This window comes from Luteimonas dalianensis, assembly GCF_049339425.1.
Lineage (GTDB): Bacteria > Pseudomonadota > Gammaproteobacteria > Xanthomonadales > Xanthomonadaceae > Luteimonas > Luteimonas dalianensis.
On record NZ_JBMPPO010000003.1, the window covers coordinates 329,958 to 385,428 of the forward strand.

At 70.7% G+C, this 55,471-nt stretch carries 50 protein-coding genes, 1 tRNA gene and 1 riboswitch (2 of these 52 only partly in view); of the genes, 27 read left to right on the forward strand and 24 right to left on the reverse strand.

The window, feature by feature from the left end; translation table 11 throughout:
- A protein-coding gene (locus ACOZ90_RS06090) for a hybrid sensor histidine kinase/response regulator (RefSeq protein WP_422892751.1) crosses the window boundary here: on the reverse strand, positions 1 to 108 show its 5' portion. It extends 3,429 nt beyond the left edge of the window; the window shows 108 of its 3,537 coding nt (coding positions 1-108); its start codon is at positions 106 to 108; the stop codon falls past the left edge of the window.
- 82 nt (positions 109 to 190) lie between these two features.
- Here ACOZ90_RS06090 and ACOZ90_RS06095 point away from each other — a divergent pair, with 82 nt between their 5' ends.
- The 3 genes from ACOZ90_RS06095 to ACOZ90_RS06105 are packed head-to-tail and all read left to right on the forward strand — an operon-like array spanning position 191 to position 1,935.
- Positions 191 to 820, forward strand: a complete 630-nt coding sequence (locus tag ACOZ90_RS06095) for a YceI family protein (RefSeq protein ID WP_422892865.1) — start codon at positions 191 to 193, stop codon at positions 818 to 820.
- Positions 804 to 1,376, forward strand: coding sequence for a cytochrome b (locus ACOZ90_RS06100; RefSeq protein ID WP_422892752.1), 573 nt, complete (start codon positions 804 to 806; stop codon positions 1,374 to 1,376). The genes ACOZ90_RS06095 and ACOZ90_RS06100 overlap by 17 nt, the downstream gene beginning before the upstream one ends.
- Before the next feature lie 10 nt (positions 1,377 to 1,386).
- Positions 1,387 to 1,935 carry a YceI family protein gene (locus ACOZ90_RS06105; protein ID WP_422892753.1) on the forward strand — a complete coding sequence of 183 codons (549 nt, stop codon included), beginning with the start codon at positions 1,387 to 1,389 and terminating at the stop codon, positions 1,933 to 1,935.
- Between the two features lie 300 nt (positions 1,936 to 2,235).
- On the opposite strand, the gene ACOZ90_RS06110 is transcribed toward ACOZ90_RS06105, so the two are convergent.
- The gene (locus tag ACOZ90_RS06110) at positions 2,236 to 2,484 is read right to left on the reverse strand and encodes a glutaredoxin family protein (protein ID WP_422892754.1); all 249 of its coding nucleotides are present in this window, start codon (positions 2,482 to 2,484) and stop codon (positions 2,236 to 2,238) included.
- A 42-nt stretch (positions 2,485 to 2,526) separates the two neighbouring features.
- Here ACOZ90_RS06110 and ACOZ90_RS06115 point away from each other — a divergent pair, with 42 nt between their 5' ends.
- On the forward strand, positions 2,527 to 3,909 hold the full coding sequence (locus ACOZ90_RS06115) for an L-serine ammonia-lyase (protein ID WP_422892755.1): 1,383 nt from the start codon (positions 2,527 to 2,529) through the stop codon (positions 3,907 to 3,909).
- A gap of 18 nt (positions 3,910 to 3,927) precedes the next feature.
- Here ACOZ90_RS06115 and ACOZ90_RS06120 read toward each other — a convergent pair whose 3' ends face one another.
- The 4 genes from ACOZ90_RS06120 to metX all read right to left on the reverse strand — a co-directional run bounded on the left by ACOZ90_RS06120 (position 3,928) and on the right by metX (position 7,750).
- Positions 3,928 to 4,296: a helix-turn-helix domain-containing protein gene (locus ACOZ90_RS06120; RefSeq protein WP_422892756.1), complete on the reverse strand. Its 369-nt coding sequence runs from the start codon at positions 4,294 to 4,296 to the stop codon at positions 3,928 to 3,930.
- 129 nt (positions 4,297 to 4,425) lie between these two features.
- Positions 4,426 to 5,526: a homoserine dehydrogenase family protein gene (locus ACOZ90_RS06125; protein WP_422892757.1), complete on the reverse strand. Its 1,101-nt coding sequence runs from the start codon at positions 5,524 to 5,526 to the stop codon at positions 4,426 to 4,428.
- Entirely contained in the window at positions 5,523 to 6,713 is a 1,191-nt protein-coding gene (locus ACOZ90_RS06130; protein ID WP_422892758.1) for an O-succinylhomoserine (thiol)-lyase, read from the reverse strand. The genes ACOZ90_RS06125 and ACOZ90_RS06130 overlap by 4 nt, the downstream gene beginning before the upstream one ends.
- Positions 6,710 to 7,750 carry a homoserine O-succinyltransferase MetX gene (gene metX / locus ACOZ90_RS06135; protein WP_422892759.1) on the reverse strand — a complete coding sequence of 347 codons (1,041 nt, stop codon included), beginning with the start codon at positions 7,748 to 7,750 and terminating at the stop codon, positions 6,710 to 6,712. The genes ACOZ90_RS06130 and metX overlap by 4 nt, the downstream gene beginning before the upstream one ends.
- A 92-nt stretch (positions 7,751 to 7,842) precedes the next feature.
- A riboswitch (SAM riboswitch) is annotated at positions 7,843 to 7,971 on the reverse strand.
- Between the two features lie 119 nt (positions 7,972 to 8,090).
- Between metX and ACOZ90_RS06140 the strand changes: the two genes are divergently transcribed.
- The 6 genes from ACOZ90_RS06140 to ACOZ90_RS06165 all read left to right on the forward strand — a co-directional run bounded on the left by ACOZ90_RS06140 (position 8,091) and on the right by ACOZ90_RS06165 (position 14,918).
- Positions 8,091 to 9,197 (forward strand): NHL repeat-containing protein, encoded by a 1,107-nt coding sequence (locus ACOZ90_RS06140; protein WP_422892760.1) that lies wholly within the window; start codon positions 8,091 to 8,093, stop codon positions 9,195 to 9,197.
- A 4-nt stretch (positions 9,198 to 9,201) separates the two neighbouring features.
- Positions 9,202 to 10,026, forward strand: a complete 825-nt coding sequence (locus tag ACOZ90_RS06145; RefSeq protein WP_422892761.1) for a M23 family metallopeptidase — start codon at positions 9,202 to 9,204, stop codon at positions 10,024 to 10,026.
- Positions 10,027 to 10,081: 55 nt separating this feature from the next.
- Positions 10,082 to 11,674, forward strand: coding sequence for a peptide chain release factor 3 (locus tag ACOZ90_RS06150; RefSeq protein WP_422892762.1), 1,593 nt, complete (start codon positions 10,082 to 10,084; stop codon positions 11,672 to 11,674).
- A gap of 69 nt (positions 11,675 to 11,743) precedes the next feature.
- Entirely contained in the window at positions 11,744 to 12,397 is a 654-nt protein-coding gene (gene trhA, locus ACOZ90_RS06155; protein ID WP_422892763.1) for a PAQR family membrane homeostasis protein TrhA, read from the forward strand.
- Positions 12,398 to 12,440: 43 nt separating this feature from the next.
- On the forward strand, positions 12,441 to 12,806 hold the full coding sequence (locus ACOZ90_RS06160) for a hypothetical protein (RefSeq protein WP_422892764.1): 366 nt from the start codon (positions 12,441 to 12,443) through the stop codon (positions 12,804 to 12,806).
- 156 nt (positions 12,807 to 12,962) lie between these two features.
- On the forward strand, positions 12,963 to 14,918 hold the full coding sequence (locus tag ACOZ90_RS06165) for an AsmA family protein (RefSeq protein WP_422892765.1): 1,956 nt from the start codon (positions 12,963 to 12,965) through the stop codon (positions 14,916 to 14,918).
- 62 nt (positions 14,919 to 14,980) lie between these two features.
- On the opposite strand, the gene ACOZ90_RS06170 is transcribed toward ACOZ90_RS06165, so the two are convergent.
- From ACOZ90_RS06170 to mtgA, 3 genes are read right to left on the reverse strand one after another with little or no spacing between them, the layout of a single operon-like run.
- A complete protein-coding gene (locus ACOZ90_RS06170; RefSeq protein ID WP_422892766.1) occupies positions 14,981 to 15,412 on the reverse strand; it encodes a CBS domain-containing protein in 432 nt (143 codons plus the stop codon).
- Positions 15,372 to 16,400 carry a glycosyltransferase family 2 protein gene (locus ACOZ90_RS06175; protein WP_422892767.1) on the reverse strand — a complete coding sequence of 343 codons (1,029 nt, stop codon included), beginning with the start codon at positions 16,398 to 16,400 and terminating at the stop codon, positions 15,372 to 15,374. Before ACOZ90_RS06175 ends, ACOZ90_RS06170 begins: the two co-directional genes overlap by 41 nt.
- Positions 16,401 to 16,438: 38 nt before the next feature.
- A complete protein-coding gene (gene mtgA, locus ACOZ90_RS06180) occupies positions 16,439 to 17,152 on the reverse strand; it encodes a monofunctional biosynthetic peptidoglycan transglycosylase (protein WP_422892768.1) in 714 nt (237 codons plus the stop codon).
- A 117-nt stretch (positions 17,153 to 17,269) separates the two neighbouring features.
- Between mtgA and hslO the strand changes: the two genes are divergently transcribed.
- The 4 genes from hslO to ACOZ90_RS06200 all read left to right on the forward strand — a co-directional run bounded on the left by hslO (position 17,270) and on the right by ACOZ90_RS06200 (position 23,166).
- Positions 17,270 to 18,175: an Hsp33 family molecular chaperone HslO gene (gene hslO / locus ACOZ90_RS06185; RefSeq protein ID WP_422892769.1), complete on the forward strand. Its 906-nt coding sequence runs from the start codon at positions 17,270 to 17,272 to the stop codon at positions 18,173 to 18,175.
- 142 nt (positions 18,176 to 18,317) lie between these two features.
- On the forward strand, positions 18,318 to 19,136 hold the full coding sequence (locus ACOZ90_RS06190) for an XOO1806 family protein (protein ID WP_422892866.1): 819 nt from the start codon (positions 18,318 to 18,320) through the stop codon (positions 19,134 to 19,136).
- Between the two features lie 173 nt (positions 19,137 to 19,309).
- Positions 19,310 to 22,048: a TonB-dependent receptor plug domain-containing protein gene (locus ACOZ90_RS06195; RefSeq protein WP_422892770.1), complete on the forward strand. Its 2,739-nt coding sequence runs from the start codon at positions 19,310 to 19,312 to the stop codon at positions 22,046 to 22,048.
- A gap of 104 nt (positions 22,049 to 22,152) precedes the next feature.
- On the forward strand, positions 22,153 to 23,166 hold the full coding sequence (locus tag ACOZ90_RS06200; protein WP_422892771.1) for a class I SAM-dependent methyltransferase: 1,014 nt from the start codon (positions 22,153 to 22,155) through the stop codon (positions 23,164 to 23,166).
- Positions 23,167 to 23,181: 15 nt separating this feature from the next.
- Here the strand turns inward: ACOZ90_RS06200 and ACOZ90_RS06205 are convergent, their stop codons facing one another.
- Both ACOZ90_RS06205 and ACOZ90_RS06210 read right to left on the reverse strand, forming a co-directional pair.
- On the reverse strand, positions 23,182 to 24,954 hold the full coding sequence (locus tag ACOZ90_RS06205) for a phosphoenolpyruvate carboxykinase (GTP) (RefSeq protein WP_422892772.1): 1,773 nt from the start codon (positions 24,952 to 24,954) through the stop codon (positions 23,182 to 23,184).
- A 141-nt stretch (positions 24,955 to 25,095) separates the two neighbouring features.
- The gene (locus tag ACOZ90_RS06210; RefSeq protein WP_422892773.1) at positions 25,096 to 25,701 is read right to left on the reverse strand and encodes a TetR/AcrR family transcriptional regulator; all 606 of its coding nucleotides are present in this window, start codon (positions 25,699 to 25,701) and stop codon (positions 25,096 to 25,098) included.
- Between the two features lie 157 nt (positions 25,702 to 25,858).
- Between ACOZ90_RS06210 and ACOZ90_RS06215 the strand changes: the two genes are divergently transcribed.
- A complete protein-coding gene (locus tag ACOZ90_RS06215) occupies positions 25,859 to 28,324 on the forward strand; it encodes an acyl-CoA dehydrogenase (RefSeq protein WP_422892774.1) in 2,466 nt (821 codons plus the stop codon).
- A 21-nt stretch (positions 28,325 to 28,345) separates the two neighbouring features.
- Complete coding sequence (locus ACOZ90_RS06220; protein WP_422892775.1) at positions 28,346 to 28,723, forward strand: hypothetical protein; 378 nt, start codon at positions 28,346 to 28,348, stop codon at positions 28,721 to 28,723.
- 48 nt (positions 28,724 to 28,771) lie between these two features.
- Here the strand turns inward: ACOZ90_RS06220 and ACOZ90_RS06225 are convergent, their stop codons facing one another.
- From ACOZ90_RS06225 to ACOZ90_RS06235, 3 genes are all read right to left on the reverse strand, one after another.
- Positions 28,772 to 30,118, reverse strand: coding sequence for an NTP/NDP exchange transporter (locus ACOZ90_RS06225; protein ID WP_422892776.1), 1,347 nt, complete (start codon positions 30,116 to 30,118; stop codon positions 28,772 to 28,774).
- A gap of 64 nt (positions 30,119 to 30,182) precedes the next feature.
- On the reverse strand, positions 30,183 to 30,599 hold the full coding sequence (locus ACOZ90_RS06230) for a DUF6165 family protein (RefSeq protein WP_422892777.1): 417 nt from the start codon (positions 30,597 to 30,599) through the stop codon (positions 30,183 to 30,185).
- 20 nt (positions 30,600 to 30,619) lie between these two features.
- Positions 30,620 to 30,693, reverse strand: a tRNA-Gly gene (locus ACOZ90_RS06235).
- A 349-nt stretch (positions 30,694 to 31,042) separates the two neighbouring features.
- Here ACOZ90_RS06235 and proB point away from each other — a divergent pair.
- Together proB and ACOZ90_RS06245 are read left to right on the forward strand one after the other, a co-directional pair.
- Positions 31,043 to 32,203, forward strand: coding sequence for a glutamate 5-kinase (gene proB / locus ACOZ90_RS06240; RefSeq protein ID WP_422892778.1), 1,161 nt, complete (start codon positions 31,043 to 31,045; stop codon positions 32,201 to 32,203).
- A gap of 14 nt (positions 32,204 to 32,217) precedes the next feature.
- Positions 32,218 to 33,501, forward strand: coding sequence for a glutamate-5-semialdehyde dehydrogenase (locus ACOZ90_RS06245; RefSeq protein WP_422892779.1), 1,284 nt, complete (start codon positions 32,218 to 32,220; stop codon positions 33,499 to 33,501).
- 49 nt (positions 33,502 to 33,550) lie between these two features.
- Here ACOZ90_RS06245 and ACOZ90_RS06250 read toward each other — a convergent pair whose 3' ends face one another.
- Positions 33,551 to 35,377 (reverse strand): autotransporter domain-containing protein, encoded by a 1,827-nt coding sequence (locus tag ACOZ90_RS06250; RefSeq protein WP_422892780.1) that lies wholly within the window; start codon positions 35,375 to 35,377, stop codon positions 33,551 to 33,553.
- 192 nt (positions 35,378 to 35,569) lie between these two features.
- On the opposite strand from ACOZ90_RS06250, the gene thiS reads away from it, so the two are divergent.
- From thiS to ACOZ90_RS06270, 4 genes are read left to right on the forward strand one after another with little or no spacing between them, the layout of a single operon-like run.
- Positions 35,570 to 35,770: a sulfur carrier protein ThiS gene (gene thiS, locus ACOZ90_RS06255; RefSeq protein ID WP_422892781.1), complete on the forward strand. Its 201-nt coding sequence runs from the start codon at positions 35,570 to 35,572 to the stop codon at positions 35,768 to 35,770.
- A gap of 42 nt (positions 35,771 to 35,812) precedes the next feature.
- The gene (locus ACOZ90_RS06260) at positions 35,813 to 36,601 is read left to right on the forward strand and encodes a thiazole synthase (protein WP_422892867.1); all 789 of its coding nucleotides are present in this window, start codon (positions 35,813 to 35,815) and stop codon (positions 36,599 to 36,601) included.
- Between the two features lie 28 nt (positions 36,602 to 36,629).
- Positions 36,630 to 37,337, forward strand: a complete 708-nt coding sequence (trmB, locus tag ACOZ90_RS06265) for a tRNA (guanosine(46)-N7)-methyltransferase TrmB (protein WP_422892782.1) — start codon at positions 36,630 to 36,632, stop codon at positions 37,335 to 37,337.
- A 22-nt stretch (positions 37,338 to 37,359) separates the two neighbouring features.
- Positions 37,360 to 39,201, forward strand: coding sequence for an SLC13 family permease (locus tag ACOZ90_RS06270; RefSeq protein WP_422892783.1), 1,842 nt, complete (start codon positions 37,360 to 37,362; stop codon positions 39,199 to 39,201).
- Here the strand turns inward: ACOZ90_RS06270 and ACOZ90_RS06275 are convergent.
- Positions 39,185 to 39,562: a Rieske (2Fe-2S) protein gene (locus ACOZ90_RS06275; RefSeq protein WP_422892784.1), complete on the reverse strand. Its 378-nt coding sequence runs from the start codon at positions 39,560 to 39,562 to the stop codon at positions 39,185 to 39,187. The genes ACOZ90_RS06270 and ACOZ90_RS06275 overlap by 17 nt on opposite strands.
- Positions 39,563 to 39,621: 59 nt before the next feature.
- Between ACOZ90_RS06275 and ACOZ90_RS06280 the strand changes: the two genes are divergently transcribed.
- The 4 genes from ACOZ90_RS06280 to ACOZ90_RS06295 all read left to right on the forward strand — a co-directional run bounded on the left by ACOZ90_RS06280 (position 39,622) and on the right by ACOZ90_RS06295 (position 42,605).
- Positions 39,622 to 39,915 (forward strand): hypothetical protein, encoded by a 294-nt coding sequence (locus ACOZ90_RS06280; RefSeq protein ID WP_422892785.1) that lies wholly within the window; start codon positions 39,622 to 39,624, stop codon positions 39,913 to 39,915.
- A 6-nt stretch (positions 39,916 to 39,921) separates the two neighbouring features.
- A complete protein-coding gene (locus ACOZ90_RS06285; RefSeq protein WP_422892786.1) occupies positions 39,922 to 40,635 on the forward strand; it encodes a fumarylacetoacetate hydrolase family protein in 714 nt (237 codons plus the stop codon).
- A 67-nt stretch (positions 40,636 to 40,702) separates the two neighbouring features.
- Positions 40,703 to 41,122, forward strand: coding sequence for a large-conductance mechanosensitive channel protein MscL (mscL, locus tag ACOZ90_RS06290; RefSeq protein ID WP_422892787.1), 420 nt, complete (start codon positions 40,703 to 40,705; stop codon positions 41,120 to 41,122).
- Positions 41,123 to 41,219: 97 nt separating this feature from the next.
- Positions 41,220 to 42,605, forward strand: a complete 1,386-nt coding sequence (locus tag ACOZ90_RS06295; protein WP_422892788.1) for a M28 family peptidase — start codon at positions 41,220 to 41,222, stop codon at positions 42,603 to 42,605.
- Positions 42,606 to 42,633: 28 nt separating this feature from the next.
- On the opposite strand, the gene ACOZ90_RS06300 is transcribed toward ACOZ90_RS06295, so the two are convergent.
- The 4 genes from ACOZ90_RS06300 to ACOZ90_RS06315 form a co-directional block, all read right to left on the reverse strand.
- Complete coding sequence (locus tag ACOZ90_RS06300; protein WP_422892789.1) at positions 42,634 to 43,515, reverse strand: TrmH family RNA methyltransferase; 882 nt, start codon at positions 43,513 to 43,515, stop codon at positions 42,634 to 42,636.
- Complete coding sequence (locus ACOZ90_RS06305) at positions 43,512 to 44,951, reverse strand: alanine/glycine:cation symporter family protein (RefSeq protein WP_422892790.1); 1,440 nt, start codon at positions 44,949 to 44,951, stop codon at positions 43,512 to 43,514. The genes ACOZ90_RS06300 and ACOZ90_RS06305 overlap by 4 nt, the downstream gene beginning before the upstream one ends.
- A gap of 103 nt (positions 44,952 to 45,054) precedes the next feature.
- Positions 45,055 to 48,189: an efflux RND transporter permease subunit gene (locus tag ACOZ90_RS06310; protein ID WP_422892791.1), complete on the reverse strand. Its 3,135-nt coding sequence runs from the start codon at positions 48,187 to 48,189 to the stop codon at positions 45,055 to 45,057.
- A 54-nt stretch (positions 48,190 to 48,243) separates the two neighbouring features.
- On the reverse strand, positions 48,244 to 49,374 hold the full coding sequence (locus ACOZ90_RS06315) for an efflux RND transporter periplasmic adaptor subunit (protein WP_422892792.1): 1,131 nt from the start codon (positions 49,372 to 49,374) through the stop codon (positions 48,244 to 48,246).
- Positions 49,375 to 49,562: 188 nt separating this feature from the next.
- Between ACOZ90_RS06315 and cysK the strand changes: the two genes are divergently transcribed.
- On the forward strand, positions 49,563 to 50,516 hold the full coding sequence (cysK, locus tag ACOZ90_RS06320) for a cysteine synthase A (protein WP_422892793.1): 954 nt from the start codon (positions 49,563 to 49,565) through the stop codon (positions 50,514 to 50,516).
- Positions 50,517 to 50,558: 42 nt separating this feature from the next.
- Here cysK and ACOZ90_RS06325 read toward each other — a convergent pair whose 3' ends face one another.
- The 4 genes from ACOZ90_RS06325 to gap all read right to left on the reverse strand — a co-directional run.
- A complete protein-coding gene (locus ACOZ90_RS06325) occupies positions 50,559 to 51,569 on the reverse strand; it encodes a class I fructose-bisphosphate aldolase (protein WP_422892794.1) in 1,011 nt (336 codons plus the stop codon).
- 97 nt (positions 51,570 to 51,666) lie between these two features.
- Complete coding sequence (gene pyk / locus ACOZ90_RS06330; protein WP_422892795.1) at positions 51,667 to 53,133, reverse strand: pyruvate kinase; 1,467 nt, start codon at positions 53,131 to 53,133, stop codon at positions 51,667 to 51,669.
- 60 nt (positions 53,134 to 53,193) lie between these two features.
- Positions 53,194 to 54,384, reverse strand: a complete 1,191-nt coding sequence (locus ACOZ90_RS06335; RefSeq protein WP_422892796.1) for a phosphoglycerate kinase — start codon at positions 54,382 to 54,384, stop codon at positions 53,194 to 53,196.
- Between the two features lie 277 nt (positions 54,385 to 54,661).
- A protein-coding gene (gap, locus tag ACOZ90_RS06340) for a type I glyceraldehyde-3-phosphate dehydrogenase (RefSeq protein ID WP_422892797.1) crosses the window boundary here: on the reverse strand, positions 54,662 to 55,471 show its 3' portion. 192 nt of this gene lie beyond the right edge of the window; 810 of the gene's 1,002 nt are visible here — the last part of the coding sequence; its start codon lies off the right edge, out of view — the gene reads right to left on this strand; the stop codon is at positions 54,662 to 54,664.

The following is a 55,471-nucleotide window of genomic DNA, read 5'->3' on the forward strand; positions in this document are numbered from 1 at the left end:
GCCATCGGCCACCGTCATCTGCCGCAGCCGCGGCGTCTCGGGCAGACTGGCCCGGGCGGTGGCCGCCGCCATGACAAGCAGGCCGATGATCGCTACCTTGCGAAGCATGCTCCGTGCATCCCCTCACCCCCCGGTGAAGCCGCATCCTCGCAACGGCGCGGCGCGGGCGCAACCGCGCTGCGGCCGGGGAATCCCGCCCGCCATCGCCGCGGGCGCGCTGGCCGCGCTGCTGGCACTCGCCGGCGACGTGGCCGCCCAGGCCCGCACCTACGCCCTGGATCCGGTGCACACGCGGGTGATGTTCGCGGTCGACCACGCCGGCTTCTCGCGCGCCATCGGCACCGTCTCCGGCACCACCGGCACCCTGCTGCTGGATCCCGACGACCGGGCCAGCGCGCGGGTCGAGGCGCGCGTACCGATGCAGCGGCTGGATCTGGGCGACGCGGACTGGAACCGCGCCACCCTGGCCGGCAACCTGCTCGACGCCGGGCGCCACCCGCACGCGGTGTTCGTCTCCACGCGCGTCGAAACCGCCGGCGAGCGCCGCATGCGCATCCACGGCCGGCTGACCCTGCGCGGCGTCACCCGCCCGGTGGTGCTGAACGCGGTGATGAACGACCTGCGCCGCCACCCCCTGCCGCCGTTCCGCCGCACCGCCGGATTCTCCGCCGTCACCATGCTCAGCCGCAGCGACTTCGGCATCACCTCCTGGCCCGGCGTGATCGGCGACGACGTCGAACTGCGGCTAGAAGTCGAGGCCATCGCCGACCCGGACGCGGGCTTCACCGAACCAGGCAACGAAGGTGCCCTGGAAGAATGACGCCACCCGCTGGGGCGACATCAGCCAGCTCCTGCACTGGCTGGTGGTCGCGCTGATCCTGCTCCAGGGCCCGCTCGGCCTGCTCATGGCCAACATGCCCAACAGCCCCGACAAGATCCGCGCCTACGCCCTGCACAAATCGATCGGCCTGACTGTCCTCGCCCTGGCCGCGCTGCGCCTGGCCTGGCGGCTTCACGCCCAAGCCCCCGCGCCGGTGCCCGGCACCCCACCCTGGCAGGAACGCGCCGCGCGGATCTCCCACGCCCTCCTGTACGCGCTGCTGTTCGCGCTCCCGTTCAGCGGCTGGCTGTTCAACTCCGCCGCCGGCTTCCCGCTGCAGTGGTTCGGCCTGTTCAACCTGCCCGCCCTCGCCGCCAGCGACCCGGCCCTGCGCGAGCTTGCCGGCACCGTGCACCTGTGGCTGTTCCTGCTGCTGGTGGCAGTGGCCCTGGTGCACGCCGGCGCCGCCCTGCACCACCACCTCGTCCTGCGCGACGCCACCCTGGCGCGGATGCTTCCGCGCGGCTGGCTGCGCCCGCGCCGGCCCGACCACTGAGGATCACCCCATGCGCACCCTGCTGCTGACCGCCTTGCTGATCCTGTCCGCCACTTCCGCACGCGCCGCCGACTACGAGCAGGCGTCCGGATCAAGCCTCGTGTTCGCCGGCACCTGGCAGGGCGAAGTGTTCAGCGGCCACTTCCCCGGCTTCCAGACCCGCCTGCACTTCGACCCCGCCGACCTTGCCGCCACCCGGCTGGAGGTCGACATCCCGCTGTCCCAAGTCACCACCGGCAACCCGGACTACGACGGCGAGATGCGCGGCGAGTCGTTCTTCGACGTCTCCCGCTTCATGCGCGCCCGCTACGTCGCCCGAGGGGCCCGCCAACTGGAAGACGGCCGCTACGCCACCGACGGCACCCTGGATCTGCACGGCGTGAGCCACCCGGTCACCCTGACCTTCAGCTGGGACGCCGGCCCCGCCCCCACCCTCACCGGCCGCGCCACCGTCGACCGCCTGGCGTTCAACATCGGCGACGGCGACTGGGCCGACACCTCCATCATTCCCGCGGAAATCGCCGTCAGTACCAAGGTGGTGTTTCAGCCAGCACCCTGAAACAGGAGTCACGCGGCCTCGCGCGCATGGCGCGCTCCTACAGAAGAAGAGCCAACATCATCCGAGGCAGCTCACCTGCAAACGAAGAGCCGCAGTTTCCGATCGAGTGAGCCGCGCCCTGCCGGTGGGGGGTATCGCGACAAGCAATACATGGATGTATTGCGCGCGCGCCAGGGCAGGACGCCCTGCCGCGCGAAAAGCGATACCCCCCACCGGCAGGGCGCGGCGTCCCACCGAAGGCATCGCGAATCAGGAAGAAGGATGTTTGAACTCGCGAAACGTCGAGGACGCAGCTTAGACCTACGGCTGTCCAGCCAAGAACGCCCTCACAGCATCGGCATCGAACGGCCAGTCCAGCTCACGACCACCAGGATCATCCCGCAACACCGGCACCCGGATCCCGTAGCGCGCCTCCAGCCCTTCGTCATCGTCGATCCACACCGTCTCGAAGTCCGGCACCCGCGCCTGCGCCAGCACCGCCAGCGCCTCGTCGCACAGCGGACAGTCGTCACGCTGGTACAGGATCAGGGCTGGAACGGACTGCTGCATCGACCGGCGGGGAAAAAGCTGCGGGGCGGATAGAATAGCCCCATGGCCGTCAGCACCTTCGACCTCTACAAGATCGGCATCGGGCCGAGCTCCTCCCACACCGTCGGGCCGATGCGCGCCGCCGCCCGCTTCGTCGACCGCTGGCTGCTCGAGGCCGGCCGCCTCGGCGACGTCGCCCGCATCCGCGCCGAAGTATTCGGCTCGCTGGCCCTCACCGGCCGCGGCCACGGCACCGACAAGGCCGTGATGATGGGCCTGGAAGGGCACATGCCCAACCTCGTCGACCCCGACATCATCCCCGCCGCCATGGAGCGCATCCGCGGCGAAAAGCGCATCCGCCTGGCCGGCAGCCACGAGATCGCGTTCGAGGAAAAGCGCGACCTGCTGATGAACAAGCGGCAGAAGCTCCCCTACCACACCAACGGCATGCGCTTTGCCGCCTACGACGCCGAAGGCAACGAAATCGCCAGCCGCGACTACTACTCCGTCGGCGGCGGCTTCGTGGTCAACCAGGACGACGCCGCCGAAGACCGGATCGTCGCCGACACCACCGCCGTCCCGCACCCCTTCTCCAGCGGCGACGAACTGCTGGCGCGGGCGAAGGACACCGGCCTGTCGATCGCGCAGATGATGTTCGAGAACGAACAGTGCTGGCGCAGCGCCGACGAGATCCGCGACGGCCTGCGCGAGCTGTGGGCCGCCATGCAGTCCTGCGTGCAACGCGGCATCCGCAACGGCGGCACCCTGCCCGGCGGGCTCAAGGTCACCCGCCGCGCGCCGGCCATGCACGCCGAACTCTCGGCCCGCCCCGAAGCCGCCCTGCGCGACCCCCTGACCACCCTGGACTGGGTGAACCTGTACGCGCTGGCGGTGAACGAGGAGAACGCCGCCGGCGGCCGCGTGGTCACCGCACCCACCAACGGCGCGGCCGGCATCATCCCCGCGGTGCTGCACTACTACGACCGCTTCTGCCCCGGCTCCAGCGAACAGGGCGTGTTCGACTTCCTGCTCACCGCCGCCGCCGTCGGCATCCTGTACAAGGAAAACGCCTCCATTTCCGGCGCCGAGGTCGGCTGCCAGGGCGAGGTCGGCGTGGCCTGCTCAATGGCCGCCGCCGGCCTCACCGCCGCCCTGGGCGGCACCCCTGCGCAGGTCGAGAACGCCGCCGAGATAGGCATGGAGCACAACCTCGGGCTCACCTGCGACCCGATCGGCGGCCTGGTGCAGATCCCCTGCATCGAGCGCAACGCCATGGGCTCGGTCAAGGCCATCAACGCCTCGCGCATGGCCTTCCGCGGCGACGGCACCCAGAAGGTCAGCCTGGACAAGGTCATCAAGACCATGCGCGACACCGGCCGCGACATGCGCGACAAGTACAAGGAAACCTCACGCGGCGGCCTGGCGGTCAACGTCATCGAGTGCTGACCGCCGCGCGCGGCCGGCCTACTCCCTCACGCAGTCCGTCCGCCCCTCGGCGACGCAGTCCCGGTAGTTGTCGCGCTTGGCGACATCCGAGCCGAAGCGGTAGCCGGCTGCCAGCGAGAACAGGAACAGTGCCGCCAGGCCCACACCGATCCACAGCACGACCAGGTGCCGGCGGGCGGTGGTGGAAGCGGCCAGGCGCTCGAACGGGATATCGACGGCCGCCGACAGCGCACGCAGGGTGGCGGCATCGGCCTTGCCCTCCTCTTCCAGTCGGGTGACCGCGGCAACGTCGATACCGGCGGCGTCGGCCAGCTGCTGGCGCGTCCAGTCGCGCACGTCGCGGGCGCTGCGCACGAGGTCGGGGGAAACGGTGGTGGCGTCATTCATCGAACTGCTCCTCTGGTCGGGGGTCGGGCCGCGGCATGCCGCCGCGGGGCCCCATTGACGCCGCGGCGCCCGCCGCGAACCACGCCTGGCGCCCGACACCCGCCCGACAGCAAGAGGTCGGCGTCCGCTTCACCTATTGATCCGGAGGACGTCGTCGAGCAGGGCGGCGGCGGTGACTTCGGCGCCGGCGCCCGGGCCGCGGATCACCAGCGGCTGCTCGCGGTAGCGGCAGCTGGTGATCGCAACCAGGTTGTCGGTGCCCGCGCCGCTGCACAGCGGATGCGCGGCCGGCAGCGCCTGCAGGGCCACGCGTGCGCCGTCCGCATCGAAGCGGCCGGTCACGCGCAGCCTGGCCCCGTTGGCCCTGGCCTGGGCCAGGCGCTCATCCATCGGCGCGTCCAGCAGCGGCAGCAGCGCGTCGGCATCTGCGGCGTCCGCGCCGGCCAGCCGCGCCGGAAGCAGTGACTCCACCCGCACCTGGTGCGGCTCCAGCTCGATGCCGGCCGCGCGCGCCAGGATCAGCAGCTTGCGCCTGACGTCCTCTCCGGACAGGTCGATGCGCGGGTCGGGCTCGCAGTAGCCCTCCCCGCGCGCCTGCCGCACCAGTTCCGAGAACGGGCGCGATCCGTCATGGCGGTCGAACAGCCAGGCCAGCGACCCCGAAAGCACCCCTTCCACCGCCTCGATCCGGTCTCCGCCGGCGGCCAGTTCGCGGATCGAACGCAGCAGCGGCAGCCCCGCGCCGACGGTGGCCGCATCGCCGTAGTGGGCACCGCTGTCCCGGCACGCGGCGGCAATGGCCCGCGAGCGGGCCAGGTCGGCGCCGTTGCCCAGCTTGTTGGCGGTGACCACGTGGATGCCGCGGGCCAGCCACTCGTCGTGCCAGCCGGCCACCCCGTCGCTGGCGGTGGCGTCCACCACCACGTCGCCGGGCCGCAGCCCCTCGGCTTCCACCCACGGCGCCCAGGTTCCGCTCCTCGCCGGAGCGTTCCGCAGCTGCTCCAATGCCTGGGCCGGCGCGCTTTCCGCCGGCGCCAGCGCGCGTGAATTGCACAGCCAGGCGAACTCCGGAACCTCCAGCCCCCGGGCCCGCAGCCGCTCGCAGCGGGCGACGAAGGCGCCGCCGACGGTTCCCGTACCCAGCAGCGCCAGTCTCGGCGCGGCGGCCGCAAGCCCGTGGCGAAGGCCCTGCGCCCGCGCCGCGCGCGGCATCGTGACCACCGTGCTCATGCGTCCACCTGCCTGCGCGCGATCGCGCCCTGTACCGCCTGCGCGCGCTCCAGCGCCGCGGCCAGGTCGGCCTGCAGGTCTTCGGCCGCCTCGATGCCCACCGACAGCCGCAGCAGCCCTTCGGAAATACCGGCCTTCGCCCGCGCCTGGGCGCTCATCGATGCATGGGTCATGGTCGCCGGATGGGCAACCAGGCTTTCCACCCCGCCCAGCGATTCGGCCAGGGTGAAGCAGCGCAGGCCGTCGACAAACGCGGCCACCGCCTCCACCCCGCCTTCCAGCTCCAGACTGAGCATCGCGCCAAAGCCCTTCTGCTGGCGCGCCGCCACCGCGTGGCCCGGGTGCGACTCCAGCCCCGGCCAGTACACCCGCGCCACCGCCGGATGCGCCTGCAGCTGGTGCACGATCGCCTCCGCATTCTCCTGGTGCACGCGCAGCCGGGCGTCCAGCGTGCGCAGCCCGCGCAGGGTCAGGAAGCTGTCGAACGGCGAGCCGGTCAGGCCCAGCGCGTTGGCCCACCAGCCGAAGCGCTCGTGCAGCTCCGGCGTCGCCGCCACCAGCGCCCCGCCGACCACGTCGCTGTGGCCGTTGATGTACTTGGTGGTCGAATGCAGCACCGCGTCGGCGCCGAAGGCGATCGGCGCCTGAAGCGCCGGTGACAGGAAGGTGTTGTCCACCGCCACCAGCGCGCCCGCCCGGTGGGCGGCGTCGATCACGAAGCGCAGGTCGGTGATGCGCAGCAGCGGGTTGGAGGGCGTTTCCACCAGCACCAGCTTCGGCGCCACCGAGAGCGCTTCGGCCAGCGCGCGCGGATCGGTCAGGTCGGCGGTCACCAGCTCGAAGTGGCCCTTGCGCGCCAGCGCGTCGAACAGCCGCCAGCTGCCGCCGTAGGCGTCGTGCGGCACCACCAGCCGGTCGCCCGGTTCAAGCAGCGCGTGCAGCAGCAGGGTGATCGCCCCCATGCCGGTGGAGGTGACCACGCCGCCGGCGCCGCCCTCCAGCTCGGCCAGTGCTTCACCGAGCAGGTCGCGGGTGGGATTGCCGCTGCGGGTGTAGTCGTAGGTGCGCTTGCCGCCCAGGCCGTCGAAGCTGAAGTTGGACGAGAGCACGATCGGCGGCACCACCGCGCCGAAGCTTTCGTCGCGGTCGATGCCCGCGCGCACCGCCTGCGTCGCCAGCCGGCTCATGCCCGGCCTCCCTGCGCGCCCAGCGCCGCGTGCAGGATCGCGTCGATCCGGTCGGTGTCCTTGAGGAAGGCGTCGTGGCCCCACTGCGAGCGCAGGATGCGCAGCTGCCCCGGCGTGGCCAGCCCCTCCACCAGCGCCACCGAATCGGCCAGCGGCACCAGCCGGTCGCCCTCCACCGCCACCACCGTGGTGGGCACCGCGACCGCGGCCGGATCCACCCGGTGCAGGTCGATCGATTCGGACAGCCGCAGCCAGGCGGTCAGCGGCGTGCGCGCCGCGAACTGCGCGCCCACCGCGTCCAGGTAGTCCTCCGCCGCCACCCGCACGCGGCCGTTGACGATTTCCGGCGGGGCGTCGAAACGCTCGCCGAACTCGTCCGCCGTGCGATAGCTGAGCATCGCCAGCTGCCGCGCCAGCGACAGCCCCTGCGCGTCCGAGCACTGCAGTTCGCCCAGCGCCAGCGCGCGCCGCTGCAGCGCCCGCCAGGCCGACGCCCACGGGTGGGCGCGATGCGCACCGCTCACCGCCACCAGCCGCTGCAGCAGCGCCGGATGGCGCACCGCCAGCTGCAGGCCGACCAGGGCGCCGTAGGAATAGCCGACGAAGCCATGCAGCTGCTGGATGTCCAGCGCGGCCAGCAGGGCGACCACCGCGTCGGCCTGGTCGGCGGTGTCCAGCGGCGCATCGATGCGGCCGTCGGCGCCGACGTAATCGAAGGAGACGATGCGCCGGCATGCGGGATCCAGCGCCCGGCCGCTGCCCACCAGGCCATCGACCCAGCCGCGCTCGGGGAATTCGGCGGTCGCGGCCAGGTGCCGGTGCGCGCTGATGCCGCCGGCCACGAACACCGCGGGCGCATCCTCCGGGCCAAGGCTTTCCCACGCCAGGCGCAGCGCCCGGCGGCCACCGTGGCGCAGATCCAGTTCCAGCGGCAGCACGCCGCGGGCCGCGTTGACGCCGGCCGGGCCGGGCACCGCCGGCGGCGGCACCGCAATGCCGGAGCGGATGGGAGTGGGGGTGGTTTGCAGCAGGCTCATGGCACGTCCGACCTTCTGTGTGGAAAGGCCATCGATGCGCACGGGGAGCCGGTCGGGAAATCGATGCGCGCGCCATTGCCGGCGCGCATCGACAACCATCTTCCGGTGGACACGCAGGTCCCCGCAGGACTTGGCACCTTCTCCCCGGCGCCGCGCTGCGACTCCAGGGGGAGGTTGCCCCGGCATCAAAGGGCCTGTCCCTCCGCCGGTCTCGATGGATGGGGCGATCCTGGCAGCGCTTCTCGAGAAAGTCAATCGCTTCATTCGAATAAAGCGATACAATTGCCGGATTCCATCCCCCACGCTCCCCGGCCCCGGCCTGTTCAGCCATAATTTCGCGATGCCCATCCCCCGTCTCCTCGCCGCCCTGCTGTGCGGCGCCCTCCTTGCCTCCTGCGCCAGCACCCCGGCGCCCGTCCGCACCTCGGACAGCCCAGTCTCCGGCGTGGCCAGGCCCAGCGTTGAAGTGCCCGAACACTTCGTCACCGCGCCCAGCCCGGAGGACGAGCTGGACTCGCTGGCCGCCTGGTCGACTGCCGATGGCCAGGTGCGGGTGATCGCCACCGCCAAGTCCACCCACCGGCTGGTGGTGTACGACGGCGACAGCGGCGAGCGGCTGGGCGAGGCCGGCGGCAAGGGCCGCGAGCCGGGATCGTTCACCCGGCCCAACGGGGTGCAGGTGTACGCCGACCTGGTGTTCGTGACCGAGCGCGACGCCCCGCGGGTGCAGGTGCTTGCGCTGCCGGACTTCCGCCCGGTGGCCACCTTCGGCGAGGACGAGCTGCGCAGCCCCTACGGGATCTGGCTGTACGAACCGGCGCCCGGCGAGCTGCAGGTCTATGTCACCGACAGCTTCCAGTACGGCGACGACTTTTCGGTAGTTCCACCGCCGGAGGAGCTGGATCAGCGCGTGCACCGCTACCGGCTCACCCTGCTGCCGGACGGCGGCATCCACGCCCGCCACCAGGGCAGTTTCGGCGACACCAGCCAAGCGGCCGCGCTGCGCATGGTGGAATCGATCTGGGGCGATCCCGCGCACGACCGCCTGCTGGTCGCCGACGAGGATCGCCGCCACGTGGCGACCCTGCGCGGCTACACCCTGGATGGCCGCTACACCGGCCTGGACCTGCCCGGCGACGCCTTCGGCGGCGAGCCCGAAGGCGTGGTCCTGTGGGACTGCACGCCCGAAAGCGGCTACTGGATCGCGGTGGATCAGCTCAATCCGCTGTCCCTGTTCCATCTCTACGACCGCGCCAGCCTGGCGCCGCGCGGCAGCTTCCGCGGCGCGGTCACCGCCAACACCGACGGCATCGCCCTGTCGCTGCAGCCCACCGCCCGCTTCCCGGCCGGCGCGCTGTACGCGGTGCATGACGACCGCGCCGTGAGCGCCTTCGGGCTGGACGAGGTGGTGCGCGCGCTGGGGCTGGATCCGGCCTGCGTGCCCTGACCCGGTGGCCGTCCGCGCACCGTCCGCCGCAGTGGTGATGATGCTCGCCGCGGCGCTGTGCGCGGCAGCGGTGCCCGGCGCGGCCAGCGAACCCGCGCCGGTCGCGCGGCTGGTACTGGAACCACGCGACGGCGCCACCCTGGCCTGGGCCGAGAACCTGCTGGCCGGCCCGATCGAAGTGATGCTTCACGCCGACGGCGAGACTCCCCCGGCCGCGCCCGCCCTGCCCGCGCGGGCGACGGTGCCCGCACGCGGCCGCACCCTGGTGGCGCGCATCGGCCCCGGCACTCCCGGCAGCCACCGGCTGCGGCTGCAGGCGGTGCCCGGCCATCCGCAGGTGCGCGACGCCGGCGTCCAGTACGCCTGGCCGCTGCACGGCGCGCCGCTGCGCGTGGCCCAGGGCTGGGGCGGAGCCAGCAGCCATCGCGACCCGGCCAACCGCCACGCCGTCGACCTCGCCGCGCCCGTCGGCACCCCGGTGCTGGCGGCCCGCGACGGACTGGTGATGCAGGTCGAGTCCGGCTTCAGCGAAGGTGCGCCCGACCTGCGCCTGGACGGCCGCGCCAACTTCGTGCGCATCCTCCACGACGACGGCACCATGGCCGTGTACGCACACCTGGATGCCAGCGGGGTCTTCGTGCGCCCCGGCGAGCGGATCCGGCGCGGCCAGCGGCTGGGACTGTCGGGCAGCACCGGCTTCAGCAGCGGCCCGCACCTGCACTTCGTGGTGCAGGCCAACCGCGGCATGCGGCTGGAGTCGCTCCCCTTCACCATGTTCGGCCCCGGCGGCATCCTGCGCTTCAGCGATCCCGGGGCAAACGGGGAATAGCCGTATAATTTCCGGCTTTCCGCATCCCCACGGCGCCATCGCGGCGCGTATTGCCATGCCCGACGTTTCGAAAGAAGCCGCCCGCCGCCGCACCTTCGCGATCATCTCGCACCCGGACGCGGGCAAGACCACGCTCACCGAGAAGCTGCTGCTGTTCGGCGGCGCGATCCAGATGGCCGGCAGCGTCAAGGGCCGCAAGGCCGCCCGCCACGCCACCAGCGACTGGATGAAGCTGGAGCAGGAGCGCGGGATCTCGGTGACCAGTTCGGTGATGCAGTTCCCCTACGACGGCCGCATCGTCAACCTGCTCGACACCCCCGGCCACGCCGACTTCGGCGAGGACACCTACCGGGTGCTGACCGCGGTGGACTCGGCGCTGATGGTGATCGACGTGGCCAAGGGCGTGGAGGAGCGCACGATCAAGCTGATGGAGGTGTGCCGCATGCGCGACACGCCGATCATGACCTTCATCAACAAGCTCGACCGCGAGGGCCGCGAGCCGATCGAGCTGCTTGACGAAGTGGAGAGCGTGCTCGGCATCCAGTGCGCGCCGGTGACCTGGCCGATCGGCATGGGCAAGCGCCTGAAGGGCGTGGTGCACCTGGTCACCGGCGAGGTGCACCTGTACGAGCAGGGCCGCAACTTCACCCGCAAGGATTCCACCATCTTCGCCTCCATCGACGCGCCGGGGCTGGAAGAGCGGATCGGCGCGCCGATGCTGGCCGAGCTGCGCGACGAACTGGAGCTGGTGCAGGGCGCCAGCCATCCTTTCGACCTGGAGGAATACCGGGCCGGCCGGCAGACGCCGGTGTTCTTCGGTTCGGCCGTGAACAACTTCGGGGTGCAGCCGCTGCTGGACTTCTTCGTCAAGCACGCGCCTTCGCCGCAGCCGCGCGAAACCACCACCCGCACCGTGGCCGCCGACGAACCAAAGCTCACCGGCTTCGTGTTCAAGATCCAGGCCAACATGGATCCGCAGCACCGCGACCGGGTGGCCTTCATGCGCGTGTGTTCGGGCCGCTTCGAGGCCGGCATGAAGGCCTTCCACGCCCGCAGCGGCAAGGACATGAAGCTGGCCAACGCGCTGACCTTCATGGCCAGCGACCGCGAGATCGCCGCCGAGGCGTATCCGGGCGACGTGATCGGCATCCACAACCACGGCACCATCTCCATCGGCGACACCTTCACCGAGGGCGAGGCGCTCACCTTCACCGGCATCCCCAACTTCGCCCCCGAGCTGTTCCGCCGCGCGCGCCTGCGCGACCCGCTAAGGCTCAAGCAGCTGCAGAAAGGCCTGGAGCAGCTTTCCGAGGAAGGCGCCACCCAGTTCTTCCGCCCGCTGATGTCCAACGACCTGATCCTGGGCGCGATCGGCGTGCTGCAGTTCGACGTGGCCGCCTACCGGCTCAAGGCCGAGTACGGGGTGGACGCGACCTTCGAGCAGGTCGGCGTGGTCACCACCCGCTGGATCCACTGCGACGACGCGAAGAAACTGGAGGAGTTCCGCGAGAAGAACGCCGCCAACCTCGGCCTGGACGCCGCCGGCGAGCTGGTCTACCTGGCGCCGACCCGGGTCAACCTGCAGCTTGCCCAGGAGCGCTGGCCGGACGTGCGCTTCGACGCCACCCGCGAGCAGGCCCACAGCTGAGGCCGGCGCCGCGCAGCGCGGTACGCCTGCGTATGGTTTAATCGGGATCCCGCCTGTCCGGGCCCCGCAATGAACCCCGTCGCCCTCACCCCGCGCCAGCAGCGGGAGGAACGCGCCAGTGCGCTCACCCACGGCGTGGGCGCCGCCGCCGCGCTGGCCGCCGGCACGGCCCTGGTCACCCTGGCCGCGCTGCACGGCGACGGCTGGCAGCTGGGCGCGGCGATCGTGTTCTCCACCAGCCTGGTGCTGCTGTACCTGGCTTCCACCCTCTACCACTCCTTCCAGCAGCCGGTGCTCAAGCGGCGGCTGAAGGTGTTCGACCACTGCGCGATCTACCTGCTGATCGCCGGCACCTATACGCCGTTCACCCTGGTGGGCCTGCGCGGGCCGCTGGGGTGGAGCCTGTTTGCCGCGATCTGGACGCTGGCACTGGCCGGGGTGGTGTTCAAGCTGTTTTACACCGGCCGCTTCCGCAAGCTGTCCACGCTGATCTACGTGGCGATGGGGTGGCTGGTGCTGGTGGCGATCAAGCCGGTGCTGGCGGCGCTGGACGCCTGGACGTTCGGCTGGCTGGTGGCCGGCGGGGTGTTCTACACCCTGGGCACGGTGTTCTACCACCGCGACTCGATCCCGTACGCGCACGCGATCTGGCACGTGTTCTGCATTGCCGGCAGCGTCTGCCACTACCTGGCGGTGATGGCGCAGGTGGTAACGCTTTCCTGAGCGCCGGACTATCCTGAGCGTCCCGCCGCGACGAGCGCCCGCCATGACCCGACTCCTCCTGCCCGTTTGCGCCGCCGCGCTGCTGGCCGCCTGCCAGGCCCAGACGCCCGAACCCGCCCTCGCACCCGAACCCGCGCCCGCGCCGGCAGCACCCGACCCCGAGCGTGCCAACGACGGTGATGTCGTCGCCGGCTACGCCTGCGAGGGCGGCAACACCGTCGAACTGGTTCGCGAAGGCCGCGTGGCCCGCGCCTCGCTGAGCGACGGCCGCACCATCCGCTTGGGCGAGATGGCCGGCAGCAGTCCGCGAACCTGGTCGGACGTCGGCCTGAGCTTCAGCGTCGGCGACGACTTCGCCGAGCTGTCCCAGACCAACGGCGAATACAGCCTCACCTGCACCCCACTGTAGGAGCGCGTCTTACGCGCTCCTACCGCAGATGGCAGCGGCATGCCGGCTTCCACGAAACATCGGCGCGAGCGCTCGCGCTGAACCGGGCACAACGTGTTCACCGCGATTCGACCGGGCAGCCGGGATGCTGGCCCCGGCACAACCGCGGAGCCGCCCATGCCAACGCCCGCCAGCCCCAGGCCGGCATTCGTCCAGACGCTCACCCGCCGCCCGTGGCTCACCGCGGCGGTGGCGGTGGCCCTCGCGCTCGCCGTGCTGGTGCTGCTGTGGGACTGGAACTGGTTCAAGGGGCCGGTCGAGCGCGCGGTGGAGGCACGCACCGGCCGCAGCTTCGACATCGGCGGCGACCTGGACGTGGCCCTGGGCAGCACCGTGGCCATCCGCGCCGACCGCCTGCGCCTGGGCAACGCTGACTGGTCGGACGAGGAGGAAATGGCCAGCACCGAGCGCGCCAGCATCCGCGTCCACCTGCCCTCGCTGCTGTTCCGGCGTGAAACCCGGATCCCGGAAATCGAACTGATCCAGCCGAAGGTACGACTGGAAACCGGCGCCGAAGGCGGCAACTGGGACATGTTCGGCGAACCCTCCGGCGGCACCCCGCCACGGATCGAACGGCTGTGGATCGAAGGTGGCGAACTGGTGTTCCTGCACCCGGCCCAGGACACCCGCATCGACATCAGCATGGACAGCCGCGAAGCCTCGCGCGCCGACGCCGCGCCGCCGGTGGCGGTGGAGGGCACCGGCCGGTGGCAGGGCAACGACTTCAGCCTGGAAGGCCGCATCGCCTCCCTGCTCGAACTGCAGCAGCCCGACGCCGGCAGCGGCTACGGCGTCGACCTGCAGGCCCGCGCCGGCCGCACCCGCGCCCACGCCCGGGGCCGCCTGTTCAATCCCTTCCAGTTCCAGCGCTTCAGCGTGCAGATGCAGCTGGAAGGCGCCAACCTGCAGGATCTGTACCCGCTGCTGGGCATCGCCCTGCCCGACACGCCCGCCTACGCGCTGGACGGGCGCCTGGGCCGCGAGGGCAACGTCTGGACGTACCAGGAGTTCAGCGGCACCGTCGGCGACAGCGACCTGGGCGGCGACGTCACCGTGACCGTCGGCGGCGAGCGGCCGCACCTGCGCGGCGACCTGGTCTCGACCCTGCTCGACTTCGACGACCTGGCCGGCCTGATCGGCGGCTCCCCCGACAGCGGCCCGGACGACACCAGCAACCCAGAGCTGGAAGCGCGCGCGGCCGAACGCGCCGCCAGCGGCCGGGTGCTGCCGGACACGCCCTATGCGCTGGAGAAACTGCGCGCGATGGACGCCGACGTGCGCCTGCGCGCCTCGCGGATCGATTCGCCGGTGCTGCCGCTGGACGACATGGACGCCACCCTGTCGCTGGCCGGCGGCCTCCTCACGCTGGAGCCGCTGGACTTCGGCGTGGCCGGCGGCACCATCCGCTCCAACGTGCGCATGGACGCCCGCGGCGAGGTGATCGAAACCCGTCTGGACGCCGGCCTGCGCCAGCTGGAGCTGCAGCAGATGTTCCCCGACATGAGCGTCGCCGAGGACGCCCTGGGCGCCTTCGGCGGCGAGATCGGCCTGACCGGGCACGGCAACTCCATCGCCGGCATGCTGGGCAGCGCCGACGGCGAGGTCATGCTCGGCATGGGCCGCGGCCAGGTCAGCAACCTGATCCTGGAACTGGCCGGCATCGACATCTTCGAAGCCCTGCGGTTCCTGCTCACCGGTGACCGGCTGGTGCCGATCCACTGCGCCTTCGCCGATTTCGCGGTCACCGACGGCGTGATGCAGGCGCGGGCGCTCGCCTTCGACACCGAGGACACCCTGATCGTGGGCGAAGGCACCGTGGATCTTGGCGAGGAAACGCTGGATCTGGAGCTGCGGCCGCGGCCCAAGGATCGCAGCCTGCTGACCCTGCGCTCGCCGCTGGTGGTCGACGGCAGCTTCGCCGACCCCGGCTTCCGGCCCGACATGGGCCGGCTGGGCGTGCGCGGCGCCATCGCCCTGGCCCTGGGCAGCGTCGCTCCGCCCGCCGCCCTGCTGGCCACCCTGGAACTGGGCCCGGGCGAAGACGCCGACTGCGGCGGCGACTACGCCCTGTAGGAGCGCGCCATGCGCGGCCGGGACGCGGGGTCGACCCGCGGAGTGCCGGCGCCGCTTTGCTGTCAGCCGGCGATGTAGCTGTGCAGCTGATCCAGCTCCACCTGCTGATCCGCCATCACCGCCTTGACCAGGTCGCCGATCGAGACCAGCCCCAGCACCGTGCCGCCCGAGTCCACCACCGGCAGGTGGCGGATGCGCCTGCGGGTGACGATCTCCATGCAGCCGGGCACGTGGTCGTCCAGGCCCACCGTCACCACGTCGCCGCTCATGATCTGGCGCACCGGGGTCTCGCGCGATGAAAGCCCGGCCAGGATCACCTTGCGCGCGTAATCGCGCTCGGACAGCATGCCCACCAGCTCGGCGCCATCCATCACCAGAACCGCGCCGACCTGCTTCTCCGCCATGAGCCGGATCGCATCCAGCACCGCAGCCTCGGGGCCGATGGCATAGACCTCATGCCCCTTCTCCTCCAGCAGATGCCTCACGGTACGCATCGTGCACTCCTCCGCTTGACAGGGACTGCCCCGACTGTACCCCTTCCGCAGGCAGCCATGTATCCACCAGGTACAGCGGACGCTGCTTGGACTCCAGGTACAGCCGGCCCAGGTACTCGCCGATCATGCCCAGCGCGACCAGTTGGGCGCCGCCCAGGAACAGGATCACCGCCATCATCGTCGGCCAGCCCTGCACCGCATCCCCGTACAGCAGCGCCTTGGCCACGATCCACGCGCCATAGGCGAACGCCAGCAGCGCGGCGGCCAGCCCCAGGTAGGTGGCCGCCCGCAGCGGCGCGGTGGAAAAGCTGGTCACGCCTTCCAGGGCGAAGTTCCACAGCTTCCACGCGTTGTACTTGCTGCGCCCGGCCGCCCGCGGCTGGCGCTCATAGGCAATCGCGATGCGGTTGTAGCCGACCCAGCCGAACAGCCCCTTCATGAACCGGTGCCGCTCGCGCAGCTGGCGCAGCGCATCCAGCGCGCGCGGCGACAGCAGCCGGTAGTCGCCGGTATCGACCGGGATCGGGGTCTTCGACAACCGTTGCATCACCCGGTAGAAGCCGTGCGCGGAAGCACGCTTGAACCAGCCCTCGCCCTCGCGCACGGTGCGCGTGCCGTAGACATCGTCATAGCCCTCGCGCCAGCGGGCGACGAACTGCGGGATCAGCTCCGGCGGATCCTGGCCGTCGGCGTCCAGGATCAGCGCCGCGCCCTCGGTCACCGCGTCCAGCCCGGCGGTCAGCGCCAGCTCCTTGCCGAAGTTGCGCGACAGCCGCAGCAGCGACACCCGCGGGTCGGATCCGGCGATGTCGCGCATGACCTGCCAGGTGTCGTCATCGCTGCCGTCGTCCACGTACAGCACCCGGCCGCGCACGCCATGGTCGCGCGCCAGGCCGTCAAGCACCGCCGCGACCCGCGGATGCAGCTTGGGCAGCGCCTCGGCCTCGTTCCACGCGGCCACCACGATTGTCAAAAGGTCTGCAGACATCCCGCCATCCTAAACCGCCGCCCCGGCCGCGGGCCGGATCAATCCAATTGCTGGAGATACGCCTCGCCGCCGATCTGGCGCATCTGCCGCTGGATCTGCCCTGTGCGCCGCTGCACGTAGGGACCGGGGCTGGCGGCGCTGTAGCGGCGCGGGCTCGGCAGCACCGCCGCCAGCCGGGCGCCCTCTGCCGTGGTCAATGCATCGGCGTCCTTGCCGAAGAACGCCTGCGCCGCCGCCTGCGCCCCGTACACGCCGTGCCCGAACTCGGCCACGTTCACGTACATCTCCAGGATCCGCTGCTTCGGCCACATCCACTCCATTAATAATGTGTACCAGGCCTCAAGCCCCTTGCGCACCCAGCTGCGCCCGCTCCACAGGAACACGTTCTTGGCGGTCTGCTGGCTGATCGTGCTGGCCCCGCGCAGGCGCCCGCCGCGGGCATGCTGCTCGCGCGCCTTTTCGATTGCCTCCAGGTCGAAGCCCCGGTGCACGGCGAAGCGCTGGTCCTCGGCCGCGATCGCCGCCAACGGCAGGCCGGGCGCAATCCGCTCGAAGTCCCGCCACTCATGGCGCAGCCGGAATTCGTCATCGCCCCCCAGCCATGCCTTCAGCTGGTGCTCCACCATCACCATCGACAGCGGCGGGTCCACGAACCGCAGCACGGCCACCTGCAGCACGCTGACAAGGACCAGCGCCACCGGCACCATCAGCAGCCGGCGCACCCAGCGACGCCATCCACGCTTGCGGCTCATGCCCGCCCCCCCTGCTTGTGCACCCGGCCCCGCGCCCCCATGTACGTCATTCCGCATCCCACGCTCGACATGGCCGCCATTATTGCCATGTCCGCATCGCGCCCACGTCACGAGACCATGAACCCAGCCTCCCCCGACACCGACCGCCTCGACCGCTTCCTGCTGCCCCACGCCGGCGTGCGCGGCGTGCGCGTGCACCTGCGCGACGCCTGGTCGCAGATCGCCACCCGGGTGGACGAGCTGCCGGCCGAAGCCATCACCCTGCTGGGCGAGGCCGCGGCCGCCTCGGCGCTGTTCACCGCCCACGTCAAGGTCGACGGCCGGCTGTCGGTGCACCTGCGCGGCGACGGCGCGCTGCGCACCCTGTTCGCCGAATGCACCGCCGACGGCACCCTGCGCGGCATCGTGCGCCTAGCCGAGGGCGCGCAGGCCATCCCGCGCGACCTGCGCCAGGCCGGCGCCGGCGGCACCCTGGCCATCACCATCGAGAACCCCGGCCACGGCCGCCGCGAGCCGGTGAGCTACCAGGGCCTGGTGGAACTCGCGTCGGACACGCTGTCCGGGGCGTTCGAGGACTACTTCCTGCGCTCCGAGCAGCTGCCCACCCGGATCCTGCTGGCCACCGATGGCGACGCCGCGGCCGGGCTGATGCTCCAGCAGCTGCCGGGCAACGACGGCGACGCCGACGGCTGGAACCGCGCCAGCATCCTGTTCGACACCCTGTCGCCCGCCGAACTGCTGGCCTGGGACGCCGGCACCCTGCTGCAGCGCCTGTTCCACGAAGAATCGCCCCAGGCGATGGGCGGCCGCGAGCTGCGCTTCGGCTGCTCGTGCTCGCGCGAGCGGGTGTCCGACGTGCTCCGCGCCCTCGGCCCGGAGGAGGCCACCGCGGCCGTGATCGACGGCGCCGCCTGCGTGCGCTGCGAGTTCTGCGGACAGGCGTACCAATTCCTGCAACAGGAGATTGACGCCCTCTTCACCGTGGAGCAGGCTCCATTGGACGCCCCGCCCCGTCTGCACTGAGGCGCGGCGGGGATCTTCGGGGATTGTTAAAGAAACATAAACACGCTAGAGTCGGAAGGCCCTGCGAATGGAACTTCCGGCCCGCCCAAGGGTCGATCTTCACACCATGTCCCTGCGCGCCGCCAAGCTGATGTTTCCCGTCCTGCTCGCCCTCGGCGCAGCGGCGGGCGCGCACGCGCAGGAACAGGACCAGGCCGTGCTTCCGGTATGGAACAACGACGGCCAGATCGAAGCCCTGCTGGTGCTCGAGCCCACCGACGACAGCGCCCGCGCCGGCGCCCGCTGGCACCTTGGCGGCGGCAACAGCCTGGATGCCACCTTCGGCCTTGAATCCGGCGATTCGCTGGCGCTTCTGTGCAACCACCAGGGCGGCCTGGCGGTGGCGCTGGGCAACCTCGCCAACAACTGCAGCCTGGCCTCGCTCGGCGACGACGCCGGCGGCGCGCAGCGCAGCACCGCCACCGCGGCCTTCAGCCGCCCCGGCGGCCAGGTCGGCGTGAGCGTCGGCGAGACCCGCGGCAACCTGCCCACGTGGCTGGCCCCCGGCGCCCGCGGCAGCGCAGGCCAGGTGGACGGCAACGACCTCACCGTCTTCGCCCAGCGCAACATCAGCGACCACGGCTACGTGTCGATCGCCGGCACCGTGGCCAAGGCACGCCTGATTCCCTATGCCCAGGCACCCGCCGGCATGGCGGAGCGCTGGGACAGCCGCAGCCTGCGCCTGGGCGGTGGCTACGGCAATTTCGGTGCCAGCGTCATTGGCCAGGTCACCGACACCCCGGGCCGCGAGCGCTTCGACAGCCTCGGCCTGGGCCTGACCTGGCGCACGCCGTGGAGCGGCCAGCTCACGGTCGGCGCCGAGAACGTGATCACCCGCGGCAAGAATCCGTTCTCACCGCGCGGCGAGAACGGCGAGGACGAGGGCACCGTGCCCTACGTCCGCTACGAGCAGGACCTCTGACGGATCCTTGCTTTCGCGGCCGGTTTACCGTAACCGGCACGATTTGTTAACGACACTTTAATTTCTCTCGCAACGGGGCTAGTATCGGCCCCGGCCTTGCCGAATTTGGCGTCAGCGTTGTCGCCACCGGCGGGTTCCCATGGGAATGTCCCAAGCCACACTTGGAGAGAGAGATGACTTTCAAGACCACCAAGCTCCGCGACGCGATCACCTTCGCGCTCGTTGCGGGCGCAACCGCCGTCGCCGGCACGGGCGTTGCATTCGCCCAGGACGCCGACGAGCAGCCGACCACGCAGGCCACCACGCTGGACCGCATCGAGGTCACCGGCTCGCGCATCAAGCGTGCCGAGATCGAAGGCGCCCTGCCGGTCACCGTGATCGACCGGGTCCAGCTGGAGGCCAGCGGTGACGTGTCCGTTGCCGACTTCCTGCGCGACACCACCTTCAACTCGTTCGGTTCCTACCAGACCACCTCGGGCAGCTCGGGCGCCGGTGCCTCGACCATCAGCCTGCGTGGCCTGGGTTCCGCGCGCACCCTGATCCTGATCGACGGCCGTCGTGCCCCGACCGCGCCGATGCTCGGCCAGGGCCAGGACCTGAACTCGATCCCGATGGCGGCGGTCGAGCGCATTGAAATGCTCTCCGACGGTGCCTCGGCCGTGTACGGCTCCGACGCGCTGGGTGGCGTGATCAACATCATCACCCGCCGCGACTACGACGGCATGGAAATCACCATGGGCGTCGGCCGTCCGACCGAAGCCGGCGGCGACACCGAGGAATACAGCCTGATCATCGGCGCCAGCGGTGACCGCGCGCGCGTCCTGGCCGGTGCCTCGATGACCAGCCGCGACGTCGTCTACACCCGCGACCGCGACTACTGGTACAGCCAGCCGGGCGGCTCGATCTACTCCAACAACTTCGCCCTGACGCCGTCCACCGCGGCTTCGCAGCGTCTGCAGCACCCGGAGTTCGGCACCGCCGTCCCCGGCCTGTGCACCAACGGCGACGACAGCGACCTGTTCTGGCTCGACGGCAACAACGTCTGTCAGTTCAACCACTCCGCCACCTCCGCCGACCTGACCTCGCTGAAGAACACCGCCGTGTTCGCCCGAGGCGACGTGCAGATCAGCGACGACTGGCTGGGCTACTACTCCGGTAGCGCAACCCGCGTGAACACCTTCGGCCGCTACGCGCCGGTGCCCTCCAGCCCGTGGCCGGGCGGCATGATCATCCTGCCGGACGGCACCCCGAACCACCCCGGCACCATCGGCGGCAACAACCCGCACGCGGCCGACCCGTACTACCAGAGCCTCAACGGCCAGGACATCTACCTGACCCACCGCTTCGCCGCGCTGGGCAACCGCGACACCAACGTCGAGAACACCACCCTGAGCTTCACCGGTGGCTTCGAAGGCCGCGTGGGCGCCGTGGATCTGGACTTCGGCATGCGCTACGTGCAGTCGCGCGCCGTTGACCTGGGCACCAACTACGTGGTCGGTGGCCTGGCCCAGAACCACATCACCTCGGGCGCGTACAACATCTATGACCCGTACGCCGGTGATCCGACCGGGCTGGGCATGACCGCCACCATCAGCCGCGACATGAAGTTCGCCATCAAGGAGTTCTACGGCAGCGCCGCGTTCGACCTGTTCGAGATGGCCGGTGGCACCTCCGCCATGGTGATCGGTGCCGAGTACCGTGAGGAGGAGTACCAGGACAACTACGATCCGCTGCAGGAATCGGGCCAGATCGTGGGCTCGGCGGGCAACTCGGCGGCCGGCAGCCGCGACGTGACGGCTGTCTACACCGAGCTGCTGTTCCCGGTGCTGGACAACTTCGAGATCAGCCTGGCCGCTCGCCATGACAGCTACAGCGACTACGGCAGCGACACCTCGCCGAAGATCTCGTTCCGTTACCAGCCGCTGGACACCCTGACCCTGCGTGCCTCGTACGGCGAGGGCTTCCGCGCCCCGTCGCTGGACATCCTGAGCCAGAAGACCTCGTTCAGCGCCACGTTCACCAGCGATCCGGCCACCTGCGTGATGATGACCGGCAACACCAGCTGCAGCATCCAGGTGAACACCTACTCCATCGCCAATCCGAACCTGGAATCGGAAGGCTCCGAGCAGTGGACGGTCGGCGCGGTGTGGGACGTCACCGACTGGCTGAACATGTCGCTGGACTACTACAACATCCACATCGAAAACTCGATCTCGGGCGTGGGCCTGGGCACGGTCGTCGGCTGCCTCCGCGGCACCGTGGACATCTGCCCGAGCGGCATCAGCACCTTCCCGCAGGGCACCGTCCTGCCGAACGAGCCGATCGGCCTGGGCGCGGCGTTTGATCCCGACACCGGCGGCATCATCCACGCGCAGACCGGCTTCGCCAACATCGGCTGGGTGGACACCTCGGGTTACGACTTCAACCTGCGCACCAACTTCGACATGGGCAACTGGGGCACCCTGCGCAACAACCTGCTGGTCAGCTACGTGGCCGAGTACAGCGGCAACGACGAGCCGAGCATCTCCGGCCGCAAGGGCTACCCGCGCATCCGCGGCAGCATGAACAACCGCTGGACCATGGGTGACTGGGACTTCAACTGGAACATGACGTACATCCATGGCACCCAGTCGCAGGCCTACCGCGAGTGGCGCGCGCTGTCGATCAGCAACCCGACCAGCCCGAACCTGGCGTTCTGGGCGGGGCTGCCGGATCGCATCCCGTCGCTGACCCTGCACGACGTGCAGGTGAGCTACAACGCGCCGTGGAACGCGACCATCAGCCTGGGCGTCAACAACGTGGCCAACAAGGCCCCGGTGTACGAAGAAGCCTACGGTGGCACGTCGTACGACGACTACCTGTACCAGCCGTGGGGCCGCGTGCCTTACGTGCGCTACACCCAGCGCTTCTGATCCACGCTGGCGTTTGACTGCAAGACCGGGAGGGCCTCGAAAGAGGCCCTCCTTTTTTGTGCGTGACGGCCGGTATCATGGAGCGCCCGGAACCCAGCCCGCCGATGTCAGTGCAGCCCCTCAGCAGCGCTTCCCCATCCGAACGCGCCGCGCGCCAGCAGGCCTGGAGCCGCTACTGGCTGGCCGGCCCGCTGCACTGCCTGCCCGGCTCGTTCGCAGGCAATTACGACGGCGGCATCGGCGCGTTCTGGGCGGAGTGCTTCGCCTCGCTCGAGGCCGGCCACCGGGTGCTCGACCTGTGCACCGGCAACGGCGCTCTGCCGGCCATGCTGGCAGAGCTGCGGCCGGCTACGGACATCGAGGTCGACGCGGTCGACCTGGCCGAGCTGTCACCCCGCTGGCTGCCCGGCCTGCCGGACGCTGCGCAGCAACGCATCCGCTTCCACGGCGGCGTCAACGCCGAGTCCCTGCCCTTCCCGGATGCCAGCTTCGACCTGACGGTGAGCCAGTACGGCATCGAGTACACCCGGCACGAGGCCAGCATTGCGGAGCTCGCGCGCACGCTGCGCCCGGGAGGACGCTGCGCGTTCGTGCTCCACCACGCCGGCTCGCAGCTGCACGCGGTCGCGGCCGACGAGGCGGCCGCCGCGCGGATCCTGCTGGACGCGGACGGCCTGCTGGGGCACGCGGCCAGCCTGCTGCCCTACCTGGCGCTGGCGGCGGAAGGACAGCTGGACCGGCTGCGGGCCGATCCCGCGGCCAACCAGGCGCGCGCCGCGTTCAACGCGGCGGCGCAGGCGGTTGGCCGTTCGGCCGATTCGCTGCGGCACCCGCAGCTGCTGCTGGACGCCCAGCAGTGGGTGGTGGAGATGAGCAACGCGGTGGTCCAGCGCCGGGCCGGCGCCGCGGAGGCCGCCAGGCGCCTGGCCGGATACCGCCAGGATATCGAGCTGGCCGGGCTGCGCAGCCAGGAGCTGTGCAGCCACGCGCTGGACGAAGCCGGGTTTGAACGCTTCAGCGCGCTGCTGGGCGCCGCCGGGATGTCCGGCGTCAGCGGCGCCCCGCTGCACCACCAGGAGTACCTGGTGGGCTGGCAGCTGCGGGCGCGCAGGGACTGAGCGCCCGCCGCCCGCCTAGCCCCGGGAGAGCCGCGCGACCGCTTCGGGCACCCGCGGCTGCAGCTGGTCGAAGTAGGCGCTGATCGCGGCGAACTCCTGCTTCCAGCCCTCGGCATCGATCCCGAACAGCTGGCCGAAGTCGACGCCCTCCAGCCCGTCCACGTTGACCGCTCCCTCGGCGGGCAGCAGCCCGACCAGGCTCTCCACCGCCGGCGCATCGCCGGCCACGCGGCCGATGATCCACTCCAGCACCCGCATGTTGTCGCCGAAGCCGGGCCACATGAAGCGGCCGTCGTCGTCCTTGCGGAACCAGTTGACGTGGAAGACCCCCGGCAGCTTCGCGCCCGGCTGGTCGAACGAGAGCCAGTGGTTGAAGTAGTCGCCGAAGTGGTAGCCGCAGAACGGCTTCATCGCCATCGGGTCGCGCCGGACCACGCCGACCGCGCCGGTGGCCGCGGCGGTGGTTTCCGAGGCCATCGCCGCGCCCACCATCACCCCGTGCGCCCAGTCGCGGGCCTGGAACACCAGCGGCACCAGCGAGGCGCGGCGGCCACCGAACACGATCGCGCTGATCGGCACGCCCTGCGGATCCTCGGTGTGCGGTGAGTACGTCGGGCACTGGCTGGCGCTCACGGTGAAGCGCGAGTTGGGATGCGCGGCCGGGCCGTTGGCCGGATCAAACGGGCGGCCCTGCCAGTCGGTCACGGGCACGCGGTCGTCCAGGCCTTCCCACCACGGCTGGTTGTCGTCGGTGACGGCGACGTTGGTGAAGATGGTGTCGCGCTGGATCGAGGCCAGCGCGTTCGGGTTGGACCTGGCCGAAGTGCCCGGCGCCACGCCGAAGAAGCCGGCCTCCGGGTTGATCGCCCACAGGCGGCCGTCCTCGCCGCGGTGCATCCAGGCGATGTCGTCGCCCACCGTCCACACCTTCCAGCCCTTCTCCCGGTAGCCCTCGGGCGGGATCAGCATGGCCAGGTTGGTCTTGCCGCAGGCGCTGGGGAACGCGGCGGCGATGTAGTGGGTCTCGCCCTGCGGGTTCTCCACGCCCACGATCAGCATGTGCTCGGCCAGCCAGCCCTCGTTGCGCGCCTGGTATGAAGCGATGCGCAGGGCGTGGCACTTCTTGCCCAGCAGCGCGTTGCCGCCATAGCCGGAGCCGTAGGACTTGATCGCCAGCTCCTCGGGGAAGTGCATGATCAGGCGGCGCTCCGGGTCCAGCTCGCCGGTGGAGTGCAGGCCCTTCACGAACGGCTTGCCTTCGGCCCCCTCGCGCTCGATCCGGGCCAGCGCGTCGGCGCCCATGCGGGTCATGATGCGCATGTTGGCGACCACGTACGGCGAATCGGTGATCTCCACCCCGCAGCGCGCCAGCGGCGAGCCGACCGGGCCCATGCAGTACGGCACCACGTACAGGGTGCGCCCGCGCATGCAGCCGTCGAACAGCGCGTCGACCTTGGCGTGGGCGTCGGCCGGGGCCATCCAGTGGTTGTTGGGGCCGGCGTCCTCGCGTTCGCTGGTGCACACGAAGGTCAGGTGCTCGACCCGGGCGACGTCGTCCGGGTCGGAGCGGTGCAGGTAGCAGCCCGGGTGCGTGTCCTGGTTGAGCTCCAGCAGGGTGCCGTCGGCGAGCATGGCCTCCAGCAGCGCCTGGTATTCGCCTTCGCTGCCGTCGCACCAGTGGATCGCGTCGGGACGGGTCAGGGCGGCCACTTCGGCTACCCAGTCATTCAGCGCGGGCAGCGCGCTGCCGTTCACGGGCGTGGCCCGTGCTGCGGGAACTGCATTCATCTTGCCTCCGGAAAGTGCTGCAAAAAACCGCTTTTCGGGCGGGGAAAGCGGAAAGCTTACCCGCTGCGCCCCGGAGGCGCCGCGCTGCGCTGCAACAATGCCCAAAAACCCGGCCATTCCCGGCCCGGGCCCGGCGCCCCGCTACGCCGGGATCAGGGTTTCCATCACGTGCCCGATGTACTGCTCGTAGGCCTCGTGGTCCAGGCGCGACTGCGGCAGCTGCAGCGACAGCTGCAGGAAGCCGACATAGGCGCTGTAGGCCAGGCGGGCGCGGTGCCTGGCCTTGGGCGGCTCGAAGCCCACCTGCCGGAACGCGCTGGTGAGGTACTCCAGCCGCCGCTCGGAGACCCGGCCAATCACCGGCTGCACGATCGGATGGTCCAGCGCCTGCAGCAGGGCGCTGTAGATCACGTGCGACTGGATCTCGGCGGCCACCATCTGGATCAGGCCACGCAGCCGCTCGTGCGGATCGGTGATGGCTTCCAGGGCGCCGAACAGCGCCTCCTGCTCCACGGTCTCCCAGCGCTCCAGCGCCGCCTGCAGCAGCGCGTCGCGGGAGGGGAAATGCCAGTAGAAGCTGCCCTTGGTGACCCCGAGGCGGCGCGCAAGCGGCTCGACCGCGACCGCGGCCACGCCCTGCTCGGCGATCAGGTCCAGGGCGGCCTGCGCCCAGTCCTCTGCGCTGAGGCGGCCGTTGCGCTCCTTCGGCTTGCGGGAAGGCGTCTTGCCGGGAGCGGCTTTCGTCATGCGGCGAGTGTATCCATACGGGGGCGTTTCGTCATGCCCGCAAAGCCGGACGGCGGGGTTTGACAGCGCCACGCGGCGTTCCCATACTGCCGCGTATGGTCAATCCAGCGGTCCGCAGGCAAGCTCGCCAGGGCACCGCTGCTGCAGGAGTTCCGACATGAGTGCTGTAGTCCCGTTCCTCCTCCTGGTCCTCACCGGCGCGTTTGCCGCCTACCACCGCCTGCGCCTGGCCACCTGGGTCGCCCTGGCGGTGACCGCACTGGTCATCGGCTGGCTGCTGGGCGCCGGCGCGAGCGCCACCGCGGTGGCCGCCGTGCTGCTGGCGCTGGTGGCCGTGCCGCTGCTGGTGGCGCCGATCCGCAAGGCGCTGGTCACCGCGCCGCTGCTGAAGTTCTTCCGCAAGGTGCTGCCGCCGCTGTCGCAGACCGAGCGCATCGCGCTGGAGACCGGCTCGGTCGGCTTCGAGGGCGAGCTGTTCACCGGCGACCCGGACTGGGAGACCCTGCTCGCCTATCCCAAGCCCGGGCTGACCGACGAGGAGCAGGCGTTCCTGGACGGCCCGGTCGAGCAGCTGTGCCGGATGGTGGACGAGTGGCAGATCAACCACGTCCAGGCCGACCTGCCGCCGGAGCTGTGGGACTTCATCAAGCAGAACCGCTTCTTCGGCATGATCATCCCGAAGGAATACGGCGGCCTGGGCTTCTCGGCGCTGGCCCACCACAAGGTGATCCAGAAGCTGGCCACCGCCTCGAGCGTGGTCAGCTCCACCGTGGGCGTGCCCAACTCGCTGGGCCCGGGCGAGCTGCTCATGCACTACGGCACCACCGAGCAGAAGGACTATTACCTGCCGCGGCTGGCGGCGGGCGAGGAAGTGCCCTGCTTCGCCCTGACCGGGCCGTTCGCCGGCTCCGACGCGACCTCGATCCCGGACTTCGGAATCGTCTGCAAGGGCGAGTGGAACGGCGCCCAGGTGCTGGGCGTGCGGCTGACCTTCAACAAGCGCTACATCACCCTGGCCCCGGTGGCCACGCTGATCGGCCTGGCCTTCCGCATGTACGACCCGGACGGGCTGATCGGCGACGAGCGCGACATCGGCATCACCCTGGCGCTGATGCCGCGCGACACGCCGGGCGTGGAGGCCGGGCGCCGCCACTTCCCGCTCAATTCGCCGTTCCAGAACGGGCCGGTGCGCGGCAAGGACGTGTTCATCCCGCTCAGCCAGCTCGTCGGCGGGGTGGAGAAGGCCGGGCTGGGCTGGAACATGCTCAACGAGTGCCTGGCCATCGGCCGCTCGATCACCCTGCCCTCCACCGCCAGCGGCGGGGTCAAGTACGCGGCGGTGGTGGCGGGTGCATATGCGCGCATCCGCAAGCAGTTCGGGCTGTCGATCGGGCGCTTCGAGGGCGTGGAAGAAGCGCTCTCGCGGATCGGCGGCAAGGCCTATGCGGCCAGCGCGCTGTCGCAGGCCACCGCGGCCGCGGTCGACCGCGGCGACGTGCCGTCGGTGCCCTCGGCGATCGCCAAGTACCACTGCACCGAGATGGGCCGCCAGGTGGCCGGCGACTTCATGGACATCGTCGGCGGCAAGGGCATCATCCTGGGGCCGCGCAACATCGGCGGCCGCGCCTGGCAGGCTTCGCCGATCGCGATCACGGTGGAAGGCGCCAACATCATGACCCGCAGCCTGCTGATCTTCGGCCAGGGCGCGATCCTGTGCCATCCGTGGGTGATGAAGGAGATGAAGGCGGCGCAGGATCCGGACGAGGCGGCGGGCCTGGTGGAGTTCGACCGCAACCTGTTCGGCCACATCGGCTTTGCGATCTCCAACGCGGTGCGCTCATTCTGGTTCGCCATCACCGGCTCGAAGATCGGCAAGGCGCCCGGCGACGACTACACCCGCCGCTACTTCCGCAAGCTCGACCGCTACTCGGCCAACCTGGCGCTGATGGCCGACGTGTCGATGCTGATGCTGGGCGGCAAGCTCAAGTTCAAGGAGTCGCTGTCCGGGCGCCTGGGCGACGTGCTCAGCCACCTGTACATGACCAGCGCGATGCTCAAGCGCTACCACGACGAGGGCGCGCCGGAGGCCGAGCAGCCGCTGCTGGCGTGGGCCTTCCACGACAGCGTGCACCGGATCGAGACCTCACTGTCAGCGGCGCTGCGCAACTTCCCGATCCGGCCGGTGGGCTGGCTGATGTGGGCGCTGGTGTTCCCGCTGGGCCGGCGCGCGGTGGCCCCGGGCGACCGCCTGAGCCACCGGGTGGCCTCGCTGCTGATGAACCCGGGCGCGGCGCGCGACCGGCTGGCCCGGGGCACCTACCTGACCCCGGCGGACAACAACCCCGGCGGGCGCATCAACAGCTACCTGGCCAAGGCCATCGCCGCCGAGCCGGTGGAGCGCAAGTTCCTCAAGGCGCTGAAGAACAGCAGCATCGAAGCGCTGGACTTCGCCTCGCAGCTGGACGAGGGCGTGCGCGAAGGCTGGATCACCGCCGACGAGCGCGCCCAGCTGGAAGAGCTGCGCGAGCTGACCCTGGATGCGATCACGGTGGACGACTTCGACACCGAGGAACTGCGTTCGGCGGGCTACCGGGTGCAGCAGGAAAAGCGCAAAGCGGCCTGACGGCGGCGGCAGGGCGGCGGCATGGGCAACGACACGATCCTGCTCCTCTGCGCCGCCCACAGCTTCGGCTTCGCGCTGTTCCACCTGGGTTTCTGGAAGCTGTTCGGCTGGCCGCGGACCCTGCGCGAGACCACGGTGGCCAACCGCGCGATCCTGCAGATCGCCAACCTGCAGCTGGTGTGGGTGTTCCTGCTGGCGGGCACGCTGTGCCTGCTGTTCCCGGGTGAAATGGCTACCACCCCGCTGGGGCGTGCATTGCTCGCGGGCATGGCGGGATTCTGGGTGCTGCGCCTGATCGGCCAGTTCATCTGGCTGCGGATCAACCACCCGATGGTGCACGCGCTTACCGCGCTGTTCGTGCTCGGCGCCGCCCTGTTCGCGCTGCCCCTGCTGGACTGAACGCTCCGTCCCGCAGGAGCGCCATGCGCGCTCCTGGCGTGCGCACTCCTACAGTTTGGCTTCGCTGTGGTGTTCGGGCAGGCGGCGCTGTTCGCGCACCACCCGCCAGGCGCTGAAGGTGAAGCCCAGGGCGACGCCGATGCCGGCCAGGAACACCATGCTCGAGCCGAACGCCGCCAGCGCCTTGTGCACCCAGACGAAGGTGAGGTCGCCGCCGCGGTAGATCGCGGTGTCGATCACCGCCTTGGCCTTGTAGCGCGATTCGCGATCCATGCGCGTGTACAGGGTTTCGCGCGCGGGCTTGTTGAGCGAGAACTCGCTGGCCCGGGTCATCACCTGCACCGCGGCCACCATCAGCGGCAGCGGCGAGGCCGACAGCAGCGAGAATCCGATCAGGATCGCCACCGCCGGCAGCAGGAGCAGCGGCGCCACGCCATAGCGGCGCAGCAGCCAGCGGGTGGCGAACAGCTGGATCACGATGGTCAGCCCGTTCACCGCCCAGTCCAGGGTCGAGTAGTAGCGCGTGGCCGCCTCGGCGGTCGGGAAGTGCTCGCGCACGATCGCCGCCTGCTCGTTGTACAGCAGGGTGCCGATGCCCACGCCGAAGAACATCAGCATCGCCAGCGCCCTCAGCAGCGGATCGTTCCACACCCGCAACAGACCCGCCCACACCGAGCCGCCCATCGCCTGCTCGCCGCTCTGCTCGGCGTGCGCGCTCTCGCGCCGCATCGCCCACGGCCGCAGCTTCACGATGCACAGCAGGCACACGGCCAGGAACCCGGCCGAGACCAGCAGCAGGTTGGCCACCCCGATGTGCTCGACCAGCATGCGGGTTAGCGCCGGCCCCGACAGCGCGCCGATGGTGCCGCCGGCGCCGATGTAGCCGTACACCTGCTTGGCGTGCGCGTTGTCGAACACGTCGGCCATGAAGCTCCAGAACACCATCACCGCGAACAGGTTGAACACCGCGATGAAGATGAAGAACACCGCGCCCCGGCCCGGGATGCCGCTGTCGAACGCCCACCAGAACCCGCCCAGGCATGCGATGAACACCAGGTACACCACCGGCAGGAAGACCCGCCGCGGGAACCTGGCCACCAGCCCGCCGTACACCGGCTGCAGCACCAGCATGGCGATGAAGGTGCCGGTGAACAGCACCTGCAGGGTGTAGTCGCCCAGGGCCACGCCGCGCTCGGCCGCCCACTCCAGCAGCCAGGCCGGGAACACCGCGGCCGGATCGCGCGAGGCGCCCATGGCATCGCGCACCGGGCGCAGCACGTAATAGCCGCACAGCAGGCAGAAGAAATACAGCAGCGCCCACCACAGCGGCGGCGAGGCCGAAAGCGCCGAGCGGAAGCGCCCGAAGCGGGAGGTCGAAGGCACGGGATCGGTCACTGCGGCAGGCGGGTTCGGCATCGCCGGCACCGTAGCCGAAGCCCGGCGTCAGCGGCTATCGCGCTCAGGGTGTCTTGCCCTGACCCTGCGCAGCATCGGCCTGGTATTCCTTCTCGTCGATGAAGGACGAGCCGACCAGGCGGTTGATGTCGTTCTTGATCCCGACCCGCACCGCGTTCTCGCGCCCGACCGCGCAGGCCAGGCGGACGAACTCGTCGTCGAAGGTCTTCGAGGCCTCGCGGTCGCGCAGGCCGTCCTGCACGTCCCACATCGCCTCGTTGGCGGCCTTGAGCCCGTGCTTGAGCTCCTCCACGCCGGGATAGCGGCCGCGCAGGCCGTCCCAGATGGCGGTCAGCCCCTGCAGCTCCGTCTCGACGTTGCGGCGCTTGCCGTCGTCGGCAATGCGCTCGGACTTGATCTCCAGGATGGTGATCTTGTCCAGCAGCTCGCCGATCGACATCGGCATCAGGATCGAACCCACTGTCATCTCCGGGGCGTCACTGGAGCGGGTGAAGGGAATCGAACCCTCGTCTTAAGCTTGGGAAGCTTCTGCTCTACCATTGAGCTACACCCGCCTGTGGCAGGCAGTCTAGGGCCGCGGGGCGCCATTTGCCAAGCGTGGCGAGGCCCTTTCTGTTAAACTGGCGGGCGTTTGGTCTGAACTGCCCACATGTTTTCCATTCGCTGAGGCAGGCGTTGGGCCCCCACAACCAGGCGCGCGATCGAGTCCGCTCTCGCGCCGCACTGCGCTTGTGATCTTTGCGATCGTTTGCGTACCCAGGACCCCATGCCGGTCCTTTTCGTGCGCGTTCATCCCGTGTGCGTTCCGCAGCAACCGCGTGTCCCTCCCCGGGGCCTGCGCGGGAGCCTTGCGCCGTCCGACCGGCACCAGGAACCCGTAACAGCCAGGAGGAACTCCCCCCCATGCAGGAAGACGACCCACAGCCACATCCTTTCCCCGAACAGCCGCTGCCACCCTGGCGGCGCGCCGTGATCAAGATCGGCAGCAGCCTGCTGACCGACGGCCGCGGCAACCTGGGCCGGCACAACGCCGCCGCCCTCGCCGGCCTGGTCGCGCGCTACCGCCGGCAGGGCCGCGAGGTGCTGCTGGTGTCCTCGGGCGCGGTTGCCGCCGGCCGTGGCCTGGTGGCGCGGCGCCGCGGCGGCCTGGTGCAGCGCCAGGCGCTGGCCTCGCTGGGCCAGACCCCGATGCTGGCGCTGTGGCAGGACCTGGTGGAGCAGCCGGTCGCCCAGGTGCTGCTGAGCCACGACGACCTGCGCAACCGCCGCCGCTACCTCAATGCCCAGGCCACGCTGCAGGAGCTGCTGCGCAGCGGCGCGCTGCCGATCGTCAACGAGAACGACACCGTGGCCATCGACGAGCTCAAGCTCGGCGACAACGACAACCTGGCCGCCGCGGTGGCCACCCTGGTCGACGCCGACGTGCTGCTGATCGCCACCGACATCCACGGCCTCTACAGCGGCCATCCGGTGCGCGACCCGGACGCGGCCCCGCTGCCGCTGGTGGAAGCGATCACCCCCGAGGTCATGGCGATGACCGCCGGCGGCGCCGGCGCGCTCGGCACCGGCGGCATGGCCACCAAGCTGGAGGCGGCAAGCAAGGCCGCCGCGGCCGGCATCGATACCGCCCTGTTCTGCGGCCACGATGCGCGGGCGCTGGACGCGCTGGCCCGCGACCGCCTGCTCGGCACCCTGATCCCCGCCCACGGCCCGCGCCTGCTGGCGCGCAAGCTGTGGCTGCGCCACCAGCCGCCCAGCCCGCACCGGGTGCAGATCGACGACGGTGCCTGCCACGCCCTGTCCGCGCACGGCGCCTCGCTGCTGCCGGGCGGCGTGACCGGCGTGGAAGGCGACTTCAGCAGCCGCGCCGTGGTCGACCTGGTCAGCCAGGCAGGCCGCCGCATCGGCCGCGGCCTGGTGCAGTACCACGCCACCGACCTGCAGCGCATCGCCGGCTGCCACAGCGAGGAAATCGAGGACGTGCTCGGCTTCCACAACGGCAGCACCGTGATCCGCCGCGACGACCTGGTCCTGCTGGACCACGCCGCCGCGACCCCCCATTGAACAAGGAGTCACCCATGTCCTATATCCGCTCACTTGCCGAACGCGCGCGCGCGGCTTCGCACGCGATCGCCGGCCTTGAACCCGAGCGCCGCGCCGCGCTGCTGCGCGCGATGGCCCGGGCCGTCGACAGCGGCCGCGCCGGCATCCTCGCCGCCAACGCCGGCGACATGCAGCGCGCCGAAGACGCCGGCACCACCGGCGCCATGCTCGACCGGCTGATGCTCGACGACGCCCGCATCGACGGCATCGTGCAGGCGATCGACGAGATCGCCGCCCTGCCCGACCCGGTCGGCCAGGTCACCCGCAGCGAAACCCACGCCAACGGCATGACCGTTGAAAAGGTGCGCATCCCGCTGGGCCTGATCGCGATGATCTACGAGGCCCGCCCCAACGTGACCGCCGACGCCGCCGCGCTGTGCCTGCGCGCGGGCAACGCGGTGCTGCTGCGCGGCGGCTCGGAGGCGCGCGAAAGCAACATCGCCATCGCCCGCTGCCTGCACGCCGCGCTGGCCGAGTTCGACCTGCCGGCCGAGGCCGTGGCGCTGGTGGAGGACACCGCGCGCGAGCACGTGCTGGAGCTGCTGCAGCTCACCGACCTGGTCGACCTGGCGATCCCGCGCGGCGGCGAGCGCCTGATCCGCTTCGTGGCCGAGAACGCCCGGGTGCCGGTGATCAAGCACTACAAGGGCGTGTGCCACCTGTACGTGGACGCCGCCGCCGACCCGGCCGCCGCCATCCGCCTGGCGGTGGACGCCAAGCTGTCGCGGCCCGGCGTGTGCAACGCGCTGGAGACGCTGCTGGTGCACGCCGATATCGCCGATACCTGGCTGCCCGACGCGCTGGCCACCCTGGCCGCCGGCGGCGCGGAAATCCGCGGCTGCGAGCGCACCCGGGCCCTGTTCCCGGACGCCAGGGCAGCCACGGAAGAGGACTACGACGCCGAGTACCTGGCGCCGATCCTGGCCGTGCGCGTGGTCGATTCCATCGACGACGCCATCGCCCACGTCCAGCGCTACAGCTCCGACCACACCGAGACCATCTGCACCACCGATCAGGCCGCGGCCGACCGCTTCGTGCGCGCCATCCGCAGCTCGGCGGTGATGGTCAACGCCTCCTCGCGCTTCAACGACGGCGGCCAGCTCGGCCTGGGCGCGGAGATCGGCATCTCCACCACCCGCCTGCACGCCTACGGGCCGATGGGCCTGGAGTCGCTGACCATCGAACGCTGGGTGGTGCGCGGCGACGGCCAGATCCGCCACCCCGACCTGCAGCGGCCGGAGCAGGCCAAGGCCGCCTGAGTAAACGGCCGCCGTCATCCCCGCCCGCGCGGGGATGACGATCAGGGGCTCAGAAGCCGCGGCCCAGACTCAGGAACACGGCGGTGTTTCCGCCGCCGTCATGCCCCACCGTGCCGCTGATGCCGACGTTGGCGTCCAGCCCGAACAGCGCCGTGCGCGCGCCCAGGGTGATGCTGCCGTAGCTGTCATCGGCGCCGTAGGTCGGCACCGCGTATGCCCCGCTGGCCGACATGGTCTGGGCGATTGCGAGCGCCTCATCCGGCATGTCCTCGAACTCGTTGTCCCAGGTGAAGCGCGCATACGGGCGCACCGCGCCCTCGCCGGTCACCGCGACCTGCCAGCCGACGCTGCCGATCATCGAGTCGATGTCCTGATCCGGATAGGCCAGCGAAGTGCTCAGCGCCGCGTCGCTCTCGGCGAAGCCGTCCATCTCGATCTGCTGCCACACCAGCGAGACCACCGGGCCGTGGCGCAGGTTGCCGCGCTCGAAGTCCCAGCCCAGGTGGGTGGCCAGCACGAGGCTCTCGCCGTCGGTGGAGCCGCGGTGGCTGCGTTCGCCCTGCCCCAGCCGCACCCGGCGATGGCTCTCGAAGTCCAGCTGCGACCAGCCCAGCTGGGTCACCCCCCAGCCGCCGCTGTCGCCGAACCAGCCAGCGTAGCCGCCGATGGTGACGTCCTCGTAGCGGAAGTCGCCGCGGCTCAGCCCCCAGTGCTGGCGGGTCTGGCCGTAGCCGCCGAAGGCGCCGAACACCGCGTTTCCGCGTACCCAATCCAGGCCCACGGTGAGCGCCGGGCCGAAACCGTCATGCAGGTCGCCGTCGCCGCGGCGCAGGTAGTTGCCGGCCACGTCGGCCCACCAGCCGCCGGTGTCCGGCCGGCTTTCGACGTGCCAGGCCACGCGCTCAGCGCGGCCGCGCCCGGTCGCGGCGGCCGCCTGCGGCATTGCCGCCACCAGCGCCGGGGCTTCCAGCACCGATGCGGCAAAGTCGGCCAGCGCGGCGTGGCCGGCGTCGGTCGGGTGCACGCCGTCGGCGAACAGGTAGGTTTTCGGCGCATCGGGATGGGTGTAGCTGGCCGGGCTGCAGGTCAGCGACTGGGCGGTGATCTGCGGCTCGCAGGCGGTGCCGGTGACGTTGGCGAAGCCGTACTCGCCGGGACTGGCGGCCACCTCGCGCAGGAAGCTGAAGGTATCCAGCGGGATCACCCGCAGCCCGCTGGCCGCCAGGCCGCCGAACAGGGCGTCGTTGTAGGCGGCCGCCAGCGCGGTCAGCTGGCCCTGCGCCAGCGGCCCCTGCGCGCGCGCGGCCGGGGTGATGCCCATGTCCGGCAGGTTGGGCACCAGCACGTAGCGCGCGCCGGCGCCCTGCAGCGCGCCGACCAGGCCGACCTGGGCCGCCACCGCGGTGCCGATGGTCTGCTCCGGCGGCGCCCCGGCAGCAACGGCGAACACGTCGTTGGCCCCGCCCCACACCGAGTACAGCGCGTCCGGATCCACCCCGCCCGCGCCCATGAACGCCTGCACCTGGCTGGCCACCGACGGCGTCGGCCCCAGCGCGCCGAACACGTCCCCGGCCACCCTGGCACCGCCCACCGCGTAGTTGTCGCCGGCCTGTCCGTTGCCGTTGGCCGAGGCGTCGGTGCCGTAGCGTTCGGCCAGATGCTGGGCCCAGACCCAGCCGGGATTGGTGGTGAACTGGCCGGTCACCGCCTGCACCTCGGGCGGCAGCAGCGGCCGGAAGAAGCCGCCGTCGGTGAGGCTGTCGCCGAAGAACACGGTGCGCGAGAACCGGCCCTCGTCGGCGAGCGCCGGGCCGGTGGCCAGGGCAATCGCGCCGGCGAGGATGGCGGGAACGAGGCGGGGACTGCGTGGGGTCATGGATTCCTCCTGAATCAACGGGATGCGGGCCGGCGTTTGCATACGCCGGCGCATGGGCGCGCATCGTTCCACGAAGCCCTGCGGCGCTCACGCCGCAGTGCGTCATCAAAATGTCATATCCAGTGATCGGCGGGCCGCCGAAGCTGAACCACCGGCTTGGCGCGCCTGCGCGCAAACAGGGACAATGCCCGCATGGAAATCGTGCTCAATGGCGACAGCCTGACCATTCAAGACGGCGCCACCGTGGCCGGCCTGCTGGACTCCCAGGGCCTGGCCGGACGCCGGGTGGCGGTGGAGGTCAACGGCGAGATCGTGCCCCGCGGCCGGCACGGTGAACACGCGCTGGCGGCCGGCGACAAGGTGGAGATCGTCCACGCGCTGGGGGGCGGGTAAGCCTCATCTCCCCATCTGCGCGATAATCGTGCGATGACTCCGATGCTCACACCCGAAGACGCCCTTGTCATCGCCGGCAAGGCCTACTCATCGCGCCTGCTCACCGGCACCGGCAAATTCAAGGATCTGGACGAGACCCGCCGCGCCACCGAGGCCGCCGGCGCCGAGATCGTCACCGTGGCGATCCGCCGCACAAACATCGGCCAGGATCCCAACGAGCCCAGCCTGCTCGACGTGCTGCCGCCCGACCGCTACACCATCCTGCCCAACACCGCCGGCTGCTACACCGCCGAGGAAGCGGTGCGCACCTGCCGCCTGGGCCGCGAGCTGCTCGACGGCCACAACCTGACCAAGCTCGAAGTGCTCGGCGACAAGCGCACGCTTTACCCCGACGTGGTGCAGACCCTGAAGGCCGCCGAGATGCTGGTGGCCGACGGCTTCGACGTGATGGTCTACACCTCCGACGACCCGCTGCTGTGCAAGCGGCTGGAGGAGATCGGCTGCGTGGCGGTGATGCCGCTGGCCGCGCCGATCGGCTCCGGGCTGGGCATCCAGAACCACTGGAACCTGCGCGAGATCGTCGACAACGCCAAGGTGCCGATCCTGGTCGATGCCGGCGTGGGCACCGCGTCCGACGCCGCCATCGCGATGGAGCTGGGCTGCGACGGCGTGCTGATGAACACCGCCATCGCCGGAGCCAGGGATCCGGTGCGCATGGCCCGGGCGATGAACCTGGCCGTACGCGCCGGCCGCGACGCGTTCCTGGCCGGCCGCATCCCGCGCAAGCGCTACGCCAGCGCCTCCTCCCCCGAGGAAGGACTCGCAGGCTGATGGAACAGGCGTTCCCGCGGGTGCGGGCATGACCGGGCGCGGCAAGCCCTATACGGAAGACCCCGAGCGGCGCCGGATCCGCAGCTTCGTGCTGCGCCAGGGCCGCTTCACCGAAGCCCAGCAGCGCGCGTTCGACGAGCAGTGGCCGCGCTTCGGGCTCGACTACCGGGGCACGGCGCGCGACTTCGCCGCCGAGTTCGGCCGCAGCGCGCCGCTGGTGCTGGAGATCGGCACCGGCAACGGCGAGGCGCTGCGCTACGCGGCCGCCCGCGATCCGGATCGCGACCACATCGGCATCGAGGTGCACGCCCCGGGCGTGGGCCGGCTGCTGAACGCAGTGGCCGAAGACGACAGCAGCAACGTGCGCGTCTACCACCACGACGCGGTCGAGGTGCTGGAGCACGAGATCGCCGACGCCAGCCTGGACGAGGTGCGGATCTACTTCCCCGACCCCTGGCACAAGAAGCGCCACAACAAGCGCCGGCTGGTGCAGCCGGCGTTCGTCGCGCTGCTGGTGCGCAAGCTGGCGCCGGGCGGCCGCTTGCACCTTGCCACCGATTGGCGGGACTATGCGGAGCACATGTGGGACGTGCTCGACGCCGCGGACGGGCTGCGCAACCGTGCCGGTTCGCGCGGGCACGTACCGCGGCCCGAGTGGCGGCCGCAGACACATTTCGAAACCCGCGGCCAGCGGCTCGGCCACGGGGTCTGGGACCTGCTCTACGACCGCACCTGACAGCTGAGACCACCACCGGGTAATGGACACCGCACTCGCGCTCACCACCGACATGAAGATCGTCCTCGGTCTGGTGGCGCTGACCATGGTGCTGTTCCTGTTCCAGCGCGTGCGCGCGGATCTGGTGGCGCTGGTGATGCTGGTGCTGCTGGGCCTGACCGGGCAGGTCGCGGCGGAGGACGTGTTCAACGGCTTCTCCTCCAACGCCGTGATCAGCGTGATCGCGACCATGATCCTGGGCCTGGGCCTGGATCGCACCGGCGCGCTCAACCGCCTGGCCGGCTGGCTGTTGCGGCGCGCGCGCGGGGTCGAGGAGCGGCTGCTGCTGCTGACCTCGGCGATCGCCGGCCTGAACTCCTCGATCATGCAGAACCCGTCGGTGACCGCGCTGTACCTGCCGGTGATCTCGCGGCTGTCCTCGCGCACCGGCATCAGCCTGTCGCGGATGCTGCTGCCGGTGGGCGTGGCGGTGGTGATGGGCGGCACCCTGACCATGGTCGGCAACTCGCCGCTGATCATGCTCAACGACCTGCTGGTCTCGGCCAACGCCAACCTGCCCTCGGGCGCGGCCACGCTGACGCCGCTGAACATGTTCGCGCCGGCGCCGATCGGCCTGGCGCTGCTGGTGGCCGCGCTGGCCTACTTCCACTTCTGGGGCAACCGCCGGCTGCGCGGCGGCAAGGACGCCAACGTCGCGCCGGGCCGCACGCAGAGCTATTTCGCCCGGGTGTACGGCATCGAGGGCGACGTGTTCGAGCTGACCGTCACCGCCGAAAGCCCGCTGGTGGGCATGACCTTCGGCGAGGCCGAGGCGCTGCACAACGCGCCGCTGCTGTTGGCGCTCAAGGTCGAGGACGAGGCGCGGCTGGCGCCGGCGGCCGACGTGCGGATCTGGGTGGGCAGCGTGATCGGGGCGATGGGCACGCGCGAGAACGTGGACGACTTCGCCCAGAACAACTTCCTGCGCATGAGCACCCGCCTGCGCAACTTCGGCGACCTGTTCAACCCCAGCCGCGCGGGCATCTCCGAGGCGGTGGTGCCGCCCAACTCGGGCTTCGTGGGCAAGACCGCCAACGAGCTGCAGCTGCGCCGCCAGCACGGGCTGCGGCTGCTGGCGGTCAACCGCGACAAGGACAAGGTGATCCGCGAGAACGTGCGCGACCTGCCGCTGCGCGCGGGCGACATGCTGGTGCTGCACAGCTTCTGGAAGAACCTGGCGCAGGTCGCGGCCGAGCGCGACTTCGTGGTGGTCACCGACTTCCCCAAGGGCGAGCAGCGCCCGCACAAGTTCAAGATCGCGATGGCGATCTTCGCGGTGACCATCCTGATCGCGCTGTCGGGCCGGGTGCCCACCGCGATCGCGCTGATGACCGGCGTGGCCGGCATGCTGGTGACCGGCGTGCTGAAGATGGACGAGGCCTACGGCGCGATCAACTGGAAGACCGTGTTCCTGATGGCCTGCCTGATCCCGCTGGGCTGGGCGATGGACAGCAGCGGCGCGGCGGCGTGGGTGGCGGGTGCGTCGATCGAGCGCCTTCCGTCGGGCCTGCCGACGTGGCTGATCCAGTTCTTCGTGGCCATCCTCACCGCCGGCTTCTCGCTGGTGATCAGCCACGTGGGCGCGACCATCGTGATGGTGCCGCTGGCGATCAACCTGGCCCTGGCGGTGGGCGCGGATCCGACCGCGTTCGCGCTGATCGTGGCGCTGGCGGCGTCCAACAACTTCATGACCCAGTCCAACCCGGTGATGTCGATGATCACCGGCCCCGGCGGCTACCGCGCAAAGGAGCTGTGGGTGGTGTGCGGGCCGCTGTCGCTGCTCTACATCCTGATCGTGGTGCTGATGGTCAACCTGCTGTACTGACCAGGAAGACGTGGCCGTCGCGCACGGTCACCGGGACTTCCCGCAGCTGGTCGCCGCGGCAGGGGCCGGCCACGCACTCGCCGGCGCCAAGCTCGAAGCTGGCACCGTGCACCGCGCACACCAGCAGGCCTTCCTTCGACTTGAGGAACTGCCCCGGCGCGTAGTCCAGGCGCCGGCCCGCGTGCGGGCACACGTTGAGCCAGGCACGGGCCGAATCGCCCTGCCGGTAAACGATCAGGGACTCGGCCGCCCCATCCACTTCAGCCTCGACTTCGGCCAGGCCGCCGTCGGCAATCCGTTCCAGCGCGATCAGGGACACGTTCAGCCTCTTTAACGGGAAAATTACAAACCCGCGGCGCATGGACACGATACTGGTGCTCCGGCCGCGCGCCGCATTGTGTCACGACGCCAGATACCCTGATGACCCAGCGATTCCTGCACAACCTGCTCCTGCGCTGGCGCAGCACCGGCTTCACCGCCGTGTTCGCCCCGCGCAAGCCCCGCCATCCGCTCACCCGGCTGCTGTTCGGCCTTGCGGGCATCGCCCTGGCGGCCGTGCTGCTGGTGTTCGGGGTGGTGATCGGCGCGGCGATGCTGGCGGCGGGGCTGGCGATCCGGCTGCTGGCCGGGCGCAGGCGCACGGCGGGCACATCCGGCGACGGCACCGTGCTGGACGGCGACTACCGCGTGGTCGACAAGCCGCTGCTGCGCTGACCGCCCGTGGCGGATCTCATCCCGGCCTTTGAACCGCCGCACATCCCGGTGCGCGGCGGCGGCACCTTCCCGGTGCGCCGGATCCACTGCGTGGGCCGCAACTTCGCCGACCACGCCCGCGAGATGGGCGCGCAGGCGCCGGCCTCGCGCGAGTCGCGCGGCCGCCCGGTGTTCTTCTCCAAGCCCGCCGATGCCCTCGTCCTCGACGGCCGCGTGCCCTACCCGTCCGCGACCCGCGAGCTGCACCACGAAGTGGAGCTGGTGGTGGCGATCGGCCGCGACGCGGCGCCCGGAGTGCTGGCAGCCGGCGACGCGGCGGAGCTGGTGTTCGGCTACGGCATCGGCCTGGATCTGACCCGGCGCGACCTGCAGGCGCAGGCCAAGGCCGGCGGGCTGCCGTGGGACATCGCCAAGGGCTTCGACCACTCCGCGCCGGTGAGCGAACTGGTGCGGGCCGCCGATGCCGGCCCGCTGCAGTCGCGCACGCTGTCGCTTGAAGTCAACGGCCAGCCGCGGCAGTCCTCGCGCCTGGACATGATGATCTGGGACGTGGGCGAGATCCTGCACGAGCTTTCACAGCTCTACCGCCTGCGCGCGGGGGACCTGGTGTTCATGGGCACCCCGGCCGGGGTCGCGGCGCTGCAGCCGGGCGACCGCTGCAGCGCGCGGCTCGACGATCTGCTGGCGCTGGACTGCGCTATCCTGCCTCCACTGTCATGAGCCCGGCACGGGAAGCCGCCAGTTCGCCTCCCCGCGTCACCCGTCCCACCTGCCTGGAGACCACCGGATGAGCATCGCTTCGGAATTCAAGGAATTTGCAATGCGCGGCAGCGTCGTCGACCTCGCGGTCGGCGTGGTCATCGGCGCCGCGTTCGGCAACATCGTCACCGCCTTCGTCGACAAGGTCATCATGCCGCCGATCGGGCTGGCGATCGGCGGCGTGGACTTCGCCGACTGGGTCATCACCCTGCGCGAGGCGGCGGTCAACGCGGCCGGCGAGGAAGTGCCTGCGGTGGTGATCGGCATCGGCGAGTTCCTCAACGCCGTCATCCAGTTCCTGATCATCGCCTTCGCCATCTTCATGGTGGTCAAGGGCATCAACAACATGAACCGCAAGCAGGAAGTGGAAGAGGAAGCCGCGCCCGAGGAGCCGTCCGAGGACGTGCTGCTGCTGCGCGAGATCCGCGATTCGCTGAAGTCGCGCTGACATCGCGGGCCCGCCGGCCGGATCGGCGGACGCTGAAAGGCAACGATGCCGCGGGCTGCTAAGCTCGCGGCATCTTTTTTTGTCCGCCGGAGCTTCCATGCGCCTTGCCCCGCTGCTGCTGTGCCTCGCCGTGTCCATGCCCGCCACGGCCCAGGATCGAACCACCATCCCGGAGGCGGCGCTTGAAACCGCCGCCCAGCTGCGCGAGCAGGCGCTGGCCGACGACACCTCCTGGCGGGTCACCGAGTCGCTGACCACCGAGATCGGCCCGCGCCTGCCCGGCAGCGAGGCGGACGCGCGCGCGGTGGCCTGGGCGGAGGCGAAGTTCGCCGAGCTGGGCTACGACCGGGTCTGGACGGAGCCGGTCACCTTCCCCAAATGGGTGCGCAACAGCGAAAGCGCGCGGGTGGTCGGCGATCATGCGCAGCCGTTGGTGGTGACCGCGCTGGGCGGCAGCGCGGGCGGCGAGGTGGAGGCGGAAATCGTGCGCTTCGCCGACTACGCCGCGCTGGAGGCAGCGCCGGAGGGCTCGCTTGAAGGCCGCATCGCGTTCATCGATTTCCAGATGGAGCGCACCGCCGACGGCAGCGGCTACGGCGCGGCCGGCGGCACCCGCGGCCGCGGCCCGTCGGTGGCCAGCAGCAAGGGCGCGGCCGGTTTCCTGATGCGCTCGCTCGGCACCAGCCACGCGCGGGTGGCCAGCACCGGCATCACCCGCTTCGCCGAGGGCGTGGAGCCGATCCCGGCTGCCGCGCTGTCGCTGCCCGACGCCGACCAGCTCAACCGGCTGCTGGAGCGCGGCCCGGTCACGGTGAACCTGTCGCTGGACGTGGGCTACGACGGCGAATACACCTCACAGAACGTGATCGGCGAGATCACCGGTAGCGGCGGCAGCGACGAGTTCGTGGTGATCGCCTCGCACCTGGACTCCTGGGATCTGGGCACCGGCGCGATCGACGACGCCTCGGGCGTGGGCATCACCATGGCCGCCGGCCACCTGATCGGGAAGATGGAGCAGCGGCCGGCGCGCAGCATCCGGGTGATCGCCTTCGCCAACGAGGAGCAGGGGCTCATCGGCGCGCGCCAGTACGCCCAGCGCCACGCCGGCGACATCGGCCTGCACCTGCTGGCGGTGGAAAGCGATTTTGGCGCCGGCCGCATCTACGGCTTCAACACCGGCGCGCCCGAGCACGCCCGCCACGCCACCGGCCAGATCGCCGAAGCGCTGGCGCCGCTGGGCATCGAATACATGGAAGGCGAAGGCGGTCCCGGCCCGGACATCATCCCGATGGCCCAGGCCGGCGTGACCTGGGCCTGGCTGGGTCAGGACGGCAGCGGCTATTTCGACCTGCACCACAACGCCAGCGACACCCTGGACAAGGTCGACCCCGAAGACCTGGCCCAGAACACCGCCGCGTACGTGGTGCTCGCCTGGCTGGCCGCCCAGGCCGAAGGCGACTTCGGCAGCGCGCCCACGCCCTGACCCACGAGCAGGAGCGCGCATGGCGCTCCTACGGGCCGGGGCGGAGCCAGGCGGCGAGGAGGACGGCGGTGGCGGCGGCGACGTTGAGGCTCTCGACCGCGCCGGTGCCGGGGATGGACAGGCGCAGGTCGCAGGCGCCGGCCAGGCCACGATCCATGCCTTCGCCTTCCGCGCCGATCACGTAGACCACGCGCCGGGGCGGCGCGACGGCGAACAGGTCGTCCCCGCCCTCGACCACCGTTGCCGCGAGCGCGAAGCCTGCGCTGCGCAGCAGCGCCATGGCCTCGTCCGCCGGGCCGGTTCGCACCAGCGGCACCGCTTCCGCGCCGCCCTCGGCGACGCGCGCGGCAGCGCCCGACAGGGCCAGGCCGGAATCCTCCGCCAGCAGCACGCCGGCCACGCCGAAGTGCGCGGCCGAGCGCAGGATCGCGCCCAGGTTGTGCGGGTTGCCCACGCCATCCAGCCACAGCAGGCACTGCGGGCCGCCGTCCAGGCCCGGCAGCCACGTATCCAGCGCCGGCTCCGGCGCGCGCAGCACGTCGGCAACGACGCCTTCGTGGTGACCGCTGCCGGCCAGCCGCGCCAGCTCGCCCTCGTCCTCGACCACCCGGTAGCCCACGCGGTTGGCCACGCACCACTTGAGCAGCGGCTGCAGCTGCGCGATCCGCGGTCCGGCCAGGTACAGCTTGCGGATCGCCTGCGGCCTGCGCGCGAATACCGCCTGCACGGCGTTCATGCCGTACAGGCGCATCTCGTCGCGGCGGTCGGGCCGCCGGTCTGCAACCGGCCGGTCGGCGGGCGGCTCCGGACGGGGCGGACCGCCCCGCAGCCGCGGGCGCTGTTCACCGGCCGCCGGGCGGCGGCCGCGGCGGCGCCACGGGCCGCCGTCCCCGCCGCCGGTGCCGCTCATTCCCGCTCCGCCCGGCCGGCCCAGAAGTCGGCGTTGCGGATTTCCAGCTTGAGCGGATCGAAGGTGGGATCCAGCCCCTGCTTCTTCTGCGCCTCGTAGTCGCGCAACGCCAGCAGCGCCGGCTTCTGCAGGATCAGGATCGCGATCAGGTTCAGCCACGCCATCAGGCCCACACCGATGTCGCCCAGCGTCCAGGCCATGCCCGCGGTACGCACGCAGCCGAAGGTGACCGCGCCCAGGATCAGGATCCGCAGCGCGAAGATCATCCACGGCCGGTGGATCCTGCGGTTGATGTAGGCGATGTTGGTTTCGGCCATGTAGTAGTAGGCGATGATCGTGGTGAAGGCGAAGAAGAACAGCGCCATCGCCACGAAGCCCGCCCCGTAGCCGGGCATCACCGCCTCCACCGCGTGCTGGGCGAAGCCCGGCCCGGCCTCGATCCCCGGCAGCGCCTCGGTAAGCACCTCGCCGTTGCTGCTGACGTTGTACATGCCCGTCGACAGGATCATGAAGGCGGTGGCCGAGCACACCAGCAGGGTGTCCACGTACACCGAGAACGCCTGCACGTAGCCCTGCTTGGCCGGATGCGAGACCTCGGCCGCGGCGGCGTGGTGCGGCCCGGTGCCCTGGCCGGCCTCGTTGGAGTAGATACCGCGCTTGACGCCCCACTCCACCGCCAGGCCGAGCATCGCGCCGAAGCCGGCGTGCATGCCGAACGCGCTCTCGATGATCAGCATGAACATGGCCGGGATCTGGGTCATGTTGAGGAACATGATCACCAGCGCCATCAGGATGTAGGCCAGCGCCATGAACGGCACCACCAGCTCGGCGAAGCGGGCGATGCGGGTGACGCCGCCGAAGATGATGAAACCCAGGCCGATCACCACCACCGCAGCGGTGGCGGTCGGCGGCACGTCCCAGGCGTTGAACGCCGCCGAGGCGATGCCGTTGGCCTGCACGCCCGGCATCAGGAAGCCGGCGGCAACGATGGTCACCACGGCGAAGATCCACGCGTACCACTTCTGGCCCATGGCCTTTTCGATGTAGTACGCCGGGCCGCCGCGGTAGCGCCCCTGCTCATCGGTTTCCTTGTAGATCTGGGCCAGGGTGGATTCAACGAATGCGGTGGAGGCCCCCATCAACGCCATCACCCACATCCAGAACACCGCGCCCGGGCCGCCGAAGGCGATCGCGGTGGCGACGCCGGCGATGTTGCCGATGCCGACCCGGCCCGACAGCGACATCGCCAGGGCCTGGAACGAGGACACGCCGGCATCGGACTTGGTGCCGGCCAGCAGCAGCCGCACCATCTCGGGCACCTGGCGGAACTGCAGGAACCGGGTGCGGATGGAAAACCACAGGCCTGCGCCCAGGCACAGGATGATCAGCGGCATGCTCCACACATAGCCGTTTATCGCGTTGACGAACTGTTCCACATGCTCCTCCCCGGACGATGGAAAACCCGCCCGCAGGGCTGCGGACCGGTCGATTCTTACCGATCAGCCACTTCGGCGAAACCGGCGCGGGCGGCGGCCGCCATCAGCCATGCCCGCTGACGGCCGGCGTGCTGGCCTCCAGCTCCTCCAGCTTGCGCGCCAGCGTTTCCGGCGAACGCGTGTACGGGGCCACCAGCGCGTACAGCGCCGGCACCACGAACAGGGTCAGCACGGTGGCGAAGGCCACGCCGGAAATGATCACCACGCCGATCGTGGCGCGGCTGGCCGAACCCGGCCCGCCGGCCACCACCAGCGGGATCATGCCCATGATGGTGGCCACGGCGGTCATCAGGATCGGGCGCAGGCGCACCGCCGACGACTCGGCGACTGCCTCGGCCACGCTGCGGCCCTCGTCGCGCAGCTGGTTGGCGAACTCCACGATCAGGATCCCGTTCTTTGCCGCCAGCCCGACCAGCATCACGATCCCGATCTGGCTGAACAGGTTGAGCGTGCCGCCGGTGATCCACAGCCCCAGCAGTGCACCCAGCACCGCCAGCGGCACGGTGAGCATGATCACCAGCGGGTGCAGGTAGCTCTCGAACTGCGCCGCCAGCACCAGGTACACGATCACCAGGGCCAGGGCGAAGGTCAGCATGATCGCCCCGCCCGCCTCCTGGAACTCGCGGGTCTCGCCCTTCCAGTCGATCTGGGCGTGGTCGGGCAGCTCCTCGGCGGCGACCCGGTATGTCCACTCGATCGCATCACCCATCGGGTAGCCCGGCGCCAGGCCCGCGCTGATGGTGATCGCGCGCAGGCGGTTGAAGCGGTTGAAGCTGCCCGGCTCGGCGATCTCGCTGAGGGTGACCAGGTTGGACAGCGGCACCATCCGGTTGTCGCGCCCGCGCACCCAGGTGTTGGACAGGTCGCCCGGCTCCATGCGGTCGTCGCGCGACGCCTGCAGCATGACGTCGTACTCCTCGCCGTCCTCGATGTAGGTGGTGACCTGGCGCGAGCCCATCATGGTCTCCAGGGTGCGGCCGATCTCCTGCACCGACACCCCGAGGTCGGCTGCGCGCGCGCGATCGATCTCCACCCGCATCTGCGGCCGGGTCTCCTTGTAGTCCGAGTCCGGATCCTGGATGCCGGGGTTCTCCGCCATCCGCACCAGCATGCGGTCGCGCCACTCGGCCAGATCCTCGTAGTTGGGCCCGCCCAGCACCAGCTGGTAGCGCTGCCCGCGCGCGCTGATCAGGCCGCCCGGCACGTTCGCCCGCACCTGCACGCCCGGCAGCGCCGAAAAGCCGTCGCGCAGCTCCTCGACCACATCGGCGGTGCTCTCCTCGCGCTCGCGCCAGTCCTTGAGGTAGACGATCACGTGTCCGGAATGCATTTCCTCGCTGCCGCCCCAGCCACGCGGCACCCGTGAACTGGCCCGGTCGATCGGCCCGTCGCCGCCCACGTAGTCGGCGAAGATCCGCTCGACCTCCTGCATCTGGGCCACGGTGTAGTCGAAGCCGGCGCCCTCCGGGCCATCGACGGCAACGAAGAAGCGGCCGCGATCCTCGGCCGGCGAAAGCTCGCCCGGAATCCGCAGGAACAGCAGCGCCGCAGCGGCCAGGCAGGCGCCCATCGCCAGCACCACCAGCAGCAACAGCCGCGATCGCGACAGCCCGACCAGCCAGCCCACCTGGCGGCCATAGCCGGCGCTGATCCGCCCCAGCGAACGGTTGACCCAGGCGCTGAAGCCCCCCTCCTTGCCGTGCGGGCGCACCAGCTTGGAGCACATCATCGGGGTCAGGGTGAGGGCCACGAACGCCGACAGCGCCACCGCCGCGGCCAGCGCCACCGACAGCTCGCGGAACAGGCGGCCGCTGTTGCCCTCCATGAAGCCGACCGGCAGGAACACCGCCACCAGCACCGCGGTGGTCGCCACCACCGCGAACGCCACCTGGGCGGTACCGCGCTTGGCCGCCACCAGCGGCGGTTCGCCGGCATCGGCGCGGCGCTGCACGTTCTCCAGCACGATGATCGCGTCATCCACCACCAGGCCGATGCACAGCACCAGCGCCAGCAGGGTCAGCAGGTTGATCGAAAACCCGAACGCGAACAGGGCGATGAACGCGGCGATCAGGCACACCGGCACCGTGACCGCCGGGATCAGCGCCGCGCGCAGCTTGCCCAGGAACAGCCAGATCACCAGGAACACCAGCACCAGCGCCTCGCCCAGCGTCCAGTACACCCGCTCGATCGCCGCCTCGATGAACTGGGTGTTGTCCGACGAGACGAAGATCTCGGTGCCCTCGGGCAGCGTCTCCTGGATCCGCTCGCCCTCCTCGCGCGCCGCGCGGGCCACCTCCAGCGCGTTGGCGGTGGAGGTGCGCACGATGCCCAGGCCGACGTTCGGAACCGAGTTGCTGCGCGCGTAGGAGCGCCGCTCGCGCGGGCCGGTCTCCACCCGGGCCACGTCGCCCAGGCGCACCACGTAGCCGTCCGATCCGCGCCGCAGCGGCAGGCTGGCGAACTGCTCCGCAGTGCGGTAGCCGCGTTCCACCCGCAGGGTGAAATCGCGGGACTCCGACTCGATCCGGCCGGCCGGCAGCTCCACGTTCTCGCTGCGCAGGGAGTTTTCCACGTCGGCGGCGGTGATGCCTCGCGCGGCCATCGCGTCACGGTCGAGCCAGATCCGCATCGAGTAGCGCTGGCTGCCGCTCAGCTGCACCCGGGCCACGCCGTCCAGCGCCGACAGCCGGTCGACCACGTAGCGGTCGGCGTAGTCGCTCAGCGCCAGGGTGTCCATGGTGCTGGAACTCATGTTCAACCAGATGATCGCATCGGCGTCCGACTCGACCTTGGAGATCTCCGGCGGATCGGCCTCGATCGGCAGCCGGTCGGCGACCCGACTGATCGCGTCGCGCACGTCGTTGGCCGCGGCCTCGATGTCGCGGGTGATGTTGAACTCCAGGGTCACGTCGGAGCGGCCGTTGCGGCTGCGCGACTGGATCATGCGGATGCCTTCGATGCCCGCCAGCGCATCTTCCAGCACCTGGGTGATCCGGGTTTCCACCACCGCCGCGGAAGCGCCCGGATAGGTCACGTCCACCGAGACGATCGGCGGGTCGATGTTGGGCATCTCGCGCAGGGTCAGGCGCGAGTACGACATCACCCCCAGCACCACCAGCAGCAGGCTCATCACCACTGCAAAAACGGGCCGCTTGATGGAGAGGTCGGAAATGCGCATCGGAACCTGGGCTGGCTGTGGAGACTGGGTGGAACGGCTGGGCCGGGAAAACGCCTACTGGACGATGACCCCGGCTTCCAGGGCATCGCTGCTGGCCGGGACGTCGCCGCTGGCGGGCTCTTCCGACCAGTCCTCGACACCGACGTCGGTGATCTCAAGGCCCGGCCGCAGCTTGCCGGTGCCGTCGACCACGATGCGGTCGCCCGCGGCCAGGCCGTCGGTCACCTCGGCCAGGCCCGCCACGCGCGCGCCGATCTGGATCGTCACCTGTTCAACGGTGTCGTCATCACGTACCCGCCAGACGAAGGTGTCGCGGCCGACCTGCACCACGGCGATCTCGGGCACCACCAGCGCCTCGCGCGCGGGCCGCTCCAGGCGGATGCGCACCAGCATGCCCGGGCGCAGGGCGCGGTCGGCGTTGGCGAACGTTCCGCGCACCATCACCGCGCGGGTGTTGGAGTCCACCCGCGAATCCACCATCGACACCACGCCGCCGAAGTCACGCCCGGGCCAGGCCGAGCTGCGGCCGGTCAGGTGCTGTCCTTCGGCCAGGTTGGCCAGCTGCACCTCGGGCACGGGGAAGTCGACATAGACCTCGGCCACGTCGTCCAGCGAGGCGATCTCGGTGCCCGGCTGCACCAGCGCGCCGGGGCTGACCCGGCGGATGCCCAGCACGCCGGCGAACGGCGCGCGGATGGAGCGGTCGCCCAGGTTGGCGCGGATCTCGGCCACCCGGGCGCGGGCGGCGTCGCGGGTGGCGCGCTGGGTGTCCAGCTGCGAGGTGGCGATGAGCTGCTGTTCGGCGAGCTGTGTCTGGCGCAGGTACATCCGCTCGGCCTCCTCGGCCGTGGCCTGGGCGGCGTTGAGCGCGGCCTGCTGCTGCTGGCCGCTGAGCGAGACCAGCACCGCCCCGGCCTCGACCACGTCGCCGCTGTCAAAGTGCACCCTGTCCACCGTTTCACTGACCTTGGCGGTGACCACCACCGATTCGCGCGCGGCCACCGTGCCCAGCGCGTCGATGGTGTCGTTCCAGGGCTGCTGTTCGGCCTGGGCGGTGGTGACGGTGGCGGCCCCGGCCGGCCCGCCGCCGCCGGGGCCGACGCTGTCGCCGCACGCGGCCAGCAGCAGGCCGGCGAACGCCAGGGCGGCAAGGGTGGGAAGGCGGGGAATTGGGAGGTTTCGCATTCGGGGGAGCGCGCGGACGATCATCCGGTCGATTCTAGGGGCTACGGATGTCATCGCCCTGTGTCGTCAGGCATGCAGACAGGCGGGGTGAACGTGTCAACCGACTGCCGGCCTGCGCGTTACACTCGGGCCGCCACCTGCCGTGGCTGGCATGGCCCGGTGGCCCCCCACACAACCGGAGCCCAACAATGATCCACGAATCGATCCTGGACACGATCGGCCGCACGCCCATCGTGCGCCTGCAGCGCATGGCGCCCGGCCACGCCAGCGTGTACGCAAAGGTGGAAAGCTTCAATCCCGGCGGCTCGGTCAAGGACCGGCTGGCGCTTGCCATCATCCTGGACGCCGAGAAAAAGGGCCTGATCAAGCCCGGCGACACCGTCGTCGAGGCGACGTCCGGCAACACCGGCGTGGCCCTGGCCATGGTCTGCGCCGCGCGCGGCTACAAATTCGTGGCCACCATGGTGGAAACCTTCTCCGTGGAGCGGCGCAAGCTGATGCGCGCCTACGGCGCCCGGGTGATCCTGACCCCGGCCGCCGAGCGCGGCACCGGCATGGTGCGCAAGGCGCGCGAGCTGGCCGAAGAGCACGGCTGGTTCCTGGCCAGCCAGTTCACCAACCCGGCCAATCCGGCCTGGCACCGCCAGACCACGGCGGCGGAGATCATCTCGGATTTCGCCGGCCGCCGGCTCGACCACTTCGTCACCGGCTGGGGCACCGGCGGCACCCTGACCGGGGTCGGCGAGGTGCTGAAGGTCGCGCGCCCGGAGGTGCAGGTGGTCGCCGCCGAGCCGGCCGCGGCGGCAATGCTGCAGGGGCAGGAGTTCAGCTCGCACAAGATCCAGGGCTGGACGCCCGACTTCGTGCCCGAGGTGCTCAACCGCGAAGTCGCCGACCGCATCGTGTCGGTGGACGACGCGGAGGCCATCGCCACCGCGCGCCGGCTGGCGGCCGAAGAAGGCATCTTCACCGGCATTTCCGCCGGCGCCACCGTGGCGGCGGCGCTGCAGGTGGCCGCCGGCGCCGAAGAAGGCGCGGTGGTGCTGGCGATGCTGCCCGACACCGGCGAGCGCTACTTCTCCACCCCGCTGTTCCAGGACATCAACGAGGGCTCCGACGACGAGTGGCTGGCGGGGCTGTAACGGAGGCCTGCACGGCCGCCCCCCGATAGGAGCGTAGGCGCCTCAGGCCTGGCCGTCCCACTCACCCAGCGCGGCCATGCTGTTGGCGCGGGCGCGGCCCAGGACGATCTCCTGGGCCATGCCCACGTTCGCCTTCGGATCCTTCGCCCAGGCCTTGAGCGCCGCCTGCTGCATCGCCCGGCCGTAGGAGAACGACAGCGGCCACGGGTGCGGGCGCAGGCGATTCATCGCGTCCAGGTGCGCGGTGGCGTCCTCGTCGGACTGGCCGCCGGACAGGAACACGATGCCCGGCACGATCGCCGGCACCGCCGACTTCAGGCAGATCAGGGTGGCCTCGGCGACCTCGTCGACCTCGGCCTGCTCGGCGCAGCCGCTCCCCGGCAGCACCATCGACGGCTTCAGCAGCACGCCTTCGAACATCACCTGCTGGTTGTACAGCGCGTCGAACACCCCGCGCAGGGTGACCTCGGTGACCTCGTAGCAGGCCTCGATGTCGTGGTCGCCGTCCATCAGCACCTCGGGCTCGACGATCGGCACCAGGCCCTGCTCCTGGCACAGCGCGGCGTAGCGGGCCAGGGCGTGGGCGTTGGCCTCGATGCAGGTGCCCGACGGCGTGTCCTCGCCGATGTGGATCACCGCCCGCCACTTGGCGAAGCGGGCGCCGAGTTTGTAGTACTCCTGCAGGCGCGCGCGCAGGCCGTCCAGGCCCTCGGTCACCACCTCGCCGGGGAAGCCCGCCAGCGGATGGGTGCCGGCGTCGACCTTGATGCCGGGGATGATCCCGGCCTCGGCCATGACCTTCGCGAACGGCACCCCGGCCACGGTCGACTGGCGGATGGTCTCGTCCTGCAGGATCGCACCGCTGATGTACTCGCCCATGCCGGGCGTGGTGAGCAGCAGCTCGCGCCAGGCGCGGCGGTTGTCCTCGCTGTTGGCGACCCCCACCGCGGCGAAGCGCTTGCCGATGGTGGCGGGGGATTCGTCGATGGCGATGATGCCCTTGCCGGCGGCCACCAGGGCCTGCGCCGTCTGTGCCAGATCTTCGATGCTCATGGGGGGTTCCTGGTTTCGCCGCGCGAGGGCTGGCCAGTATAGTCCCGCGCCGCGCTGCGGAACCGGCGCCCCGCGCCGGGGCGCGTCCAGGCAGCGGCTACAGTTCGCCCAGGCCCTCGGCGCGGCCTTCCTCGCCGACCCTCAGCAGGCGCAGGGTGTTGGTGGCGCCGTGGGTTTCCATGTGCTCGCCGCTGGTGAACACGATCCGCTCGCCGGGCGAAAGCAGGCCGGCCTCGACCAGCCGGGCAACGCTGCCGCGCGCCGCCTGGCGCGGGGTCTGGCCGCGGGTGTCGTATTCGATCGGGAACACGTCGCGCATCAGCGACATGCGCCGCCGTGCGCCGGCGTGGCGCGAGAACGCGTAGACCGGCGCGCCGGCGCGGAAGCGGGACAGGTAGCGGGCGGTGCCGCCGGATTCGGTCATGGCCACGATCGCGCGCACGCCGATGTGCTCGCTCAGGAACATCGCGGCCATGGCGATGGCCTGGTCGGCGCGCTCCAGGTTGCGGCCGGCGGGGCCGAAATCGACATCGTGGGTGAACTGGCGCTCGGCGCCCACGCAGATGCGCGCCATCGCCTCCACCGCGCGCACCGGATACTGCCCGGCGGCGCTTTCGGCCGACAGCATGACCGCGTCGGTGCCGTCGATGACCGAGTTGGCCACGTCCAGCACCTCGGCGCGGGTCGGGATGGGGCTTTCCACCATCGACTGCAGCATCTGGGTGGCGGTGATCACCACCCGGTTGCGGGCCAGCGACTCGCGGATGATCTTCTTCTGCAGCCCGGGCAGCTCGGCGTCGCCGATCTCCACGCCCAGATCGCCGCGCGCGACCATCACCACGTCGCTGGCGTCGATGATCCCGGCCAGGTTCTCGATCGCCTCGGCGCGCTCGATCTTGGACACCAGCGCCGCGTCGGAGCCGGCCGCACGCGCCAGCGCCCGCGCCTGCTCCATGTCGTCGGCGCTGCGGCAGAAAGACACCGCGATGAAATCCACGCCCAGCTCGGCGGCAAAGCCGATCCACGCGCGATCCTCGTCGGTCAGCGCGCCCAGCGACAGGCCACCGCCCAGCCGGTTCAGGCCCTTGCGGTCGGACAGCGGGCAGTCGTTGACCACGCTGGTGATGATGCGCGCGCCGTCGATGGCCTCCACCTTCAGCTGCACGATGCCGTCGTCCAGCAGCAGCACGTCGCCGGCCGCGAGGTCGCGCGGCAGGCCGGCGTAGCTCACCCCCACCTGGCTGTCGTCGCCCAGCTCGACCGAGCCGTCGGCCACCAGGTCGAAGCGCTGCCCGGCCCGCAGCTCCACCCGGCCATCGCGGAAGCGGTCGATGCGGATCTTGGGGCCCGGCAGGTCGGCCAGGATGCCGACTTCCTTGCCCAGCCGCGCCGATGCCTCGCGCACCGCCGCGGCGCGGGCGCGGTGTTCATCGCGGTCGCCGTGGGAGAAGTTGAGCCGCACCGCGTCCACGCCGGCCTCGAGCAGGGCGTCGAGCACGCCGGGGCCGTCGCTGGCCGGGCCGAGCGTGGCGAGGATGCGGGTACGGCGCTGGTGTGCGGTCAATTCGGTCTCCCGGTATTGGCCGGGAAACCTAGCACAAAGCGTTGACCGCGGATCGCGGGGTCAGGCGGCCTTGCGCTCGGCGGCGCGCTGCTTGAGCGCCGCCACCGCCGGCATCTGCTTGCCTTCCAGGAAGGCCAGGAACGCGCCGCCGCCGGTGGAGATGTAGCCGATGTCCCCGGCGATGCCGTACTTGTCGACCGCGGCCAGGGTGTCGCCGCCGCCTGCGATCGAGAACGCGTGCGACCTGGCGATCGCCCGGCCCACGGCCTCGGTCCCCCGGCCGAAGGCATCGAACTCGAACACCCCGACCGGCCCGTTCCAGACCACCGTGCCGGCCTGCCCGACCAGCTCGGCATAGCGCTTGGCGGTCTTCGGCCCGATGTCGAGGATCATCTCGTCGTCCGCGACCTCATCGACCGGCTTGACCACCGCCTCGGCGTCGGCCGAGAACGCCTTGGCCACCACCACGTCCACCGGAATCGGGATGTCGGCGTACTGCTCGCGGGCCTGGTCCATGATCCGGTGCGCCGTGTCGATCAGGTCGGGCTCGTGCAGCGACTTGCCGATCGGGTGGCCGGCGGCCGCGATGAAGGTGTTGGCGATGCCGCCGCCGATGATCAGCTGGTCGACCTTGCCGCACAGGTTGGTCAGCAGCTGCAGCTTGGAGGAGACCTTGCTGCCGGCCACGATCGCCAGCAGCGGACGCTCGGGATCGTCCAGCGCCTTGGCCAGCGCGTCCAGTTCGGACATCAGCAGCGGGCCGCCCACGGCCTGCTTCGCCTGCAGGACCACGCCGTGGGTGGAGGCCTGGGCGCGGTGCGCGCTGCCGAAGGCGTCCATCACGAACACGTCGCACAGCGCGGCGTACTTCTTCGCCAGCGCCGGGTCGTCGGCCTTCTCGCCCACGTTCATGCGGCAGTTTTCCAGCAGCACGATCTGCCCCGGCTTCACGTCCACGCCGTCGACCCAGTCGCGTACCAGCGGCACGTCGGTTTCCAGCAGCTCCGCCAGCCGCGCGGCCACCGGCGCCAGCGAGAACTCCTCGCTCCACTCGCCTTCCACCGGCCGGCCCAGGTGCGCGGCCACCATCACCGCCGCGCCCTGCTCCAGCGCGCGTCTGAGGGTGGGCAGCGAGGCGACGATGCGCTGGTCGGAGGTGATGCGTCCGTTGTCGAGCGGCACGTTCAGGTCCTGCCGGATCAGCACGCGCTTGCCGGACAGGTCGAGGTCGGTCATTCGCACAATTGCCATTGGTTCTGCTCGCGATCAGTGAGTTTCGGCGCAGCGCGGGCCGGAATTACCGGGGTTTCACGCGCGTGACTCCCGCCACAAGCCGCGCATTGTCCGCCTGTTGCGCTGCAGTAGCAAACCGGCCGCCGGGGCCAACGGCGGTACGGCGCGGGGACGTGCCTGAAAGCGTTGGCAGGCGTTCATCTGTGTGACGAGGCAACGCCCGGCACGGTCTCCCGGAATGACAAAGCCCCGCACGGGGCGGGGCTTTGTGGTGTACCGGCTGCGCAGGGCGCCGTCAGGCGGCGACCACGCGCACCATTTCCAGACACTTGTTGGAATAGCCCCACTCGTTGTCGTACCAGGCCACCAGCTTGACGAACGTGTCGTCGAGCTGGATGCCGGCGTCGGCATCGAACACCGAGGTGCGTGCGTCGCCGCGGAAATCGGTGGCGACCACCTTGTCCCCGGTGTAGCCGAGGATGCCCTTCAGCGCGCCTTCCGACTGCGCCTTCATCTCCGCCTTGATCTCCTCGTAGCTGGCGCCCTTGTCCAGCTCCACGGTCAGGTCGACCACCGACACGTTGGAGGTCGGCACCCGGAACGACATGCCGGTGAGCTTGCCGTTCAGCTCCGGGATCACCTTGCCCACGGCCTTGGCCGCGCCGGTGGAGGACGGGATGATGTTCTCCAGGATGCCGCGGCCGCCGCGCCAGTCCTTCTGCGACGGGCCGTCAACGGTCTTCTGGGTGGCGGTGGCGGCGTGCACGGTGGTCATCAGGCCGCGCTTGATGCCCCACTTGTCGTTGAGCACCTTGGCCACCGGGGCCAGGCAGTTGGTGGTGCACGAGGCGTTGGAGATGATGGCCTCGCCGGCGTACTTCCCGTGGTTCACGCCGTAGACGAACATCGGCGTGGCGTCCTTGGACGGCGCCGACATGATCACCTTCTTCGCGCCGGCGTCGATGTGCTTCTGCGCGCCCTCGGCGGTGAGGAAGATGCCGGTGGACTCGATCACCACGTCCGCGCCCACCTCGTCCCACTTGAGGTTGGCCGGATCGCGCTCGGCGGTCAGGCGGATGCGCTTGCCGTTGACCAACAGGGTGCT

What these genes read in the sequence shown, in the direction of transcription:
- ACOZ90_RS06105 (WP_422892753.1), top strand. Translation starts at nt 1,387, where the DNA reads ATGCGCACCCTGCTGCTGACCGCCTTGCTGATCCTGTCCGCCACTTCC.
- ACOZ90_RS06110 (WP_422892754.1), bottom strand. Translation starts at nt 2,484, where the DNA reads ATGCAGCAGTCCGTTCCAGCCCTGATCCTGTACCAGCGTGACGACTGT.
- ACOZ90_RS06115 (WP_422892755.1), top strand. Translation starts at nt 2,527, where the DNA reads ATGGCCGTCAGCACCTTCGACCTCTACAAGATCGGCATCGGGCCGAGC.
- ACOZ90_RS06120 (WP_422892756.1), bottom strand. Translation starts at nt 4,296, where the DNA reads ATGAATGACGCCACCACCGTTTCCCCCGACCTCGTGCGCAGCGCCCGC.
- ACOZ90_RS06125 (WP_422892757.1), bottom strand. Translation starts at nt 5,526, where the DNA reads ATGAGCACGGTGGTCACGATGCCGCGCGCGGCGCGGGCGCAGGGCCTT.
- ACOZ90_RS06130 (WP_422892758.1), bottom strand. Translation starts at nt 6,713, where the DNA reads ATGAGCCGGCTGGCGACGCAGGCGGTGCGCGCGGGCATCGACCGCGAC.
- metX (WP_422892759.1), bottom strand. Translation starts at nt 7,750, where the DNA reads ATGAGCCTGCTGCAAACCACCCCCACTCCCATCCGCTCCGGCATTGCG.
- ACOZ90_RS06140 (WP_422892760.1), top strand. Translation starts at nt 8,091, where the DNA reads ATGCCCATCCCCCGTCTCCTCGCCGCCCTGCTGTGCGGCGCCCTCCTT.
- ACOZ90_RS06150 (WP_422892762.1), top strand. Translation starts at nt 10,082, where the DNA reads ATGCCCGACGTTTCGAAAGAAGCCGCCCGCCGCCGCACCTTCGCGATC.
- trhA (WP_422892763.1), top strand. Translation starts at nt 11,744, where the DNA reads ATGAACCCCGTCGCCCTCACCCCGCGCCAGCAGCGGGAGGAACGCGCC.
- ACOZ90_RS06160 (WP_422892764.1), top strand. Translation starts at nt 12,441, where the DNA reads ATGACCCGACTCCTCCTGCCCGTTTGCGCCGCCGCGCTGCTGGCCGCC.
- ACOZ90_RS06165 (WP_422892765.1), top strand. Translation starts at nt 12,963, where the DNA reads ATGCCAACGCCCGCCAGCCCCAGGCCGGCATTCGTCCAGACGCTCACC.
- ACOZ90_RS06170 (WP_422892766.1), bottom strand. Translation starts at nt 15,412, where the DNA reads ATGCGTACCGTGAGGCATCTGCTGGAGGAGAAGGGGCATGAGGTCTAT.
- ACOZ90_RS06175 (WP_422892767.1), bottom strand. Translation starts at nt 16,400, where the DNA reads ATGTCTGCAGACCTTTTGACAATCGTGGTGGCCGCGTGGAACGAGGCC.
- mtgA (WP_422892768.1), bottom strand. Translation starts at nt 17,152, where the DNA reads ATGAGCCGCAAGCGTGGATGGCGTCGCTGGGTGCGCCGGCTGCTGATG.
- hslO (WP_422892769.1), top strand. Translation starts at nt 17,270, where the DNA reads ATGAACCCAGCCTCCCCCGACACCGACCGCCTCGACCGCTTCCTGCTG.
- ACOZ90_RS06195 (WP_422892770.1), top strand. Translation starts at nt 19,310, where the DNA reads ATGACTTTCAAGACCACCAAGCTCCGCGACGCGATCACCTTCGCGCTC.
- ACOZ90_RS06200 (WP_422892771.1), top strand. Translation starts at nt 22,153, where the DNA reads ATGTCAGTGCAGCCCCTCAGCAGCGCTTCCCCATCCGAACGCGCCGCG.
- ACOZ90_RS06205 (WP_422892772.1), bottom strand. Translation starts at nt 24,954, where the DNA reads ATGAATGCAGTTCCCGCAGCACGGGCCACGCCCGTGAACGGCAGCGCG.
- ACOZ90_RS06210 (WP_422892773.1), bottom strand. Translation starts at nt 25,701, where the DNA reads ATGACGAAAGCCGCTCCCGGCAAGACGCCTTCCCGCAAGCCGAAGGAG.
- ACOZ90_RS06215 (WP_422892774.1), top strand. Translation starts at nt 25,859, where the DNA reads ATGAGTGCTGTAGTCCCGTTCCTCCTCCTGGTCCTCACCGGCGCGTTT.
- ACOZ90_RS06220 (WP_422892775.1), top strand. Translation starts at nt 28,346, where the DNA reads ATGGGCAACGACACGATCCTGCTCCTCTGCGCCGCCCACAGCTTCGGC.
- proB (WP_422892778.1), top strand. Translation starts at nt 31,043, where the DNA reads ATGCAGGAAGACGACCCACAGCCACATCCTTTCCCCGAACAGCCGCTG.
- ACOZ90_RS06245 (WP_422892779.1), top strand. Translation starts at nt 32,218, where the DNA reads ATGTCCTATATCCGCTCACTTGCCGAACGCGCGCGCGCGGCTTCGCAC.
- ACOZ90_RS06250 (WP_422892780.1), bottom strand. Translation starts at nt 35,377, where the DNA reads ATGACCCCACGCAGTCCCCGCCTCGTTCCCGCCATCCTCGCCGGCGCG.
- thiS (WP_422892781.1), top strand. Translation starts at nt 35,570, where the DNA reads ATGGAAATCGTGCTCAATGGCGACAGCCTGACCATTCAAGACGGCGCC.
- ACOZ90_RS06260 (WP_422892867.1), top strand. Translation starts at nt 35,813, where the DNA reads ATGCTCACACCCGAAGACGCCCTTGTCATCGCCGGCAAGGCCTACTCA.
- trmB (WP_422892782.1), top strand. Translation starts at nt 36,630, where the DNA reads ATGACCGGGCGCGGCAAGCCCTATACGGAAGACCCCGAGCGGCGCCGG.
- ACOZ90_RS06270 (WP_422892783.1), top strand. Translation starts at nt 37,360, where the DNA reads ATGGACACCGCACTCGCGCTCACCACCGACATGAAGATCGTCCTCGGT.
- ACOZ90_RS06275 (WP_422892784.1), bottom strand. Translation starts at nt 39,562, where the DNA reads ATGCGCCGCGGGTTTGTAATTTTCCCGTTAAAGAGGCTGAACGTGTCC.
- ACOZ90_RS06280 (WP_422892785.1), top strand. Translation starts at nt 39,622, where the DNA reads ATGACCCAGCGATTCCTGCACAACCTGCTCCTGCGCTGGCGCAGCACC.
- mscL (WP_422892787.1), top strand. Translation starts at nt 40,703, where the DNA reads ATGAGCATCGCTTCGGAATTCAAGGAATTTGCAATGCGCGGCAGCGTC.
- ACOZ90_RS06295 (WP_422892788.1), top strand. Translation starts at nt 41,220, where the DNA reads ATGCGCCTTGCCCCGCTGCTGCTGTGCCTCGCCGTGTCCATGCCCGCC.
- ACOZ90_RS06300 (WP_422892789.1), bottom strand. Translation starts at nt 43,515, where the DNA reads ATGAGCGGCACCGGCGGCGGGGACGGCGGCCCGTGGCGCCGCCGCGGC.
- ACOZ90_RS06310 (WP_422892791.1), bottom strand. Translation starts at nt 48,189, where the DNA reads ATGCGCATTTCCGACCTCTCCATCAAGCGGCCCGTTTTTGCAGTGGTG.
- ACOZ90_RS06315 (WP_422892792.1), bottom strand. Translation starts at nt 49,374, where the DNA reads ATGCGAAACCTCCCAATTCCCCGCCTTCCCACCCTTGCCGCCCTGGCG.
- cysK (WP_422892793.1), top strand. Translation starts at nt 49,563, where the DNA reads ATGATCCACGAATCGATCCTGGACACGATCGGCCGCACGCCCATCGTG.
- ACOZ90_RS06325 (WP_422892794.1), bottom strand. Translation starts at nt 51,569, where the DNA reads ATGAGCATCGAAGATCTGGCACAGACGGCGCAGGCCCTGGTGGCCGCC.
- ACOZ90_RS06335 (WP_422892796.1), bottom strand. Translation starts at nt 54,384, where the DNA reads ATGGCAATTGTGCGAATGACCGACCTCGACCTGTCCGGCAAGCGCGTG.